The 57,671-nt window shown below is 42.0% G+C and carries 36 protein-coding genes and 1 tRNA gene (1 of these 37 running past the window's edge); 17 read left to right on the forward strand and 20 right to left on the reverse strand.

Features of this window, described 5'->3' with window-relative positions; all coding sequences use genetic code 11:
- Positions 1 to 266: 266 nt before the first annotated feature.
- From era to DDZ16_RS17865, 5 genes are all read left to right on the forward strand, one after another.
- Positions 267 to 1,148, forward strand: a complete 882-nt coding sequence (gene era / locus DDZ16_RS17845; protein WP_109265847.1) for a GTPase Era — start codon at positions 267 to 269, stop codon at positions 1,146 to 1,148.
- Between the two features lie 188 nt (positions 1,149 to 1,336).
- Complete coding sequence (der, locus tag DDZ16_RS17850) at positions 1,337 to 2,641, forward strand: ribosome biogenesis GTPase Der (RefSeq protein ID WP_109265848.1); 1,305 nt, start codon at positions 1,337 to 1,339, stop codon at positions 2,639 to 2,641.
- A 278-nt stretch (positions 2,642 to 2,919) separates the two neighbouring features.
- Positions 2,920 to 3,654: a hemerythrin domain-containing protein gene (locus DDZ16_RS17855; protein WP_109265849.1), complete on the forward strand. Its 735-nt coding sequence runs from the start codon at positions 2,920 to 2,922 to the stop codon at positions 3,652 to 3,654.
- A 12-nt stretch (positions 3,655 to 3,666) separates the two neighbouring features.
- Positions 3,667 to 4,242: a response regulator transcription factor gene (locus tag DDZ16_RS17860; RefSeq protein ID WP_109265850.1), complete on the forward strand. Its 576-nt coding sequence runs from the start codon at positions 3,667 to 3,669 to the stop codon at positions 4,240 to 4,242.
- Positions 4,243 to 4,274: 32 nt separating this feature from the next.
- Entirely contained in the window at positions 4,275 to 4,679 is a 405-nt protein-coding gene (locus DDZ16_RS17865; RefSeq protein ID WP_109265851.1) for an RDD family protein, read from the forward strand.
- Here DDZ16_RS17865 and DDZ16_RS17870 read toward each other — a convergent pair.
- Both DDZ16_RS17870 and rlmH read right to left on the reverse strand, forming a co-directional pair.
- Positions 4,652 to 8,344: a sensor histidine kinase gene (locus DDZ16_RS17870; protein WP_109265852.1), complete on the reverse strand. Its 3,693-nt coding sequence runs from the start codon at positions 8,342 to 8,344 to the stop codon at positions 4,652 to 4,654. The two genes, DDZ16_RS17865 and DDZ16_RS17870, sit on opposite strands and share 28 nt — an antisense overlap.
- 255 nt (positions 8,345 to 8,599) lie before the next feature.
- Positions 8,600 to 9,073 (reverse strand): 23S rRNA (pseudouridine(1915)-N(3))-methyltransferase RlmH, encoded by a 474-nt coding sequence (rlmH, locus tag DDZ16_RS17875; protein WP_109265853.1) that lies wholly within the window; start codon positions 9,071 to 9,073, stop codon positions 8,600 to 8,602.
- Positions 9,074 to 10,271: 1,198 nt separating this feature from the next.
- On the opposite strand from rlmH, the gene DDZ16_RS17885 reads away from it, so the two are divergent.
- A complete protein-coding gene (locus tag DDZ16_RS17885; RefSeq protein WP_109265854.1) occupies positions 10,272 to 10,682 on the forward strand; it encodes a DUF4783 domain-containing protein in 411 nt (136 codons plus the stop codon).
- A gap of 4 nt (positions 10,683 to 10,686) precedes the next feature.
- Positions 10,687 to 11,529: a carboxylating nicotinate-nucleotide diphosphorylase gene (gene nadC / locus DDZ16_RS17890; RefSeq protein WP_109265855.1), complete on the forward strand. Its 843-nt coding sequence runs from the start codon at positions 10,687 to 10,689 to the stop codon at positions 11,527 to 11,529.
- A gap of 143 nt (positions 11,530 to 11,672) precedes the next feature.
- Here the strand turns inward: nadC and DDZ16_RS17895 are convergent, their stop codons facing one another.
- The 6 genes from DDZ16_RS17895 to DDZ16_RS17925 form a co-directional block, all read right to left on the reverse strand.
- Positions 11,673 to 12,854 carry an MFS transporter gene (locus DDZ16_RS17895; RefSeq protein WP_109265856.1) on the reverse strand — a complete coding sequence of 394 codons (1,182 nt, stop codon included), beginning with the start codon at positions 12,852 to 12,854 and terminating at the stop codon, positions 11,673 to 11,675.
- Between the two features lie 572 nt (positions 12,855 to 13,426).
- Positions 13,427 to 14,641: a transglutaminase-like domain-containing protein gene (locus tag DDZ16_RS17900; RefSeq protein WP_109265857.1), complete on the reverse strand. Its 1,215-nt coding sequence runs from the start codon at positions 14,639 to 14,641 to the stop codon at positions 13,427 to 13,429.
- A gap of 170 nt (positions 14,642 to 14,811) precedes the next feature.
- Positions 14,812 to 17,442 carry a valine--tRNA ligase gene (locus tag DDZ16_RS17905; protein WP_109265858.1) on the reverse strand — a complete coding sequence of 877 codons (2,631 nt, stop codon included), beginning with the start codon at positions 17,440 to 17,442 and terminating at the stop codon, positions 14,812 to 14,814.
- A gap of 533 nt (positions 17,443 to 17,975) precedes the next feature.
- Positions 17,976 to 21,779 (reverse strand): OmpA family protein, encoded by a 3,804-nt coding sequence (locus DDZ16_RS17915; RefSeq protein WP_146192259.1) that lies wholly within the window; start codon positions 21,777 to 21,779, stop codon positions 17,976 to 17,978.
- Positions 21,780 to 21,928: 149 nt separating this feature from the next.
- A complete protein-coding gene (locus DDZ16_RS17920) occupies positions 21,929 to 22,963 on the reverse strand; it encodes a phosphotriesterase family protein (RefSeq protein ID WP_109265861.1) in 1,035 nt (344 codons plus the stop codon).
- A 182-nt stretch (positions 22,964 to 23,145) separates the two neighbouring features.
- Positions 23,146 to 24,024 (reverse strand): energy transducer TonB, encoded by an 879-nt coding sequence (locus tag DDZ16_RS17925; RefSeq protein ID WP_109265862.1) that lies wholly within the window; start codon positions 24,022 to 24,024, stop codon positions 23,146 to 23,148.
- 899 nt (positions 24,025 to 24,923) lie between these two features.
- Between DDZ16_RS17925 and DDZ16_RS17930 the strand changes: the two genes are divergently transcribed.
- On the forward strand, positions 24,924 to 25,655 hold the full coding sequence (locus DDZ16_RS17930) for a DUF6261 family protein (RefSeq protein ID WP_109265863.1): 732 nt from the start codon (positions 24,924 to 24,926) through the stop codon (positions 25,653 to 25,655).
- 491 nt (positions 25,656 to 26,146) lie between these two features.
- Here the strand turns inward: DDZ16_RS17930 and DDZ16_RS17935 are convergent, their stop codons facing one another.
- The 3 genes from DDZ16_RS17935 to DDZ16_RS17945 all read right to left on the reverse strand — a co-directional run bounded on the left by DDZ16_RS17935 (position 26,147) and on the right by DDZ16_RS17945 (position 30,605).
- Positions 26,147 to 26,446, reverse strand: a complete 300-nt coding sequence (locus DDZ16_RS17935) for an RNA recognition motif domain-containing protein (RefSeq protein ID WP_109265864.1) — start codon at positions 26,444 to 26,446, stop codon at positions 26,147 to 26,149.
- 257 nt (positions 26,447 to 26,703) lie between these two features.
- Positions 26,704 to 29,319, reverse strand: coding sequence for a DUF5686 and carboxypeptidase regulatory-like domain-containing protein (locus DDZ16_RS17940; RefSeq protein ID WP_109265865.1), 2,616 nt, complete (start codon positions 29,317 to 29,319; stop codon positions 26,704 to 26,706).
- Positions 29,320 to 29,834: 515 nt separating this feature from the next.
- Positions 29,835 to 30,605: a DUF481 domain-containing protein gene (locus DDZ16_RS17945; protein WP_109265866.1), complete on the reverse strand. Its 771-nt coding sequence runs from the start codon at positions 30,603 to 30,605 to the stop codon at positions 29,835 to 29,837.
- Positions 30,606 to 31,122: 517 nt separating this feature from the next.
- Between DDZ16_RS17945 and DDZ16_RS17950 the strand changes: the two genes are divergently transcribed.
- A complete protein-coding gene (locus DDZ16_RS17950) occupies positions 31,123 to 32,325 on the forward strand; it encodes a pyridoxal phosphate-dependent aminotransferase (protein WP_109265867.1) in 1,203 nt (400 codons plus the stop codon).
- Between the two features lie 133 nt (positions 32,326 to 32,458).
- On the opposite strand, the gene DDZ16_RS17955 is transcribed toward DDZ16_RS17950, so the two are convergent.
- Positions 32,459 to 33,031 (reverse strand): flavodoxin family protein, encoded by a 573-nt coding sequence (locus DDZ16_RS17955; RefSeq protein ID WP_109265901.1) that lies wholly within the window; start codon positions 33,029 to 33,031, stop codon positions 32,459 to 32,461.
- 480 nt (positions 33,032 to 33,511) lie between these two features.
- On the opposite strand from DDZ16_RS17955, the gene DDZ16_RS17960 reads away from it, so the two are divergent.
- The 6 genes from DDZ16_RS17960 (at position 33,512) to DDZ16_RS17985 (ending at position 42,049) form a co-directional block, all read left to right on the forward strand.
- Positions 33,512 to 34,567, forward strand: coding sequence for an efflux RND transporter periplasmic adaptor subunit (locus DDZ16_RS17960; RefSeq protein ID WP_109265902.1), 1,056 nt, complete (start codon positions 33,512 to 33,514; stop codon positions 34,565 to 34,567).
- A gap of 11 nt (positions 34,568 to 34,578) precedes the next feature.
- A complete protein-coding gene (locus tag DDZ16_RS17965; RefSeq protein ID WP_109265868.1) occupies positions 34,579 to 37,650 on the forward strand; it encodes an efflux RND transporter permease subunit in 3,072 nt (1,023 codons plus the stop codon).
- A 12-nt stretch (positions 37,651 to 37,662) separates the two neighbouring features.
- Complete coding sequence (locus tag DDZ16_RS17970; protein WP_232526809.1) at positions 37,663 to 38,955, forward strand: TolC family protein; 1,293 nt, start codon at positions 37,663 to 37,665, stop codon at positions 38,953 to 38,955.
- An 11-nt stretch (positions 38,956 to 38,966) separates the two neighbouring features.
- Entirely contained in the window at positions 38,967 to 40,055 is a 1,089-nt protein-coding gene (locus tag DDZ16_RS17975) for a sensor histidine kinase (RefSeq protein ID WP_109265869.1), read from the forward strand.
- On the forward strand, positions 40,045 to 40,836 hold the full coding sequence (locus tag DDZ16_RS17980; protein WP_109265870.1) for a LytR/AlgR family response regulator transcription factor: 792 nt from the start codon (positions 40,045 to 40,047) through the stop codon (positions 40,834 to 40,836). Before DDZ16_RS17975 ends, DDZ16_RS17980 begins: the two co-directional genes overlap by 11 nt.
- A gap of 433 nt (positions 40,837 to 41,269) precedes the next feature.
- Positions 41,270 to 42,049 carry a lipopolysaccharide kinase InaA family protein gene (locus tag DDZ16_RS17985; protein ID WP_109265871.1) on the forward strand — a complete coding sequence of 260 codons (780 nt, stop codon included), beginning with the start codon at positions 41,270 to 41,272 and terminating at the stop codon, positions 42,047 to 42,049.
- A 224-nt stretch (positions 42,050 to 42,273) separates the two neighbouring features.
- Here DDZ16_RS17985 and DDZ16_RS17990 read toward each other — a convergent pair whose 3' ends face one another.
- The 5 genes from DDZ16_RS17990 to DDZ16_RS18015 all read right to left on the reverse strand — a co-directional run bounded on the left by DDZ16_RS17990 (position 42,274) and on the right by DDZ16_RS18015 (position 49,238).
- Entirely contained in the window at positions 42,274 to 43,986 is a 1,713-nt protein-coding gene (locus DDZ16_RS17990; RefSeq protein WP_109265872.1) for a glutamine--tRNA ligase/YqeY domain fusion protein, read from the reverse strand.
- Positions 43,987 to 44,721: 735 nt separating this feature from the next.
- Positions 44,722 to 45,228 carry a hypothetical protein gene (locus DDZ16_RS17995; RefSeq protein ID WP_109265873.1) on the reverse strand — a complete coding sequence of 169 codons (507 nt, stop codon included), beginning with the start codon at positions 45,226 to 45,228 and terminating at the stop codon, positions 44,722 to 44,724.
- A 377-nt stretch (positions 45,229 to 45,605) separates the two neighbouring features.
- A tRNA-Cys gene (locus DDZ16_RS18005) sits at positions 45,606 to 45,676 on the reverse strand.
- 227 nt (positions 45,677 to 45,903) lie between these two features.
- A complete protein-coding gene (folB, locus tag DDZ16_RS18010; RefSeq protein ID WP_109265875.1) occupies positions 45,904 to 46,272 on the reverse strand; it encodes a dihydroneopterin aldolase in 369 nt (122 codons plus the stop codon).
- Between the two features lie 38 nt (positions 46,273 to 46,310).
- Positions 46,311 to 49,238 carry a bifunctional fucokinase/fucose-1-phosphate guanylyltransferase gene (locus DDZ16_RS18015; RefSeq protein WP_109265876.1) on the reverse strand — a complete coding sequence of 976 codons (2,928 nt, stop codon included), beginning with the start codon at positions 49,236 to 49,238 and terminating at the stop codon, positions 46,311 to 46,313.
- A gap of 92 nt (positions 49,239 to 49,330) precedes the next feature.
- Here DDZ16_RS18015 and DDZ16_RS18020 point away from each other — a divergent pair, with 92 nt between their 5' ends.
- Complete coding sequence (locus tag DDZ16_RS18020; RefSeq protein ID WP_109265877.1) at positions 49,331 to 51,397, forward strand: putative porin; 2,067 nt, start codon at positions 49,331 to 49,333, stop codon at positions 51,395 to 51,397.
- Positions 51,398 to 51,677: 280 nt separating this feature from the next.
- Positions 51,678 to 53,105, forward strand: coding sequence for an MltF family protein (locus DDZ16_RS18025; protein WP_109265878.1), 1,428 nt, complete (start codon positions 51,678 to 51,680; stop codon positions 53,103 to 53,105).
- A 149-nt stretch (positions 53,106 to 53,254) separates the two neighbouring features.
- Here DDZ16_RS18025 and DDZ16_RS18030 read toward each other — a convergent pair whose 3' ends face one another.
- From DDZ16_RS18030 to DDZ16_RS18040, 3 genes are all read right to left on the reverse strand, one after another.
- On the reverse strand, positions 53,255 to 53,869 hold the full coding sequence (locus tag DDZ16_RS18030) for an NUDIX hydrolase (protein ID WP_109265879.1): 615 nt from the start codon (positions 53,867 to 53,869) through the stop codon (positions 53,255 to 53,257).
- Positions 53,870 to 54,018: 149 nt separating this feature from the next.
- Positions 54,019 to 55,554 carry a glutamate--tRNA ligase gene (gene gltX, locus DDZ16_RS18035; protein WP_109265880.1) on the reverse strand — a complete coding sequence of 512 codons (1,536 nt, stop codon included), beginning with the start codon at positions 55,552 to 55,554 and terminating at the stop codon, positions 54,019 to 54,021.
- 141 nt (positions 55,555 to 55,695) lie between these two features.
- On the reverse strand, positions 55,696 to 57,671 hold the 3' portion of the coding sequence (locus DDZ16_RS18040; protein WP_109265881.1) for an adenosylcobalamin-dependent ribonucleoside-diphosphate reductase. It continues 583 nt past the right edge of the window; only the last 1,976 of its 2,559 coding nucleotides appear in the window; its start codon lies off the right edge, out of view; it ends in the stop codon at positions 55,696 to 55,698.

A 57,671-nucleotide genomic window follows, 5' to 3' on the forward strand; every position in this document is an offset into this window, starting at 1 on the left:
TTGGTCTCTCTCGCAAAGCGGGTGCAAAGATAACAGATATTATTTCGTTTCTCCAAACCCTTTTGCAATCTTTTTTCCAAATATTCTTTAAGTCGCTTATTTTCAATAAGACTTTTTTTCGGAGCATTTTTGACAGGAAAACAAAAATACCAAAAACGGTAATTCTTGTCAATAAAAAATGGTTGGAAATGTGGAATTGAAACAGAGATTCTCATTAATCCCTATACTTATTGTATCTTCGCAGAAAATTCAACACAAATTAAGCTATGACACACAAAGCGGGTTTTGTAAATATAATAGGCAATCCGAATGTCGGAAAATCAACCCTTTCCAATAAACTTATCGGGGAAAGACTCTCAATTATAACCTCAAAAGCCCAGACCACCAGGCACCGTATTTTCGGAATTGTTAATAAAGAAGATTATCAGATTGTATTTTCAGACACCCCCGGAGTACTTAAGCCAAAGTATAAGCTCCAGGAGTCGATGCTGCACTTTTCAAAGTCTGCATTAGCCGACGCTGATATACTATTATATATTACAGATACTGTAGAAACTCCGGATAAGAACGATGAATTTCTAAATATGGTTAAGAAGGCCACGGTTCCGGTGCTTTTGGCCATCAATAAAATTGACCTGATTCAGCAAAAAGAACTGGAAGATTTGGTGGATTTCTGGAAAAAGGAATTGCCGGAAGCAGAAATATACCCCTTATCTGCACTTCATAAATTCAATATTCAGAATCTATATGACAGAATTGTTGAATTGCTGCCTGATTCTCCTCCCTTCTTTGATAAGGATGCCCTTACTGATAAACCGGAACGGTTTTTTGTATCAGAAATAATCAGGGAAAAGGTCTTACTTAACTACCAAAAGGAAATACCATACTCGGTAGAAGTTGAGGTGGAACAGTTTAAAGAAGGCGAAAAGAGACACGACATAAGATGTATCATTCATGTAAGTCGGGATTCTCAAAAAGGCATTATAATAGGTCATCAGGGAAAAGCACTTAAGAAACTGGGTATTGATGCCCGAAAAGAAATTGAATTATTTTTGGGGAAACAGGTCTACCTGGAACTTTATGTAAAAGTCTCGAAAGACTGGCGTGACACCGACAACTTTCTAAAAAATTTCGGATACGACCAGTAGATTTATCTGTAAATCAATCATTTTTATTAATTTTGCCCGCCTTAAAATTTTAAGGTCATCATTCTGATGATGATGAAATCAGTTGATGATGAAGGGCAACAGCCCTCCATTATCCCGTTTTTCCTGGTTTTAGAGGTGAGTAAAAACGGGCCAAAACAATATAGAAGCAAAAATACACTAACGATAAGATGGGAAATATTGTAGCCATAGTAGGAAGGCCAAATGTTGGCAAATCGACACTATTCAATCGCCTTACAGAATCACGTCAGGCCATAGTAGATGAAGCAAGCGGAGTAACACGTGACCGTATTTACGGAAAGGCCGAATGGAATGGAGTACGCTTCTCTGTGGTAGACACAGGCGGATATGCAGTGAATTCAGAAGATCATTTTGAAGAAGCCATTCGCGATCAGGTTTTAATCGCGATAGAAGAAGCGGACGTAATATTGTTTGTCGTAGATGTTATTACCGGAATTACAGATTACGATCAGGCAGTTTCTGAAATCCTTAGACGAAAAGCAAAGAATGTTATCATTGCTGTAAATAAGGTAGACAATCATCAGCAAATCCCGGAAGCTTCATACTTCTATTCAATGGGGTTAAAAGATTTGTTCCCTGTCTCTGCAATTAATGGAGCCGGAACGGGAGATATGCTGGATCATCTTGTAAAAACGTTACCCCAACAAACCTATGAAGAAGATCCTGAAATACCCCGTTTCACTGTGGTGGGACGTCCTAACGCAGGAAAGTCGTCTCTCATTAATGCCTTAATTGGAGAGAAACGCAATATTGTCACTCCACTATCGGGCACAACACGGGACAGCATTTTTACACGTTACAATAAGTATGGTCACGACTTTTTACTGGTCGATACTGCCGGCATCCGCAAAAAAGCCAGAGTACATGAAGATCTGGAGTTTTACTCGGTTATGCGGGCCATCAGAGCTATTGAGAACTCTGATGTATGCGTTCTCATGATCGATGCAACGAGAGGATTTGAAGGCCAGGATCACAAGATATTCAGCCTGATCGAACGAAACCGAAAAGGCGTGGTGGTCCTGGTAAATAAATGGGATTTGATCGAAAAAGAGAGTAATACAGCCAAAAACTTTGCTGAAACTTTGCGGGCACAAACAGCTCCTTATACCGACTATCCTATAATCTTTACATCAGCCACCGAAAAAACAAGAATATTTAAATCCCTCGAGGAAGCTGTGAAAGTATATGAAAATAAATCCAGGAAAATAGGCACCTCCAAGCTTAATGATTTTCTCCTGCCAATAATAGAAAATTACCCGCCACCGGCCAACAAAGGGAAATACATTAAAATTAAATACATCACTCAACTTCCTTCGGGAGTGCCGACTTTTGCCTTTTTCTGCAACCTCCCACAATATGTAAAGGAACCCTACCGCAGATTTGTGGAGAACAAACTCAGAAAAAACTGGGATTTTACTGGGGTACCGATGAACATACTCTTCAAAAAGAAATAAATAGGGAGCGCTGAAAAACGCCTACTTTATTAGCGTTTAAAACTTTAAATCATATCATCAAACTCCTATGTGCAAGGTTATTCCACATCAAACTCGGATTTCTTTGCACTTAATCATAAAAAAACAGCTAATCAAAAGAACAAAATTTACTGCACCGCCCGAATCTCGAAGTATTTCAATACTCCTTCGATTGGGCGGCTTGTAAATTTTGCCCTTTTGACTTTTTCAAAAGTCCCTAAATATCCCTATATTTGTATTTATTCTAAATAATCCTTGTAATGCACATACATCCCAACATGAAAATGTCGGATTTGGTGCAGTCGGATTTTGAATTACTGGCTGTACTCCAACGACTTAAAATTCCTTTTGGCTTCAAGGACAAAACCATTCAGACAGTGTGTAAGGAACAAGGCATTGATTTACACTTTTTCCTTAATCTTGTCAAATGGTTTCATGAGCGTGATTTTTTTCCGGGTGAAACCTTAATGAACCACCCTGTAAAATGGCTCGTAAAGTACTTAAGGTCTACACATTCCTGTTACGTAGATTATTACATCCCCAGGATAGAAAATGAGATTGTGCAGATGGAAAGCTTTGACCACTCAGCCGGTCACAACATGCAGCTTATGCTCAAGTTTTTCAGAGAATACATAACCGAATTTTCTTCCCATATTCAATTGGAAGAGGAAAAGATATTTCCATACATTCTCCGGTTGGAGGAAAACCTCGCAAAAGAAGCTCCTGATCAGGACTTTTGGGAGAAAATCCAGGGATACACTATTAAGGATTTTCTGGATGAACACAGCGATATCGAAGAAAAGCTTGTGGACCTGAGAAACATTCTTCTAAAATATCTGGCCCCTCCATCAGACAATTGTATTTTCACTAATGTTTTGGTTGAAATATTCCGGCTTGGAAATGATTTAAACGATCACACCATTCTGGAAGAAAATGTATTAATCCCTCAGGTTCTAAAACTGGAAGAGGAATTCAAAAAGAAATTTCCAGGCTAACCACTTTTCATTATGGCCAAAGTATTAATTGCAGAAACATCCTATCTCGTTCGAAAAGGTTTGGTTAGCCTTCTGGAGCACACAGATGGCGTCACCGAGCTCAAGGCAGCAGGACATCCCGAAACCATTATGCTCACCTTGAAAGAATACAGTCCGGATATTCTTTTGCTCAATTCAGCCATAACAATGCCCGTCACTAATGAGAAACTCACATCTATTCTTCATGAAAATGCACGTATTATATACATTTTAAATACACCTCTCCCGGCAGAGAGCCCTTCGTCGCAGATATCAGTTTTTGATACCAAGAATAAATTATCAGAAAAACTCTCTTTCCACATCAGCCAATATGCAACCCAGGATAATGACAAAGGGGAAACAGAAGAACTCACTCCCAGGGAACGACTGATTCTCAAACATGTTGCATTGGGGCGCACCAATAAAGAGATTGCTTCAGAACTATTTATCAGTACGCATACTGTTATTTCGCATCGCAAAAACATTACAAGGAAACTGGACATCAAAACCGTCTCGGGTCTTACTGTTTATGCCATCCTGAATGGGATCATAAAAATGGAAGATATTTAATTCCGGTTCCAATTTCGTATCTTTGCCAACATATGGAAACGGAAGAAAACCAAAAATTACCCTGGGAAAAGGTCTCTTTAGGAGAACGCATCCTGGCCGGATTAATTGATATAATTGTAGCTGCATTACTATCCCTTTTTCCAAAAATAGGGTGGATGTTTGGCCTGATCTATTTATTAGCTAAAGATTCTTTTTCATTCCTGGATGGCCAGAGTTTTGGCAAGAAACTGTTCAACCTGCGGACAATTGCCCTACCCCATCACTCGTCCTTATCAGGATGGCCTGAGAAATCTATCATACGGGGACTTGTGCTTATAATTCCAATACTGAACCTGTTTGATTTGTACTACTTAATCATTCACAAGGTACGTATTGCTGACCGATGGGCTGAAACCCGGGTAATCAGAAATCAGGACTGGGAAGAGAGCGGTAGCTGAATAAAAAATGTGGATCCTTCTCCCTGCTGAGTTTCGAACCAGATTTCACCTCCTGCACTTTCAATGATTCCTTTAACAATGGCTAATCCCAGTCCCATACCGCTGGTTTTAGTCGTGAAATTGGGAACAAACATCTTTTCGCGGACTTCTTCCGGGATGCCTTTTCCATTATCCCGGATTTTAACGAGTACACTCCCGCCTTCTACCGATCCGGATATTTTAATTCGCCCTGTTCGATCCTTAGGAATAGCCTGAACAGCATTATTAATCAAATTATTAAAAACCCCGAGCATCTGTTCTCCATCGGCATTCACAATTAAGGATTCATGCTTGCCAAAATCAGTAACAATCTCTACCTCATCAACTTTAGAAAACAAGGTCACACTGCTTCTAACCTTTTCTATCAAATCAATGTTTTCTCGTTTAGCAGCCGGCATTTTGGCAAAATGGCTGAATTCGGTAGCAATTGAAGATAATTTTTCAATCTGCTCAATCAGAGTTCCGGTTACCCGCTCTAGAAAAGCATCAAAATCCGGCACCTTATCTTTCCATGCCCTTTGCAAGTACTGAATATTAAGTTTCATCGGAGTAAGCGGATTCTTTATTTCATGTGCAATCTGACGGGCCATTTCACGCCAGGCCAATTCCCGTTCCGTGCGGGCAAGCTTGGAAGCACTTTCCGATAATTCATCGACCATCCGGTTATACTCCCCAACCAGGCTTCCAATTTCATCTTCACCCTGATAGTCGATCTTTTCATTATGACGGTCAATTTTCAGCTCTGACAACTTGGATTGTAAGACCTGAAGAGGCCGCGTAATCTGTCTTGACAAAAAGACCCCGATACCAATCACAATGAAGGAGAACAATAAATAAAAATTGACTACGGTCATAACAACTGAAGACACCTCTTCCCGCAACTCATTATTAGCCACAAAGTAGGGAACATTTACGTATCCCAGAAGAACATCATCCCGACTGTAAAACGGAACGTAGTAAGATGTATACTCCAGACGACCAACTCTTTCATCTCCAAGAAAGCGGGAAGCACCATTAAAAACCAGCTCATAATAAGCAGAGGGATTCATTTGACTTCCTATCAGTCCCTGATCAAATAGCTCGGGACGTGAGGACGCCAGCAGTGAGCCATCCTTTGAAAATAAATTAATGTCGCAAAAGAAAACATTTGAAATGGTCTGAAGCTGATAGTTCAGATATTTTTCATTTCCTTCATTCAACGAACCTTCTAACCCTATCTTAGACTCCAACTCCAATAACACTGATTGCACCTTATCATTGAGCAATTCCTCGTGTTTATTTTTAAACTGGTTGACAGTATATAAGATGGTACCAATTGCAACAACCAACAGTATGAAAAGCATCAGGCCAACAAATGACAGTTGAATTCTTTTTTGTACAGACAGCTTAAATGTGAAGGAAAGGCTCTGGGCCTGTGTCAGTCCTACCAGCAGTAAACCTGTTATGAAGAAGAAAATGAAGAACACAGAAAATGCTATAAAAATATCTGAAACAGAGTGATCTTCACGGCTGAGAATAACAACAGTATCAGGTTCAGGACTAAACACCAAATGCGAATAGCCTCCTTCCTTCATATACATTTTAGACTCCTCACTGAATTGCATTTGCCTGAAAGTCCCGTGGTAATCGTATTCCCCGGAACGTTTAACTAAATGGCCATCTACATATTTGGCATAACTGTAGTCATTAAAAAGCCCCAACCTGGCTTGTTCCTTTTGGCTTATAAGCAATTCAGGATATCCCAATCCTTCGAAATATGGTTTTGACTGAAGTTCAATAAACAAAGTTGTTTCCAGCGGATGTCCTTCAAAAAAACGGAAAGCCCCTAAATATGAAACCCTTCCATTGTCATTATTTAAATAATAAAAATGGTTGTTGCCATCTATGAGGTTGCCTTCTTTGTGAACTATTGAGAAAAAATACTGATAGCAATTATAGGCTTCTCCGGTCTCTTCAAAAACAACATTACCTCCGGGCCAGCAAGGCACAATTTGCATGTCGTAACGGCCCCAATAGCCGTAAAAATAATACTTTAGCAAATGATTCCTTACGGCTGACTGATTGATATTGGTTTGCGCCAATAGCTGCCGAAGGGGCGCATCCTGCAAAATCTGCCTCTCAATATCGTTAAGATACATCTCTGCAACAGGATCTTCTTCCCGCAACAATTGATAAGACAGATTTTCTACAAGTAAGGACCTGTTTTCTTCTTCTTTTTGAATAGTCCGATCAATAAGAACGGTGCCGGAAAACAACGCTATTAATGAAACCAACCATAAAAAAGTATTGTATGAATGATGCAGCCGGAAGTCTCTCTTCACCATTGCCAATAGTAAACCAACCAATCCGGCAAACAGTATTGACCAGTCACTCGAGCCATAACCCAAACCTCCCCAAAGTAAGGCTATCAGAATGGTGGATCCGGCAATTAGAAGACACAACTGAGCTCTGCTGATACGGAAAATAAAAAGACGGATTACCTTTTCAATAATCAGAATGAATGAAAAAAACAGCAGAGCCAGAATAAATATTTTAGTGACCGCTATTTCGTCAATCTCAATAACTTTAAAGAAGACAGAGGGGCCGGAGGAGTGCTCCACCAATTTATAGATGAGCCGCATCAGGTAAAGCATCCAAATTTGAACGCCAGAAAAGAAAAGCAAAAATAATGCAGCTGTAGAAAAGGGTCGGTCTTTATTCCCATTTAAGAAAACCGGCCATCGAAAGAATCGGAAAATAAAAAAAGAGATCAGTAAGATAAAGATGGCAAAAAGAAGTAAGGCCCCCAAAGAAGAAAACAGGTCTGACATAGCAAAATGCAGAGGCGAGAAAAGCCCAAGATCCTGAAAAGCTGACAAGCCTGAATGCCAAAACGCAAAGTAAAAATAAACAGAAAACACGCCAATGGCGAGCAGCAATCGAATATTTTGAAACCGATGCCCCCTGGATTGCTTTAACCACATAAGGATTATCCCCCATAAAGCCAGCACGGAAAGCAAGTAAGCCCAAAAGACATAGATCCCTGCTGAATTAGTCTTCTGACGACGCATTAAATTACTGACGGAAAACAAGTACTCTCCTTCCAACCCGTAAACAGGCTTGTAAAAGGAATTTTGATTGCGTACAATATCAACTGAAGGTGCAAGGGCAAGAGGCAATAAGAAACGATCCTTCAGGTATTTGTTTTGATAAGGAAATGACTGCTTTATTTTGTACATGCCGACCAGCAAAAAGTCATTCTGCCGCATTTGCTGAACCAGATAACACCCATTGTCGAGTTTGATGAAAGGTTGTGATAAAAAAACGGGATGCACATCCTGTAACGGTAAACCCTGATCGGACCAGGCCACCAATTTATTGTTCTTAAAAACAAGTAAATCATTTCCGGTTTCCGAGATAGAATCCATGGCAGCCCATGTTTGGGATGGGGTTTTCAATATGCTGTCGGGAAAGTTCTTGAGTAACTCGTTTAAGTAGACCTGTCGTTTCTGAATGACTTTTTCCAATTGGGATACATCCAGTTCCTGTTTTCGTTCTCCGGTAAAGAAAAACTCCAGGAACAACCCACTCGTTGTTCCTGCTAGAAATAAAAATATAAGTATCCACCAGATTTTTTTACCGGACATAGAGTTAATAATGAGGATTAAAACAACAGATCATTAGATCTTAGATTCAAATTAATTATCAAAACACTGAATATCTGCATCTTAAAACAGAAGTTCACAAAACACAAACTATTAAGAATTAACCGATTACAACCCCACCTACGGGGAACAACGGACTATTAATTAGAAAACAGGTTTAAAACAACTAAAGCAAAGCCTGGAAAAACCTATATCTCTAAATTTCACATGAAGGTAACAATAACCATGCAAAAACCCTTAATCGTGATGATAAGGTTCGTTTTTGAGTATGGTCATGGCTCGGTACAATTGTTCAGCAAATATTAATCGTACCATTTGGTGAGAAAAAGTCATCCTTGAAAGCGATATTTTTGAGTTTGAATGCTTGTAAACCTCGTCTGAAAATCCCCAGGCACCTCCTATGACAAAGACTAACCGGCGTGTTCCTGCAAGCATCTGCTTCTCCATAAAGCCTGCAAAATCCCGTGACGAAAAATGTTTGCCTCCCTCATCCAAAAGTATCAGTCTATCCGACTTATCAAGAACTTTCAAAATAGCTTCGCCTTCCAACTGTTTTAAAGCTTCAGGTTTAATTTTTCCTGCATTCTTTATATCGGGCAGCACCTTAGCGTCAAAGGGCAGATAATGATTAAGTCGTTTATAATAACTTTCAACACCTTCATTGAGCCATTTTTCAGAGGTTTTCCCGACCATTAAAAGAAGTACCTTCATTCGTTAATATTTATTTTTTAGGTCCAACGCATTGTATTACTGCTAAACTGAACTACAAAAATAGCTATTAACGACCAGATACAACAGGGAGCGCTGAAAAACGCTTATGTTATTAGCTATTAAAACCTTAATACACCTCAAGAAACACTTTAGTGCAAGGTTATTTCACAATAAACTCAAATTTCTTTGCACTTGATTATATGAAAATGGCTAATCAAAAGAACAAAATTTACTTCACCGCCACAATCTCGAAGTAACTCAATACTCCTTCGATTGGGCGGCTTGTAAATTCTGCCCTTTTGACTTTTTCAGCAGCTCCTATAATAAAATTTAAAAGTGGGAAAGGGTGTTTAACAAATCAAATTGTCAGAAAAACACTTCATTCCCCCAATAATTCAGGAATTATTTCTTCTTACCCAGATGCCCGGCGACGCTTCAGTACCGGTACAAACTTTTTCTAAACGTTTATCTTCAGCTAAGTAAGGGTAACTTAAAAACTTTCATATATTTGATGGCTTATGAAACTAAGTTCGACAAGGTCAATACTTCATATTAAAAAACAGTTGGAGTGTGGTTTAATTTTTGCAATGTTTTACTTTTGTATAGCAGGACTTCCGTATTTTTGAAGACGTTTTCCGGAACTAAGCAGAATAAACGAGGAGTTCAGGCTTTCAAAAACCCGCTCAGAAGGTCAAAGAAAAACATCTGAAGTATTTTGGAGAAACAATAATTCATAATAGATCGCTAGAGTTTTAGTACCTGACTGACAGCAGTCAGGTTGAATGTAAGACAAATCTTACAACACTGACAACCTGCACATTAGCCCAACTCAAAGCATACCTGCAACAAGTTGTTTACGACTATGTTGAAAAAGTTTAACGGAGTATTGATTCATAAAAAAAGAAATTTGACCATAATTAGAGTTTGTCCATAAAGTACCATTTACTGCGTTACGCTTGCCCGAGAATTACTCATTTACTCAAGTAAACTGCGTATTTTCGGGCTTCGCAAGCCTTGTAACTGGCACTTTCTTGACAAACACATGACCAGAAGCAAGTTTTGCTTAGTTTATAGACGGACTCTAATTAAGTAAATTAAAAGCAGATGAAACGAGTATGACAGCCTTTTTCACAAAAGAACTTGTATAAAGTTCAGTCATGCGAGTTCCATCCGGCCTTAACAAATAAATTTTATACGGATGAAACATTTCAAAAGTATTATAATTGTGTTAGCGATTGTGTTTTCCCTGCTTCCTCTTAACGGGCAGACCAACTCAAATAACAGCCCCCTTCCTCCCAAGGTGGTTGAAGCCGTTAAAAAAGGGAATGCTGCAGAACTCAAACCTTTTCTAAATTCAAGGGTGGAACTCGTTTTGCCGGAAGAATCGGGAATATACAGTAAAGAGCAGGCGCATTTCATTTTAAAAAGTTTTTTTGAAAGCCATAAAGTTACGTCCTTCCGTGTACTTCATCATGGAACCAGGCAGCATGCCACTTATGCCATAGGTGAATACAAATGCCCCCAGAACCAATACCGAATGTATTTTCTAGTAAAAGAGGTTGAAGGAAAACCCTTAATTCATCAAATCAGGATCGAAAAACAAGACTAGATAAATGGATAAAGACTATTTGAAAAAATTCATCACCAATGCCCTGCAGGAAGATGTTGGAGATGGTGACCACTCGTCACAAGCATGTATCCCTGCAGATTCTGAAGGCAAAGTTCAATTACTGGTAAAGGAAGCCGGTGTGCTGGCAGGTGTAAATGTGGCTTTTGAGATTTTCAAACATTTACAAACAGATATTGATATCAGCCCATTATTAGGAGATGGCACACTGGTGCATCCGGGCGATATCGCTTTCACCGTTAGGGGAAAAGTACTCACCCTGCTTAAAGGAGAACGTCTGGCTCTTAATGTTATGCAGCGTATGAGTGGCATTGCTACACATACCAGAGAATATGCCCGGTTGATTGAAGATTTACCCACCAAAATTCTTGACACCCGGAAAACTACTCCGGGCATGCGTATGCTCGAAAAAGCTGCTGTAAAAATCGGAGGTGGTGAGAATCATAGGATGGGCCTCTACGACATGGTGATGCTGAAGGACAACCATATCGATTTTGCAGGAGGTATTGAAAATGCCATAAAAGCGACTCAGCAATATCTGAAAGAAATCGGTAAAGATCTGAAAATTGAAATTGAAGTCCGCAATATGGATGAACTTAACCAAGTCCTTGAAACGGGCGGCGTTCACCGGATCATGCTTGACAATTTTGACACACAGACCACCAGGGAAGCTGTTGAATTAATCGCCGGCCGCTATGAAACCGAATCATCCGGAGGAATCACTAAAGAGACATTGCGCGGTTATGCAGAATGTGGCGTAGATTATATTTCAGTTGGTGCGCTTACGCATCATATTCGCAGTTTAGACATGAGTCTGAAAGCGCTTTAGGCGTCAGAAAATATTGAATTAAACCACATCAGGCACATCCGGATGGTAAGTTATTAAACCATACTGCAAGCCAACATAACAAGTTTTTTTTCAAAATAAGGTTAAAGTAATGGTCCAAAAACACATTACTTTAGCCTGTTTTTTTAGTTTTCGCTGAAAGGATTTTTCTTTTTAATATAAATGGTAACCGGAATTGCCAGAAGTGCCATTACAGCGGCAAACTTAAAAGTTGTTTCATTGCCAAAGTGATCGAACCCATAACCGGTAATTAAGGTTGAAAAGGCCCCGAGAATAAAATTACTTGTCATATACAGTCCATTAACAAAGGGCAGATGCTCTGTTTTTAACTCATGAATGATGGCCAGAAAAACCGGCGTGGGTGCTAAAAGAAAAAAGCCCATGGCAATGAGCAGGGGAAAAGTAAAAACGCCACGAAAGTAAATAAACATTGCCAGTAACAAAGGGGATATAATGGCCACAATCAGCAAGGTATTTCTACGCCCGATAAAATCGGAAATAGTACCTGAGAGAAATGTTCCCGCAGCACCCGACAGATAAATAACGGACAGTGAAATCCCTGCCATCCATCGGGATTCACCGATGCTCTCCATATAACCAGGCAAATAGTAGGTCAGACAGCTTTTCATAAACCCCCGGGTAAGCGTAATGCTCCCAATAATGAGCAAGACCGGCAGGTACTTTTTCAGAGTAAGCAGATAAGAAACAGACTGTGACCCCTTTTTGACTTGTTTACGCAGATCAACATTTCGAAATCGCACAAAAAGAATGATGGACGCAAGCAATCCTGCAGGGATAAGACGAAATATTCCTTCAAACCCCCATACATCAATGGCTCCAAGCACAACTATTGGTCCCAGGGTACGGGCCAGTTCACCTCCCACCATATAAAAACTCATGCCCCTGCCGGTTCTTTTTCCTGCAACAAGTTTTACCATCACCGGGGTAGGTACATGAAACATGGTTGAACCAATTCCCGACAGCAGCATCAATATCACCAAAAAAGAATAAGATGGCGCAACTCCAATCAAACTCATTGCAACAGCGGTCACCGTTGGCGACACAATCATCAGATACCGGATGCGGACCTTGTCTGCCAGTATCCCCATCAATGGATTAAAAAGTGTTGGCAAGCGTTGAATAACGGACAATAATCCGAATAGAGTATAGTTTATAGAAAGTTTTTCGATGAGCAATACCTGAACAGGCGCCAAAAATGCCGTATAGATATCATGAATATGGTGGGCCAGACTGATAAGAAAAACATCCAGTGTCCTGAACTTTGTTTTTTGAGGTTTACCCTGCATTGCTCTAGAAGGTTTTTACCAAATGATTTTTGCTTTAATGAGAATCATTATTGTCCGGTAAACAATAATATTTTCTACTTTGCGCTCAAGCCGCGCTGGCTTTTACTTTTTTTCAACAGCAAAAAAAAGTAAACAAAAAATGCCGTCGCTTAAATAAAATCTCTAAAAATCAGAGTCTTTTCCTAAAATCCGGAAACTCGCTTCGCTCAAACAATCCGGATTTCTTTACGGAAAAGACTCTGATTTTCTTCACGAGATTTTCTTAATGCGAAAAGCAAGCCCTCACCTAAGTAAAATTGGTCAAACGAATTGATTTTCATCAAATAGCCAAATTCGACGAATACTTTAACCGGACACCAGTGAATGAGAATAAAAAAAACCGCAATACTTCAGATCAATACTCCGTTAAACTTTTATAAAAGTCTAAAGTTCAAGCTCTTGGGGATGAATAGTTTTCCGTCTTAAAGCCCAGACTATCAGTGTTATATGATCTATCTTAAATCTTATATCTAAAAGTCTAACGATCTATTGTCAGATATCACGATTTTTTGTTGCGATATTTTCGGTCTCGCTTATTCCTCAACTTCCATGTAGAGTCGTACCTGCACAGGTTCTTCCTTCACTTCCTTATGTATATTAACAATTTCCTTATTGGCATTGGTGTAGCGAAAAGTATAAGTGGAATTTTTGTCCACATAAAGCGTAAGAAAATCATTCATATCCTGAGTAGGGCCACTGGTACGACCTCCGCCAATCTGCTCGTCACCCTTGAACACATCCACATTCACAGCCATTCGATCGTCCCCTACAAGTGAGCACTTATCATTCTTGAGCATGATGACTTCCAGTTCAACCAGTTCTCCGGATGCCACTTTAGCTTTTTGTTGCTCCCGGTAAAGCTGCACATACCGGTCGGTTACATTCACTGCCGGAACATACTTGATGCTCATGTCCCATACCAGAGGAAAGGGATTACCGGTCTTTTTAAAGCTGGAAGCCCAAACGGCATATTTGGGATTATTCTTATCCGCTTTCCCGGCATCGTTCAGAAACCAGCTCTTATTCAATCCACTGGGATAATACTCTGTAAAGTACCAATCGCCATCGACCCAAACCTCATTCCAACTGTGATTACCACGGTCGTCGTGCCAGCTGGCTGTTCCGGCAATTCGTGAAGGAATTCCTACAGCCCTGAAAGCATCTGTGAGCAAAATCGACAAACCCGAGCAGGAAGCCATATTCTGCTCCATGGACTCATAAGGACTTTGGTCGGGCTTTTCACGCTTAGTGTTGTATTCCACATCGACTTCGGCGGCAATATTTTTATTCACCGAATCGATAGCAGTTTTCATGGATTTTGCATCCTTCACATAGGGATAAAAACGGTTATAGAAATCTTTCCGCCAGTTATCACGACGTTCATTCAGAGATGCATAAGGCAACACTTCATTAAAGAATATAGAATCAGGTACTGTTTTTGTCCACGAAAAGGCTTCGCGTGCTTTGTAAGCATACTTAACATTGTCTTTCAGGAATTGGGCAGACAGGTTCTCTAAATCCCGCTGAGGCATGTTCGCAATCAAAAACGCCATAGCCTCCTTTTGAGAATCGGGCACCTCAGTCAAAGCTGCGTTCAGTTGAACCCGGTTCTCTCCGGCATCCTGAAGTGCTGTATCAAGATCGGTATGATACTTCTCCGGTACGCCCGGATACTTTTGTGTGCAACCGGTGGATAATAATACCACAACCAGTGTCAGCAAGCTGGATAATTTAAGTTTTTTTCCCATGTTCAAATATTTTTAAGCAGGCCGTATAAAAAGTAAAAAACATGTCATGTTGAGCGCAGTCGAAACATCTGTTTATCAAACGAACAGATTCTTCGACAAGCTCAGAATGACATCAGATTTGAACTTTTGTGACAGGCTTTCTTTTTTTCACAATAAGTCTCAAATAATTTTTATCCCTTCAGATTTTTGATACTCTCTTCAAGCACCTGAATTTTTGCCTCGGCATCGGCCTGTTTCTTTTTCTCCATCTCAACCACTTTATCAGGAGCATTGGCTACGAACTTCTCGTTGCTGAGTTTCTTCATCACGCCATTCAGGAATCCCTGCATGCGTTTCAACTCATCTTCCAGCTTAGCTATCTCAGCATCTGTATCTATCAATCCCTCAAGAGGCACAAAATACTCGGACGACTTGACCAGGAATGAAACCGCTCCACTCAGTTTCTCATCAGTGGTTTCAATAGATTCCAGGTTGGCCATTTTCTTCAACACAGGATCCATCTGCTTAAAATAACCATCTTTTCCGGTCAACACCACTATTTTAAGTGCTTCACGTGGCGACAAGTTCTTCTCTTTACGGAGATTGCGAATGCCGGCAATGGCTTCTTTTACATATTCGAATTGGGCCAACAGTGCCTCATCATATTTTTCTGCCTGGGGCTGAAGACTGATCATGATGCTCTCCCCCTCTTTTCTTTCTGCAAGATGGTGCCAGATTTCCTCGGTAATGAAAGGCATAAACGGATGCAAGAGTCTCACCAGATCATCGAAAAATTTCAGTGTTGCTTCATAAGTTTTTTCATCGATGGGTTGCTGATAAGCAGGCTTGATCAACTCCAGGTACCAGGATGAAAATTCGTTCCAGAATAACTGGTAAACCTCCATCAAAGCATCTGAAATGCGGTATTTATCGAAATGGTCGTTGATTTTCTCAACCGATTCCATCAGTTTGTTTTGGAACCAATCGATGGCAATCTTTGAACTCTCGGGCTGCTCTGCTCCGGCTGCAACATCCCAGTTTTTCACCAGCCGGAAAGCATTCCAGATTTTATTGGCAAAGTTACGTCCCTGCTCGGTCAGGCTTTCATCAAACAAGATGTCGTTTCCGGCAGGAGAGCACAACAACATCCCCATGCGCACCCCATCGGCACCATATTGCTTAATCAACTCCAACGGTTCGGGTGAATTACCCAGAGATTTGGACATTTTGCGACGCTGCTTATCGCGTACAATTCCGGTAAAATATACATTCTTGAACGGATAAGTCCCACGGTATTCGTATCCGGCAATGATCATACGTGCCACCCAGAAAAAGATAATCTCGGGAGCCGTTACCAAATCATTGGTGGGATAGTAATAATCAATTTCGTTGTTATCGGGATTGAAGCCGTCAAAGACTGTGATGGGCCATAACCATGAAGAGGCCCAGGTGTCGAGTACATCTTCGTCCTGCTTCAAATCATCCGGGGTAAAGTTGGCATTGCCACTCTTATCACGGGCCATCTTAAGAGCTTCCTCCTCACTTTCTGCTACCACGTAGCTGCCATCAGACAAATAGTATACAGGAATCCGGTGGCCCCACCAAAGCTGACGAGAGATACACCAATCCTTCACATTCTCCATCCAGTGACGGTAGAGATTTTTGAATTTTGGGGGATGAAAACGAACCTCATCTTCCATTACCGCTTTCAAAGCAGGCTGCGCCAGTTCTGACATTTTAAGGAACCACTGAGTACTCAATTTTGGTTCGATGGCAGCATCGGTACGTTCGGAATAGCCTACTTTATTGGTATAATCTTCAACTTTCACAAGATTTCCGGCCTTGTCAAGATCCTTTTCGATTTTATCGCGTACATCAAAACGGTCTTCGCCAACGTAAAGTCCGGCAGCTTCGCTAACTGTTCCGTCGTCGTTAAGAACATCGATGCTTTCCAGATTGTGACGCATGCCGATTTCGTAGTCGTTGATGTCGTGCGCCGGAGTAATTTTTAAACACCCGGTACCAAATTCCATATCTACGTACTCATCCTCAAGCACAGGAATGGCACGATTCACCAATGGCACCAGTACTTTTTTACCGACCAGATGTTTGAAACGCTCATCGTTGGGATTCACGCAAACGGCAGTATCACCCAAAATGGTTTCGGGACGTGTGGTGGCAATGGTTACATATTCATTCTCCTCACCCTCTACCTGATAACGTACATAGTAAAGTTTAGACTGCACCTCACGGTAGATCACTTCCTCATCAGAAAGAGCTGTTTTGGCGGAAGGATCCCAGTTCACCATTCGCACACCACGGTAGATATAGCCTTTGTTATAGAGATCAACGAATACTTTGATAACGCCTTCGCTGCGAACCTCATCCATTGTAAAGCAGGTACGATCCCAGTCGCATGAAGCGCCCAGTTTTTTGAGCTGCTCCAGGATGATACCGCCATGCTTATCAGTCCAATCCCAGGCATGTTTCAGAAATTCATCTCTGGAAAGTGAGTATTTGGAAATTCCTTCCTGCTGAAGTTTGTTCACCACTTTGGCCTCGGTAGCAATGGAGGCATGATCGGTACCAGGAACCCAGCAAGCATTTTTACCCTGCATACGTGCTCGGCGCACCAGGATGTCCTGAATGGTATTGTTCAGCATGTGTCCCATATGCAAAACACCGGTGACGTTCGGTGGAGGAATCACCATGGTGTAGGGTTCACGCTCGTCGGGAACAGACTTAAAAAACTCCTGTTCCATCCAGTAACTGTACCATTTGCCTTCGGTATCGGCCGGACTGTATTTGCTTGCTATTTCCATAATACTATAAATCTATGCTCTGTTGTTCAATACAAGCTGCAAAAATATAAAAAAGTCGCCGACCTTTGGGTATGTACCAGAGAATAGTTATGGTTATTAGTAAACCCGCCACATTGGAGGCCTTCGGAAGACATAGGATTTGAACCACATTAGACAGATACAATCCTGAAGAGATTTGAACCATAACTTGTTCCACATTTATCGGGATCAGGCAAATGAGAAAAGTGCATTTCTGTTTTCAAGTGTAGCATGCAAGCCTCTCAATTGGCAAAGTTTCTTTGTAAGCAAAGCAGCATGGTTCAGTATCAGGTAGAGTAGAGACGCACGGCCGTGCGTCTTTAACGGTATCCCCCGGCTCGGCCAAGTCTGCAACTTTGTCATTTTTTCATCTGTAGTCTCCATACTACCAAATTTTATTACAGGCGCTAACTACATATGTGATGCGACCCAGATACAATCTCCGCCGGGCTGGAGATATCTCAAAATTTAATAGTTTATTAGTATTCTAAAACAAATTGAAATCCACTATTTACTCATTCTACAAAAACAATTTCCACCCTTCGATTTGCTTTTCTTCCTGCTTCAGTACTATTATCGCCAATGGGCTTAGATTCACCAAAATATTTGACTGAGATTCTATCATCAGAAATATTATGCCGAATGATATAAGCCTTTACAGCCATAGCCCTTAACCGGGAAAGAACCTTATTACTTTCTGAAGTTCCAATATTATCCGTATGTCCGTGTACCTCAATTTTCAAATCCTTACGGTTTCTCAAAAAAGTCACCACCCGTTGCAGTTCTGCTTTTGAAACATCAAGTATTTCAGCCTTGCCGGTTTCAAAGAATACATTATTCAATTTGATAGCTGATGATTGGCCTATTGGGATTAACTCCAGATTAACCCATATTGTATCACGCGTTTGAACATCTGTTAAATTTACATTTTCGCTCGACGAAAAATAACCATTCAGATTTGCATTAATGCTGTAATTAAGATCTGTATTAGCCTCTATGGCAAAAGCTCCCCCATCATTGGTATGCTTTTGATGCACTATATTGCCTGAATTTAAGTCGGTAATCTCTATAATTGACTGCATGGGTTGTTTGGTAATACCATGCATTGTTTTTCCTGCTATAATCACATTTCGTTTGGCAATACCCTCGCCATATAAATTGCTTGATTTTAGCCAATCCTTATTGTCAACCCGCAACTGAATGAAGGCATTTTGCCGGCCTCTGACTTCCGGAGAAAAAGAAACGTTTACCCAAAGCGTATCGCCCGGAGAAAGGTTTCTGCTATTAGCTGTTGAGGCAATAGAAAAATTGCTTTTATGTTGAGTATTTATCCGCAGACCAGTTATAGAAAGCGGTTCTGTTCCTGTGTTTTTTATTAAGGGAACAATGGTGTCGCCAGATGAAAATACATTTATTGCCGGAAAATTAATTTGACCGGAGAGATGATCAAAGCCTTTCTCCATGCCTGTACCCTCTAACCGGCAGATATACTTTTTATCTCCGCTTACTATGACCAACTCCTCTGTATTCAGTCCTGTTTTTAGCGGGGTGAAACGCAACTCAACCTCAGATTTCTCCATGGCTTTAATTGCAAAACCTCCAGGGGCTGAAACCAGGCTAAAACATGAGTTATCACTTTCAACATAGATGCTGTCAATAAAAACAGGATACTTTCCGGAATTATTAATGATGTCAGAAAAAATATCTTCTACAGGAATTTGAAGATATTGCTTAGGAAAGGTAATTTTTTCTGCTACCCCCGGCTCAGGGGATAATACATTAAAAAAAGGCGTAACATCGGTATCAAGTTTCTTTTTTATCTCTAGTGAAGAAGTTTTCAAAAGGTCCTCTAATTCCAGAGAAGCAATAACATTATCACATGTTATTAAGACGGAAGATTCATTGGGTGATACATCAATTTTTTTAATAAGGTCTGACTGAACAAAAAACTTATCAGCTGCTCTTTTGCTATATAAATCCAAAATTACAAGAGAATCTTTTTGGAGAAAAAGAAATTTATCTGATTCCGGGAAAAACTGGTATTGAGCAACGTCTTTATGAGGTTTTGAGTACAACACTTCACGGGTAGAAATATCTGTAATAGTCAAGCTATCACTTGTAATTTGTGCAATGGATAAACCACTGGGTGATATGTCAAATTCGTTTTGCTTTTTAAATGAAAAAACCCGATTCCCATTTTTTAAATAGTAAATATTATAATTCAGGGTATCTTGTGTAATAACAAATCGCGGACAATCTGAGAACTGATAAAAGGATTCACCTTCCAGGTTAAGCTCTAAAGATTTTGATTTTAAATTATAAAGCTGTGTACTATTGGTGTTTGACACCGCTAAAATGGATCTTGTCCGGTGCAAAATGGATTTTTGAAATGATGGGCCAGTATTTATGGAAAACTCTTTTTTAGAGGTTCCTGTTTTAAAAACATGAAGCTTAGACTTTTTTCTGGCAATACTATAATTGATCTTGGGAGAGCTGGTAACATCTATAAATCTTGAATCTTCCGCGTGTGACAAATAATGAAAATTATTTAAGGTCACATAAAGTTCTTTGTTATTGACATGAGTGAGTGAAGTGAGGTTTTTCCCCTCCCCCAGCGGCATTTCTTTCATTAGTAAACCATTCCGGTTAGTATATACCTTAATGCTATCAGAAGTTACATCGACTACCCGGTTAAATCCGGGCATATAAGCATAATCTCCTTCAAAGACCTGTTCAAATGTGTTTCCTGGTTTTCCAGTTTTGGCACTCCAACTCTTTAATGTTCCGTCTGTTGACAAACTAAGAATTTCGTTACCTGATTTACTGTAGCATGCTGATTGAAAAGAAGAGCCATCATCTATAGAAACAGGAGCAGTGAGTAAATTGCCAAAAGTTATATCGCCTGAAACAACACCTTTTATTCTAATAGAGTCATTTAATGCAACAGCCTTCCAATTTTTCTCATAGCCAGTCGCTGACCCTATTGATAGCCATTTGTTGTCACCTTTTATCTGATAAAACAAATCAACAGGTTTCGACTTGGTAATTCCACTCCATGTAACGGGCACTTTTTCTCCCCTGGTATATTCTTCTCCACCAACCGGATTCGTTAAAACTAATTTTTCCCGCCCCTGTGACGATGCATTCACATAAACATCAGGGCAACCTTTACTTTTAATAGTGTATTTTGCAGCGGCCTGAATACTGTCATTAGGCAAAAATGATAATTCAAGCAGATTTAATTCATTTGCTTTTGAAGTAAGGGGAAAAGTTCCCGGCTTAATTCCGAAAAAGGCAGGGTTAGTGCTTTCGACGGAAGTAATATTAAGATCAACATTATGTCCTTTTATAAAAACAGGTTCAAACGCGATGCCAGCTTGTTTGTCGTTACTAAAGCTAACTTGATCAGGCGATACTTCAATACGGCCCACCATTTTCCCGGGTATTTGGTATTGAAAAGAAAAGGTTTGCTGCCCTATCTTTAGTTGTGTTGATTTTTCCGGATGGCAGCTATAACGTGATTTCCATCTTATCTTACCATAACTGTTTCCCTGGGACTTATTATATATTCTTTCAAAGGCCCAGTCAATCTCTTCTTCGCTGCTCAAATCACTGTAATAGTTTCCATCCGTTTCCAGCGAAATGTATTTCAACTGATTACTAATAGGCCTGTCAATCGTAATACAGTTGACCACTATTGAATCTGAATTGGCCAATGCTGCAACCCGCTTATCGTTTACAAGGGCCATTCCATCACTAATAAAAATGATTAGCTTATTGTCAGACTTTCCTTTTTTAGCGATATCTATTAGTCCTGTATTTTTGGTAAAAAAAGCCGCTTCAAAACTGGTTCCTCCCAGTCCACTCAAACGATCAACAAAATTAATAAGTGTAGTGCAATTGTGGGTAAAGTCGCGATTTAAAGTTACTTCAGCATTAAATGTGGCGATTGCCACTTCCGTTATTTCCAGCGGTAATTTTCGAATTATTTTCCTGGTACTTGCTTTGAGGATATCAAAACGCCGACCATTCATAGAACTCGAAACATCAAGAGCAAACACAACGGATAACGGCATTGCTTTTGGGTTAATAGAAGGTGGCTTGCTACTAATGGGCAAGATATTTTGGCCATTTTCAAAAATAGATATACTATCCACCTTAAATTCTTCAGCATCGAAATCAACATCCAAGACCTCAATCTGTGCCTCAACCACAGGAAAATCGGAGGCATTCACATCCACTAACCGATAAGTTTGTGCTCTACATAATCCTGCCAACAAGCTAAAGGTCAGCAATAATAGCAACTTAGATCTTTTCAAAAAAACACTATTTAATCAATAGAAAAACATAATAATTCAAGACTTGATTTCCTATGCCCGATGAAGCTTCGCCTTTTTCAAATATTTAGCATCAAGCTACTGATTCGTCTCCACCTTGATACAATCTACGCCGAGCGGCAGCCCTTTAATTACTCAACACTCCTGACCTTTACCCCATATGCCCTTTGAGGGTTCTTGACCAGCAGTAAATCAATATCTTCCTGAGAAAATCCATTTTCCTTCAGTGCCGGAATTAAATGTTCAAAGATATCGGTATAACCACGATAATCACCTCCATTTTCCTGACCTACATTGTACCAGCCAGAATCATGAGAAATCAATACTTTATCCAATACATTTTCATTTTTCAAGGCTGTTAAACGGTCAACAAACCAATCTACATTACCTGTATTTGAAGAAAAACCGGAATCAATATAACGCAAATTATCAATAGAGATCCAGGCTCCCTGTCTCGCAGCTTTAATATGACCTGGCAAAGTACCTGCCTGAGCATGTGTCCAGACAAACGCTTCAGGAGAAACGCCTTCTTCTTTCAGAATTTTTAATTGCGAAAATGCCGGCCCGTCCGGTCCGGTATGCGAAACGATTGTCAACCCCGTTGCTTTATGGGCAATGGCAGCTGCTCTAATAATCTTATTATGCATCGCAGAAAGAGTATCGTTTCTGTCTACCGCTACTTTTATAAAGCCCGGATATATCCCTGTTCCCTCAATTCCATTTTGAAATTCATCGATCCAGACCCGGGCAATTTCTTCTGCAGAATCTTCAAAGGCATGTTTGGGAACAAATTTATTGTTTCCGGCACCATAGTAACCCGTATTGGTCACAATATCGATTCCGCTTTTTTCAGATAACTCTTTTAGAACGATGGGGTCGCGTCCAAGAAAAGCGGGCGTGCAGGCAAAAAATGTATTAACGCCTTTGTCTTTTGCTTCTAAAAAGAAAGGAAGGGCACGTTCAACAACCTTTGACTTATCCCATCGATGGGCTCCGGTGCTGTCAACTCCAATCCAGTCTACAATTACATGCTCATGAATTAACGAAACTCCCATTTCCTCAACAGGTATTTCGCCTTTGACGGTTATGAGTTTTTCACTATCAGAATCAGGGTTGCAACCTGAGATAATCAGGGTTAGAACCAATACAACCAAAACATTTTTCATAACGCATTTTTTACAGATTCCAGAGTTTGGTAGCGGCGTTGGTTTTGTCTTAACAAAAAGCCCTAAACCACCTCTTTTAATTGAAGTTGCAAATTGCTTTTTTGTTCGATGCTGGTGTAATTTGGGCCGGGCGGAGGTATTGTCATTATATCATTGGCTAAATTGTTACCTAGAAAAGCATATCAGTCATTAACCCTTCCATAAAGCCATCTCACAGATATGGGAATTCCCAGTTTTGTTCGAATAAATTTACCATTATTTATACCCGGATACCAATTTGGCATCGATTTAAGCGTTTCTAGAACAGTGCTGTCAAGTGGCGGATCAATTCCTTTATTTAGTTTGATGTTACCGAGAGAGCCATCCTTTTCTACAATCAGCTCAAAAACCATCCATCCTGAATACCCATTATCCAATAAAACTTCAGGCATCTTGTAATTATCCAGAAAGTATTCCCTGACTGAGAAGGTGTAGACTGAATCTGCATAATTTCTCATTGATGGTGTTATCTCAGGCATGAGATACAAAGTAGTATCAGAACTCTGCACACAAGAATCTTGCTTGATTTTCCTCAATTTATACAATTCCTTCTTGGTCTCTATCAGAGCTTTTTCTCTATTTTCAATGGATAATCTTTTGTGCAGATCTACTTTTTTTTGATCTAAACCTGAAGGAGGAGGTGGAGGAGGCCAAAAATATTCGTTTCTTTCCGGGTGTTTTAAGCTCCTGCTCAGACCACAGTCATTAACTCTATAGTCTCCCTTATATTTCTTGCTATAAATCAACCAATCTCCGAGCTCATCAATAAAAGGATAGCAATAATAGTTATTTTCGAACTCAACAATCTGCCCTTGCTTCAAATTCCCCTTGAATATTTCCTCTACTCTTAATGTAAAAGTCTTTTGATCACCACTTATATCAAGCACTTCACCAATTATCACATTGTCGGACAAATCAAACTCCTCTTGTTGGGCTACTTCCAGACGTTTGGGAGGTGGACAATCACAAGCCTCTGCATTTGTCCAAAGAAGAATCAGTATTGTTAAAGAAATGATTTTCATTTATGCCTGTTTTAATTCAAAAATAGATTGAATTCTCTGAACTTTATGCCCAGTGAGGTCTGTGACTTCGTCGTATTCAAATCACTAATTCGTTTGATTGCAGTTACATACTTCAAATTGTTTTCAGCGTAGATGCAATCTACGTCGAGCGGGGGTAAGTAGAGACGCACGGCCGTGCGTCTTTAACCTCTATCCGCATGGGTATCATATAACCTTCCTAAATAAATAGAATTGTCACACCTCTGTCTAACAACTCATTCATATTGCAGCATTTGACCTTCATGTTCCTTTGTTAACTAAAGTTGCAAACTTCAGAATTGTTCTGCCGTAGATACTATCTATGCTGAGCAGGTACGGATGGAAGGCTATTACACCTATTCTTATTCGTTTTCCCTCCCCGAATCTACCAAAAAACCCAAACATTCGAAAAACTTTTGATTGGATGCCAGGTAATTTTGAGTGGAGTCATCCCCAATATCCAAAAAACAGGTGCAACAGGGTAACTTCAGTTGCGGAAACCTTCCCTCACGTGCGCAGCAAAGGATCCACCCGGGAGAAAACCGTCTCGCACGCGCATTTCAAGCTGTCCTCCACAGTGAAGATGGTCTCGCACACGTGCAACAGGCTTACCACGATGGCAGAAAGCTTCCCGCAGGCTTGCGAGACCCTTTCCACACTGGAATAAGGCTTATTGCCCAAGTGTTTTGCCACCTCCTCCACTGAGGGGAACATCAAGCTCCCCAAAAAGGCTGGCCGAAAAAAAATAAAATGGCTGTCACATCAGTTGCTACCTATGTTTCATCAACAAAAAACATGACTATAATCATAAATAATTTGTTACTTACAAGAATGTTATTTATATTGCGTCTGCCTATAAAACCTTAATAACTAACCATGTTATGACAGATACAGTTTTATTTAAACACTATCGCAACAGTGAATTCGTCCAATACGTAAAGAACGCATTGGCAATTATTTCATCTTCCAATCCTGAAGAATTAAAGGTAAAAGAGCAATTCGATGCCACGAATGATCCTTTCCAGGAACTTAGCAGTCTCTTTAAGAAAGAACTTGGAAGCGACATCACAATTGAGCTTCAGGAGATTGACAGAAGACGTGACGATGCATTGAATGGCATTAGCGCCAATCTGGAGTCGTTAACTTACCATTTTAAAGAGGAGATTCGCACCAGCGCCTTCGAACTCATCGAATCTATTAAACTTCATGGCAGTGGACTGGCACGTCTGCCCTATCAATCTGAGACAAGTGTCATAAGCAGTATTATCCGTAAATGGCAATCAGAGGAAGAAAAGAAACAGGCTCTTCAAAATCTGGGTCTCGAAGCCTGGGTGACAGAACTGGAAAATGCCAACAAATTGTTCGATGAGCGATTTCTGGCGCGCATTCGGGAACAGGCCAATGATCCTGAAATCACTGTTGCTACTTTGAGAAAGGAGACCACCGAAGCATTCCGGACACTCCAGGAGCACCTTGATGCACATGCACTTCTCACCCCTGATGAAAAATATGATAAACTCATAAAGGAGCTAAATACCCTAACCGAAAGCTATAATCAAACGGTACTGGAAAGGGTTGCAAGCAATGAACAAGAAGTAACTGAAAACGAATAATTAACTATTTTTTTAACCAATAGGTTTTTATAGGCGCGCCGGGGACTGTTTTTAGTTCCCGGCATTTTTTTAATAGTAGTAGTTGGCCCCTTATCAGGGACCTGGCAGGGTATAGCACTCTCCTGTCCCCCGGGATAAAACCCCGGGGTTATCAATGTTGGCCGCTTTCAGCGACAGAGAGTGGCACATCCGGATGGTGGAGAGCCTTTTTGGAGAAGTGTCTGATAATTAAGTAGTAGTTGGCCCCTTATCAGGGACCTGGCGGGGTATAGCACTCTACTGTCCCCCGGGATAAACCCCCGGGGTTATCAATGTTGGCCGCTTTCAGCGACAGAGGGGCTCATTTGTAAAGGTAAAGCAGATGCTACATAAAACTCCGTGGGTCCCTGATAAGGGGCCAAGCTCAATAACCCCGGAGACACTTTTCCGGGGGAAATGATCAGCCACAAGCATAAAAAAAGGCTGCCCGATGGACAACCTCCTTAAGTTTTTTAATACCTGTTGCGGTAAGATCGATGGCCTCCATTTCCACCTCTGCTTCCAGATTCTTCACGCGGACGGGCTTTTTTGACGACAATGTGGCTGCCATCTAATTCGATGTCGTCCAATTTCTCGATGGCAGTAGTAGCTTCGTCATCGTTAGACATTTCCACAAATCCGAAACGTTTAGAATTTCCGGTTTCGCGATCCATAATTACTTTGGCGGAGGTTACTTCCCCAAACTCGCCAAACATTTGCTCAAGGTCCTCACTTTTTGTGCGGGAGCTAAGCTTTGCTACAAAAATGTTCATAATAAAAAAGAAATAATTAATAAATAAGGGTGATCAGATAAAAAATACAGCAAAGCTCATTCATTAGAAGTGCATTACAGTATTAATAAATCTAACTTCTATGCAATTTAAGATATTCATTAACCAATTGCACGAAAAAAAGACCCCTTTTTTGAAATTTATTGATTAGCAAGGGGGTATTCTTTGTGAAGAACAGGATTTCAGGGGTGATTTTCACATAACCCCCACAAAAAAAACATTGTCTAATCGGTCTTACACTAAAACTCCAAAACTGCACTTATCCCCCAATGCTCATATTCCCCATTTTCAAATCCGGCAAATACCCCTACACTCCCCATAAGAAATATTTGATCGATGGAATATCCCATCTGGGTGTAATGGGTCAGCTGAGGGGTGTACAAATAATTGAAGTGAAGCGACTCCTGCCACAAACGGTTACTAAGAACGGGCAGGTTCTTCAGCAACAAATAGGGCGAGGAATACTCCAGGTCTCCGGTAACATACCACTCGTTGGTTGAGGAAGCATAATCATCGAGTAATCTGAATGATGGTCCACCGGTCAAGCGAACCGGAATGGCAGAGCCATTGAAATGTTTGAACCGTGAGAAATGCATTTGCTCATTACGTGCAAACCATCCACCTCCGGCTTCCCAGGAAAGGGCCGGAAAAAAGCCGGCTTCTTTTTCCTGTTTCACACTGCCTTCCACTAATAAGTAATCAGCATCGCTGTCAAACGCGGAAAGACCATGTTCCATAGCCAATGAGAAGGTCGGATAATCGGAATGTGCCATAATTTTTCGCCCGTTACGAATACGATAAAAATAGCGGGGCGTATAAGTGATACCGGTTCTCCATGAAAGGCTGTTTTGCGCCATAAGATGTGAGGCTTCCAGAATAGGGTTTCCGGGAATATTGGGATAGAAATCTTCCTCTTTGTCGAAAAAAGAATAGGCGGTGTTGTTCTGCACCGGTTTCATTTGTTCGTAAGTGGCCGATAGATCCCATCGTAAACCGTTTGACAGATCAATTCCATTACTAACCCTACTAAACCTATGGTCGAAATACCTTTTGTAATTTTCTTTGAAAAACAGAGAGGCAACCATATCGGCAAATGGGGCCACATCCACCCTGCCGGGTTTGAAATCGGTGGATTCATCACCTGCCGATATCTCCAAATATCCCCGCTGTATGGGTGCATAAGTCTGAGAAAGACTGGCATTCCACATCAACGCTTCACGCGAAAATGCCCAGGCAGCTTCAGGTTTAAAGATCATCTGATGAACCGAATCCTGTCGCCATTTAAGGCGGAGAGATTGTTTGTAACTCCAGCCGTCAACAGGATTGAAATTCACATTTCCCAAACCTATTAAACCATCATAATCAATGGTCACAGTCGAATCGGCCATGTAAAAACGCTTCCCAAAGGCTGAAAAACCGGCAATTTCTCCAAGCAGACCAGTCTCCTTCTTATCCGTTGAATCGTTCTTGTTTTCGGCAGCACGGGCCAGACTGTCTCCCAAAGCAAAGCTGTTCTGTTCCAAAGGAGTCAGAGGCACAGGACGCATGGTTTCCCAATAAGCAGAATCCCGTTTCACTGAATCCTTTTTCACATCCATCTTATAGGTGCTGGTCAGTTCGAGCGATTCCGGCACCTCTGTTTGATCCGACTCCTTCTCCATCAGCTTTGCCAACCTCATCATTTCCCTATTGTTGAGGTCCTCTCTGGAAAGCAGCTCATCAATTTTTTTCTGATTTTCACTTTTCGGAGCTTCAGCAGACGGCTCTTCTTCAAGAATTTCTTCTTTCTCCTCAACCAAAAACTCAGGTGCTTCGAGATCCTTATTCAATTCCACCTCCTTATATTTAACGGACCCCGAATAATCCACTATGGCCTTTACCCCCATCATGGAAACATCCAGATCGAACTGATGTGTCACCGGCAACCAGGCATTCTCTTGCACCGGCTGGAAAACCTGTTTCACTTTCACATCTCCAAAAAACATTTCCGCCTCCACATCCACTGAGTGCAAATTCCACAAGTCCTGAACGATGTAAACATACCCGGTTACCAACTGCTGACTTTTCCGTTTAGGGGTCACTTTTATTTTGTTAATCTCGTAATTCCCTTCATCGAAATACCCCTCGTAACGAAATTTGTAATGGCGCATAGCCTGTGGAGCCAAAGGAGAAATAACCATGTCGTTGTCGGGCTCATAAAAACTGCTGTTGATAAAGCCAAGTGCAGTGGATTCATTTCCTGCCGGGAATGAGCTGCGTGAAGCCAATACCGTGTGCTTGAAGGTATCAGGAGCGATAAAAGTAATTTCGTTCATCGACTCCATAGTGTAAGTGCGTCCCTCCTCTATGGGAACTTCAGTTCCATTGGCACTAATTTTCAGCTGACTTTTCAATAAACGCGGGATTTTGTTCATTCTGAAAGAACCTTTCAAATAAACTTCCGCGTTGTACCGCTCAGTTTGCCGCAAATAATAAGGGGCCATACCAATGGCTTTGCGCATGATGGCATAAGCCGGGTCTTCGCCTGAAGGGTTAATAACCACTTCGCGCAACTGATAGGATTGGGGCTCAAGCGTCAAATCAAGGTCAATCCATGTTTTTCGGATGGTGACTTTAAACTCCCGTTGCTTAAAGCCAAGGGATCTGAATACCAGCTTGTATTCACCGGGCTCCAGAGAAATTTCATATTGACCTTCAAGATTAGTGGTGGTTCCCACTTGTTCAGAAGGCATGTAAATACTAACCATTGGCAAAGGATCGCCGGTTTCGTCAACGATGATTCCACGTACGCCCTGGGCAAAAGATAGAACCGGCAGCAGAAATGCCAGCAAAAAGAAGGTTGTTTTGAGTGACATAATAAGGGTTGGCTTTAAATAAGATTATTAGATGATAGATTGTTAGATATTAGATCTGCCTTGCGGCAGAAAAGAGAAAATCATACAAAATATTGATTAATAAAATATAATATCAAGACTTTTTTAACAAAAGTTATTCCAAAAGCACTGGACTTTTAATTTCTGTTCTACCCCTGCCCTTTGTTTGCAACACCCCTGCCCCTCGTTTGCAACGAGGGGCATTCAGACACTCGTCTCTGACGTGTTTTTTTCACAGCAGGAAGATTAACCATTACTTTATTTTGTCGTCACAGACGACTGACCTTTACCTCTCGTTAAAAACGAGAGGGAGTGTTTTGTCAAATCCATAAGTATTCTTTACCCTGACACCAATCTACCATTCCGCCATCTCACCCTCTGCTCCATGCTGCCATAACCTAATGAGTGAATGAGTGAGTGAGTGAATGAGTGAATGAGTGAATGCAATTCCACCATTCTACCCCCTACTCCATGCCCCATGCTCCATGCTCTCTGCCCTAAAACTGCCATTGAAACGAATTGCTTACTGTATAAAACAAGTTATCCACCTCCGGAGGTGCCAGGTTATCATATTCAAGTTTAACAAACAACCCGAAGTTGAACTTTTTAGATATCTTCAGATTAAGCCTTGTTTCACTCCAAATTCTGAAATCGGCCGGATCGGAATAATCCGGTTCATAATAAGTAGTGTGATTAAAACTGGCAGAAGGACTGATTTCCCAGTCCATACTGCCCATTGAACTGAACTTCACCAGACTTTTGCGTCTTTCATAATCAGTGTGTTCGTAAAGCTCATTAAGGTAAATGGTGTAACCCACGATGAAAAAGGAAAATTTTTCGCCATCGGCGATGTTGAAACGTGGCCCACCACCAACGATGTAACGGTGTTTCAGACTTTTCACCCGGTTGTACTGGTATTGCAAAAAACCTTCTGCTATGATAATCTTATCAGGCACCCAGTAGTTGTATTTCAGCATCAGGCCACCATTGTTTACATTTCGCTCCCCACCTACCTGGTTAAAACCAATATCGGTTGAAAACAAATAAGTATTCAGGTCATCGTTGTACTGAAGTTTCAGTCTGGAATTCAACTGTTTTTGATCGGTAGTGGTATGAATAAAATTAAACCCGAGATTGAATGCCCCCTGAAGTCCCTGATTGGGATTACGGGTCCTTCTCTTATCGATGCTCACAATCTGGGCTTCGGTCAGAGCCAGACCTGCAAACATAAGCATCAGTGCAATGGTACAAATACGAAACAAACGCATGATCAGAAATTTGAGCTTTAATAATGAAAATAACGGGTTCCAAATTTACCTAAAAAAGAACAGGGAACAAGAGAGAAGACGGATGGCATGGGGTAAAAGGTAAAGGGAACCAGGTGACAGGTGCAACGGATTGAATCCGTCGTTAAAAACCATACCGAAAAAAGGATATAAAAACTAACATCCATTACCTACGAAACTTTTCGTTATTCTAAGAATTTTTCTACCGACATTTTGTCCCTCCGGAACTTAGAGTAAGAATTACCCAAAACCCGCAACAAAGACTAAGACATTCTTAGTGAGTGTCCATAAATTCCCATTTACCGTGTTACGCTTGTAAATGAAACTTTCTGGACACGCACAAAAAAACCTTTGCAGGAATTAGGAATAAAAAGGTTTGCAGCTACAGCTTTTAATCGTCCCCCTCACAATTCCTAAAAAAAGCTAAAAAGTATGCAAAGTGTCATTATCTTTGTTCGCTTTCAATCCTAACTTTGTAGGAAACAAAACAGCAGCGATTATGCCAAAAATCTCAAACCGGGGCAGCGAAATGCCTGCTTCACCCATACGAAAATTGGTTCCCTACGCTGAAGAAGCCAAAGAAAGAGGAACCCATGTCATCCATCTTAACATTGGACAACCAGATATATTTACGCCTGAAGTAGCATTAGATGCCGTCCGGAATCTCACGGACAAAGTGATTGAATACAGTCACTCGGCAGGCAATGAAACATACCGCCGGAAACTGGCTTCTTATTACCAGTCAATCGGCATCAATGTAGACCACACCGAATTGCTTATCACCACAGGTGGATCGGAAGCACTGACATTTGCCTTCCTGAGCTGTCTCAACCCCGGTGATGAAGTGATCATTCCGGAGCCTTTCTATGCCAATTACAATGGGTTTGCCACTTCAGCAGGCATCAAAATTGTTCCGGTAACCTCTACCATCGACAATGGGTTTGCATTGCCTCCGGTTAGCGACTTTGAGAAGCTGATTACTTCACGCACCAAGGGTATCGTGATTTGCAACCCCAACAACCCAACCGGGTATCTTTATTCAAAAAGTGAAATGGAAGAGATGCGCGAACTGGTATTGAAGCACGATCTTTTCTTCTTTTCGGATGAAGTATACAGGGAGTTTTGTTACGACGAGCACAAACACCTGTCAGTCATGCATCTGAAAGGACTTGAGGAACATGCCGTGATGTTCGATTCGGTATCCAAACGTTTTAGTGAGTGTGGTGTAAGAATTGGTGCTCTGGTTTCCAAGAACAAAAAACTGATTGAAACCGCCCTGAAGTTTGGGCAGGCCAGACTGAGTCCTCCGGGGCTCGGACAAATAGTTGGTGAAGCATCACTTGATACACCACTCGAATACTTCACGTCGGTTTACAAAGAATACATTCAGCGAAGAGATTTTCTGGTAGAGAATCTCAATAAAATTCCCGGAGTAGTTTGCCCCATGCCAAAAGGAGCTTTCTACACCATGGTGAAATTGCCGGTGGATGACTCCGATAAATTCTGTCAGTGGATTTTGAGCGACTTTGAATTTGAAGGCAAAACAGTGATGATGGCCCCCGGAAGCGGTTTTTACAGCACGCCCGGTAACGGCAAAAACGAAGTGCGAATTGCTTATGTCCTCAACCGCGAGGAACTTGCGAACGCTATTGAAGTGCTCCGCGTTGCGCTGGAGGCTTACCCCGGGCGAGTTAGTGAGTAGTTTAAAGATATAGTCATCAGAATACGAAAGAAGTCAGCCGGGAAAAGTTAAAGATCTTTTATTCCGGCTGACTTTCCTGTTTTATATCCAAAAACGTCTTTCCCCTTTAAAACCCATTGTCTATAACTATCTGCTATCCCAGCTTCTCCATCAACCACGCCATATTGGTTCCCAGGTTACGCATGGTCTTCAATCCTTCCTCATCGTTGAGAACATCTCCCTTTTCTTTTCCGTAACCTACGTTCCAATAGGTTGAGCCGGGAATAATCATCTCCCCTATCAGGAAAAAGCGATTGATGCTGTCGAAAGCGGTCATTCCACCTGCACGACGAGCCACGACAGCAGCAGCACCAACCTTCCGTCGCAACGGATTGCCCGCGCCACGGGTAGCATATCCGGCCACGTCAATCAAAGCTTTCATTTCAGTAGTAATGTCAGAGAAATAAACAGGAGACCCTAAAATAATTCCATCAGCTTCCACCATTTTGTCAATACACGCATTAATGGCATCATTTTCCATGTGGCAATGCCCGTCTTTGGCAGTGCGACATTTGCCACAAGCAGTACATCCTTTCACATCTTTACCCCCCAGGTGGATCAGTTCGGTGTCCACCCCTTCTTCTTCAAGGGTTTTAAAGGCTTCTTTGATCATTAGCTCTGTATTGCCACCCTTACGAGGGCTGCCATTGATTGCGACTACTTTCATATTTTGATTATTTATTGTTTGCAAAAAAACGACAATTGCTGCATTATGCCTGTCTTCAAAACAGTCATCCCGAAGCATCGGGACTCCTGTTTTCAGATATCTCAAGCCTTGCAACTGAAGCCATCTTGTAAGCAAAGATGAAACGAGCATGCAAGGGTTGTCACCAAAGAACATACATAAGCTTTAATCATGCGAGTTCCATTCGGCCAATAATATTAACAAATTTTACACGAATGAAAAACATGAGTATTCTTGCTGGTTCAAAAACAGGAAAACCTCCAAAGTAGCACAAAGGTAGAAACATCTGTCCATCCTGAAAAGTTATTTTAACCTGTCCGCACATTCATCAATTCAGTTAAACCGGTCATTTTTCCGATTCAATTTTAATTAACTGCGATTCCCCATCTCAGAGGCAATGTCCATTTTAATGACACTTACATTTGCTCCGAAAATGTGAGAACCATCAATAAAAAAGGAAAAATGAGAACTTCATTAATGACATTATTTTTTACCGGTTTGGTTATCCTGAATACCGGATGCAGCAGCACTGAACCGGAACAGAAGAAGGAGGCCAGATACGTAAAGATTGAAGAGGTGCAGCCTCAAATAACTGCCAATGCCAAAACATTCAATGCCGCTATTGAAGAAAACCGTAAATCCTCGGTGCCCTTTCGGGTAGGAGGACCTTTGGAAAAAATATTTTTCGATGAAGGTGATTTTGTTAAAAAAGGGCAAATATTGGCTCAACTGGACAAACGCGACTTCAAAACCAGGCTTCTGGCAGCAGAAGCTCAATTCACCCAGGCAAAGGGAGAATTTGAAAGATACTCACAGCTCTATGAGCAAAACAAATTGCCGGCCAACACCTATGAAAAAATAAAGTCTGCTTATCTGGCAGCCAAAAGTAACTGGGAGAATGCCAGCAATGCTCTTTCCGACACCAGACTTACAGCACCATTTTCGGGTTTTGTGTTTCAAAAACTCATTAATAACCATGAAACCATTGCGCCCGGCCAACCGGTTTTAATTCTCATTGACACCAATACCCTGGAGGTCAACTTTGGTGTTCCTGAGTCGGTTGTTAACACCCTGAAAGAGGGACAAGAAGTCGGCATCACAGTAAATCATCACACTGACAACCGCCATTCGGCCACCATCCATTCGATCAGCCACAAAGCGGGCGACGACAGATTATTCCATGTGCGCCTGAAAATGAAAAACCCGGATCCTGAAATTATTAAACCCGGAATGACAGCAAAGGCTATTGTTGCAGAAACAGAATCAAAAAAATCGTCCCGGCCGGTTGTTCCAACCGAAGCTATTTTCTACTCCGGCAATCAGCCTAATGTCTGGATCTTCAATGAAACCAACAACCAGGTTTCACGCAGACCAGTAACCACCGGACTTGTCAACGACGAGGGAATGATTCAGATAGCAAAGGGGATACAGCCCAATGAAAAAATTGTGACAGCCGGGGTACACTCTCTTCTTGAAGGCCAGAAAGTAAAACCTTTATCTCAAAATACTTCATTTTAAATTAAAGACGGATGTTAGAGAAATTACTTCATAAAAAATCTTTACTCATCACTCTGTTCACCATCCTTGTTATTGGAGGAATAGGGTCATTTTCCGGCTTGAGCAAACTTGAAGACCCCGAGATACCGGTCAAAGCGGCAGTGGTGATTACGCCTTACCCCGGAGCCTCGGCTGAAGAAGTGGATCTTGAAGTGACCGAGCCCATGGAAGAAGCCATTCAGAAGCTCGAAAACATAGATTTTATAGAATCCCGCTCTCTGCCCGGGATGTCCCAAATAACCGTCACATTGGAAGGATATGTTACAACTGCCGAATTGCCGCAGATATGGGATCACTTGCGTCGTAAAGTCCATGATGCCCGGTCTTCACTGCCTCAGGGGGCAAGTGAGCCCATTGTCAATGACGACTTTGGTGATGTATACGGCATTTTCATGTCCATCAGCAGCGATGGTTACTCTTACCAGGAGCTGAGTGATTACACCGATTTTCTGAAGCAGGAAATTCTGGAAGTAAAAGGGGTCAAACGCATTGAAGTGATCGGCCGGCAAACCGAGGTAGTCAACATCGCTTTCTCAGCAGAAGAATTTGCTCATCTGGGAATAAACCCGATGGCCATTGTACAAACACTCAACGATGAAGGAGAAGTAGTAGATGCCGGATCTGTTGTATCAGGTGCTGAGCGTATTCGGCTAAATGTAGGCACCAAATTAAGATCTCTGAAGGAGGTTCAGGATCTGAATATTTTCACCCATGATGGCAGAAGCTTTCGGTTGGGGGATATCGCCGATATTTCCAAAGGTTTTTATCGCCCCAGACAAAGCGGATTAACCTTTAATTCCATGCCGGCTCTGGGTTTAGCCATTGCCATGGAATCGGGCGATAACATCATCAAACTGGGTGAGCGGGTAGATGTCAGACTGACTGAATTGAAGGCAGAAATCCCCATCGGAATTGAGGTTCATAAAATCTACGACCAGCCATCAAAAGTACAAACAGCGATCAGCGATTTCTCCATAAACTTACTGGAATCGGTACTCATTGTTATTGTGGTCCTGTTGATAGCAATGGGATTCAGAGCGGGGTTACTCATTGCCAGCAGTCTGGTGTTCACCATTCTCAGTACTTTTATCGTCATGGGCTTCATGAATATGACGCTCGACAAGGTCTCTCTGGCAGCCATTATTATTGCTATGGGGATGTTGGTGGACAATGCCATTGTGGTGGTAGACGGCATTCTGGCCGACATGCAAAAAGGCATTGAACGGCACAAGGCATTTGTACTGGCGGCCAAACAAAATGCCCTGCCACTTATCGGAGCAACCGTCATCGCCATACTGGCATTCATGCCACTGGCTTTTAACACCACCGCTGCCGGTGAGTTTATGAAACCATTATTCTATGTATTGGCCATTTCGCTCACTATGAGCTGGGTACTGGCCATGATTCAGGCCCCTTTTATGGCATCCCTGTTTTACCGTAAAGATAACCCCCACAAGAAGCAGGGCGAAAATCAGGAAGACATCTATTCCGGTGGGTTTTATCGTTTCTTCAAAAAAACCATCCGGTTTGCCCTGTGGCACAAATCGCTGGTAGCAGCTGCAACAATTGTTATACTGGTGATTTCTTTCTGGGCATTTCGCTTTATTAATAAAGATTTCTTTCCGGTAGCCAAATACAATCAATTCATGGTTGAATACCACCTGCCCGACGGAACCGATATTTACCAGGTAGAAAAAGATCTGGCCCAGATTCAGAAAACCCTTCTTACATGGGATGAAGTCACCAAAGTAACGAGTGCTTTGGGCAGTTCCCCGGTTCGTTATACTCTGTCGCGGCCCATGAACAGTTTCAATCCCGGCTATGGCGAACTAATTGTGGAAACACACACCTTTGACGAAGCCATGGTTTTAATAGAGCGAATTGAAAAAGAAATCGGTAAAGAATACCCCAATGCCACGATAAGATGTCGCCAATATTCTTCCATCGGAGGAGATTATAAGATCCAGGCTATGTTCTCAGGCCCGGATCCCGGGATATTGAGAAATCTTGCAGAAAAAGCCAAAGATATAATGGCGCAAGAGCCCACAGCCATTTTCGTCAACGACAACTGGGGTAACAAAGTAAAAAATCTGATTCCTGTTTACGCCCCTGAAAAAGCAAGACCCCTTAACATTTCCAGAAGTTCTATGGCCTCTGCCCTTTCAATTGCTTCGGAAGGAATGCCGGTCGGCACATATTACGAAGATGACACGCAACTGCCCATGGTTCTGAAACTGGCTCCATCCCTTTCAGAAAATCCTTCTGATATCGGATCGGTTCCTGTTTGGGGCAATTATTCGCAAAGCAGCGTGCCTTTGGGACAAATAACCGACTCTCTGAGTCTTGAAGGGCGAAACTACCTCATTTGTCGTTACAACGGAATCAGAGCCATCAAGGCCCAGTGTGACCCCGTTAGAGGCAAGACAGCGCCCCAGGTAATGGAAAAAATAAAAGGCAAAATTGAAGCCATCGATTTGCCCGAAGGTTACAAGCTGGATTGGGAAGGCGAGATAAAGGCTAACAAAACAGCCAACCAGGCCCTTGCACAGAATTTACCACTGGCCTTGTTGCTGATGGTGCTCATTACCATTGCGCTGTTTAATAACTTCAGACAACCGGCTCTAATATTCCTGATCGTTCCGCTGGCCTTCATCGGAATCATTGCAGGTTTCCTGATTACGCGTCTCAATTTTGGCTTTTTGGCCATTATCGGAGGGCTCGGACTGATTGGGATGATGATTAAGAACTCGGTTGTACTGCTTGATCAGATCAATATTGACATCAACAGCGGAAAAGATAAACTCACCGCTATCATTGGCGCCACTGTTTCAAGGGTACGCCCGGTGATGATGGCCTCCCTCACTACCATTTTGGGTATGTTCCCATTGGTGTTTGATGAAATGTTCCAGGGAATGGCCGTCGCCATAATGTTTGGTTTACTTTTCGGAACAGTCATCACACTCATAATTGTCCCCGTACTTTATGCCGTTTTCTATAAAGTAAATACACGCTCTTTGTCACATCATGACGAGGATAAAAAATAAAATTGATTAGAAATGATGCTGAAAAATACAATATATATATCACTGGTCACGATTTTATTATCAGGATCGGGATTTGCCCAGACCCCGCTAACGCTTGAGAAGTGCAGAAACGAGGCATTGGCCAACAACAAGCAAATTCAGTCATCGGGGCTTCAGGTAAAAAAAGCTGAGGCCTCCGTAAAAGAAGCCGGAACCGCCTATCTACCATCGATCGATGGTAGCGGAAGTGCCATGTATATCCCCAATCTGGAGGAACTAAAGCAATTTGGATTTGATCGTGAAAGCCTGGAACTTTACCAGGCTCAGATAACGGCACAGCAAGCGATTTATGCCGGAGGAAAAGTGAGACTTTCCAATAAAATGGCTCAAAAAGGGGTGGAAATTGCCAAAAATGCCCAGGTTAAACAAAACGCCGAGATCATTTTACAAACCGATAAAGCTTACTGGAACCTGGTGGCCATGCAGGAACAGAAAAAAGTGGTTGACCGTTACACCGAAGCTCTGGACTCTCTGGAAGAGCAATTGCAAGCCAGTTATGATCTGGGCCTGATTCCTAAAAGTGAAATTTTGCAGGTGAGGGTAAAGAAAAATGAAGCGGAAGTCACTGCCATTGAAGTCAAAAATGCCATAAGGTTATTACAGATGAATCTTGCCCAAACAATAGGTCGCCCTCTTGATGAGGCAATTGTTGCCTCCCAGGAGCCGATACTCACGCAAAAAAAGACAAGAAACAAGAATAACACCTCCGATGAGGGGGCCGGCAACCGTCCTGAAATAAAAATTCTGAAGAATAGGGTTGATCTGGCAAGAATGGAGAAAAAACTCACACGTGCCGATTATCTTCCACAGATCGGAGCCCAGGTAAGCTACGGCTATCTGGAAGCTCCTGACATTTCCCCCGGTTCATGGCAACTCAACGCCGGCGCCAGCCTGTCTATCCCCATAATTCACTGGCGGGAGAAAAAACACAAAACTCAAAAAGCCGAAATCAGCCAACAAATGGCTAAATTAGAGCTCCAAAATACCAGAGAGCTGGTCAATCTCGAAATCAGTCAGACCCGTCTGAAGCTTGAGGAAAGTACCGAGAAAATCCAGTTGGCCCGGAGGAATCTGGCCGAAGCCACTGAATCACTCTCTGAGGTTGAGATTAGCTATAATGCGGGATTAAATACCATTACCGACCTGCTCAACGCACAGGCAGCCCATCAAAGAGCGCGGGCCTCTCTGGTGCAGGCCAGGTCGGATTATCAGATTTTTAAAGCATCCTGGATGAAAGCCACAGGAAAGCTTGGAGTTACCAATTAAAGCCATGTTGAATGACCAAAAGAAACCTCAAATATCATTCATGTTTTGACAAAGATCAGATGCCAAAAAAAATTGCTTTATACAAGCGGCTCATCGCTGAAATTCTGGCATCTGTGTTTTTCACGTTTCTCATAGTGATCATCAATCAGAATACAACCCTGGATGAAGTAAAGATTCCGGGGGTATTTTTCAGCATTTTGGTATTTGTATTTCTAAGTGAGGGCATCTTCATCTTTGATTCACTGATTGCAAGAAAGTATCCATGGCACGAAGCTTTAAGAAAAAGAGTGGCCTCCCTTTTAGTTTTCGCCCTGCTTTGGCTGGGGATTACCGGAGTATTGGCCACCCTGGCACGGCCTTATTTTGACATCAATCATAAACCGGGAGAACAAGTTGACTTTGTGCTGGGACTCACCATCCTGGTATTATTCATTACCATTTACGTTTTTGCTCTCATTGCGTCAAACTACCATAAAACACTCAGGTTTTTTATTCTTGAGAATGAAAAGCTGCGTCAGGAAAAGTTAAAAATGGACTATTTTGCCCTTCAGGATCAGCTCAATCCTCATTTTCTTTTTAACAACCTTAGTACCTTAATGGCTATCATACCAGATAATCCTCAAAAAGCGCTCTCTTTTACTGAAAATTTCACGGATGTTTACCGCTACGTTCTAAAAAGTTCAAAACACAAACTGGTAACCCTTCGGGATGAAGCAACTTTTATCCAATCCTATCTTGGCCTTCACAAAGAGCGACTTGGAGACGGCTTCAGCTATGCCATGGAAACAACAGAAGAAGATACCTCAAAACTGCTGCCTCCTTTAAGTTTACAGTACCTTGTTGAAAATGCCATCAAGCACAACATAGCCACAGAAACCAGGCCACTGGCGATTTCAATTTCAACGGCCGGCAACCGGTTAATGGTTTCCAATAACTATCAGCCCAAAACCTCGACTTATTCTACCAACACAGGTCTCGACAATCTGAGAAAGAGATATGAGTATCTTGCCTTAAAGGATCAGGTAGAAATCATTAATGCCAGTGATACATTTACGGTCTCCATCCCTTTAATAGACAAAAATCAAGGATATGGATTATAAAATATTAATAGTAGAAGACGAGCCTCTGCTTTCTGCGGCTTTGCGAACAAAAGTTGAAACCCTCCGTCCTGAATGGAATGTTGAAGAAGAACTGAGAACTGTAGCAGACACAGTAGACTGGATTAAGTCAAATCCGGGACCTGCTCTCATTTTTATGGACATTCAACTGGCCGATGGGGTTTGCTTTTCCATTTTCGAGCAGGTTGATGTCACCAACAAAGGCATTATTTTCACCACGGCTTATGACGAGTATGCAATAGAAGCTTTTGATGTAAACAGCATTGCCTATTTGCTAAAACCCATAAAAACAGATGCCTTAAAACAGGTTTTTCAAAAAGTTGACAAGGTGATTGAGATCATGAACCAACAGTTCAATCTGGCCCCCTCTATCGACTACAGCAAACTGGCTGAAGAGGTGAGCAACCTTCAAAACAAATACCGTAAGCGAATGATGGTATCGCGCGGAGATGGCTACAAGCAAGTACCGGTTGACGAAATTGCCTTCTTTTCAGTCGATGAAAAGCTGACTCAGGCCACAACATTTAAACAAAAAGAATACATTGTGGATGTCACCCTCGGCGATCTGGAAAAAGAATTAAATCCGGAAGTTTTTTTCAGGGTTAACCGACAGTTCATCATTAACATTGATGCAATAGAAAAAGTGGAGCATTATTTTGGCAGCAAATTATTCATAAAACTGCTGCCTAATCTAAATCCCGCCCGTAAAGTAATTGTGAGCAGAGACAAAGCCTCACAGGTTAAACAATGGTTGAATCAATAATAAAACCAACCGGTTCATCCCCCTAAAGGGGCAACTCATCCTCCTCTTTTCATAATTGGAGATTTTTTTTTCACTCAGCAATTTCTTAAACCATATCTTTATATAGAACTCATACAATGAAGCCTGTTTCTTTTAGAAGAAGAAGGCAACATGAAAATTAAAACAACATGTCAGTAGTGCAATAAAACGAATGTTTGTTTTTGTATGAAGTCTATTTCCTTTTTAACCGGAAAACACTTAAAGGTTGTGTTTTCCGGTTTTTTATTCCCACAAACGGGGCTTCATTAAATCCCGCCTGCTAATCAGCATCACTTCAACCTGAGTTATAGTATGACCATCTGCAGTTTTCGGCGGTTGATTGATTAATCCGAAAAGATAACGATCAATAATCCGAAATTTGAAATCCCATTCTACACATCAAATATTACAGCTCATGCAAACAATAAAAATTGAATCACGCCTCCCCGGATTAGGACATTTCCTTAAAAACCTTCCAATTTTTTTTGAGAAAGAAGGTATAACCTTGAAAAAAGGACGTAATGAAATAAAAATATTTGATTACGGAGAGTTCCGACTTTGTGTAAAAGCCTTTAAGAAAGTGACAATTTTCAATCGTATGATGTATTCATGCTTTCGAAAAACCAAAGCTCAGAGATCCTATGAAATTGCCAAAAAACTTCTCCGGAAAGGGATTGATACGCCTCAACCACTTGGTTATATAATTGTCAAAGGGAAATGGGCCATCATCCGCCAAAACTATTATATATCAATTTTCAACAACCATCATTTCACACTATCAGATGTGCTCAACGGGAAACACCCGAAAGATCAGGAGCAAATTTTAAAGGAATACGCAGAATGGATGGCTCTGGATATTCATCCCAAAGGAATACTTCATGAGGACATGAGCGCCGGAAATGTGTTAATCATTAAAAACGAAAATGGGAATTTCTCATTTTCCTTAATTGATCTCAACCGGATAAAAATAAAGAAACGCATATCGCACCGACAGGGAATACGCAATTTGCGAAAAATCAACAACCGACCGTCGGTTTTGGCCTTTCTTGCCGAGCATTATGCATATGTTGCAAAGGGTAACCCGGGCCGATATGCCTTCTTCCTTATTGGCAGCCAATTACTTTTTGCCCATATGCGCCGCATCACTAAAGGTTTTCTTCACAGCCTGGCTCCCAAAAAAGAAATAAGATGCTGACACCTTTCATCTTCATTATCACACCAGATTATTCAGGTCTTCATCAGCGTTTTAAAAGTCTTACGTGATAAGATGATTCTTTTCTCCCTTGCACTAAACCCAGGTAAGAGAATCATCTAATTGCACTGAGAGATCAGTTATGATAAACCATTAAGCCAACAATACCAGGCGTAAACCCACAAATAAAAAACGGCGGATTGGTATCCGCCGCACCTAATAGGTTATTATTTCTTCTTATTCATCTTGGCCCAGGTATCACGCAGCTGAACCGTACGGTTGAAAACCAAATGGTCTTCTGTGCTATCCGGGTCTACGCAAAAATAACCGAGTCGCTGAAACTGAAAAGAGTCAAGCTCTTTGGCGTCTTTCAGTGATGGTTCCACACGACATTTGGTCAAAACTTTCAATGATTCAGGATTAAGGAATTCTTTAAAGTCTTTTTCCTTATGACCCGCCGGATCTTCGTCCATAAACAAGCGATCGTATTGACGAACTTCAGCCGGAATACTATGAGTAGCACTTACCCAGTGCAGGGTTCCTTTCACTTTTTTGCCACTGGTATCACTGCCACTTCGTGTTTGGGGGTCATAAGTACAATAGATTTCTTCAACCTCTCCATTCTCATTTTTCTTAAAATCTTCACACTGGATGATGTATCCATTTTTCAAACGAACCTCACGCCCGGGCCCAAGGCGGAAAAATTTCTTAGGAGGTTCCTCCATAAAGTCGTTGCGCTCAATATAAAGCTCACGAGTAAAAGGAATTTTACGGCTGCCCTGGCTTTCATCCTCAGGATTATTAATAGCTTCCATCCACTCTACCTGATCTTCGGGATAGTTGGTAAGTACCAATTTCACCGGATCTATCACCGCATTTACACGCGGAGCTCTTTTATTGAGATCTTCACGAACACAATGCTCCAGCAATGCCACATCAATGATATTATCACGCTTGGCAACTCCTACGCGTTCTGCAAAAGCCCTTACCGATTCCGGGGTATACCCGCGCCGACGCAGACCTGAAATGGTTGGCATCCGAGGATCATCCCATCCGCTTACGATTCCTTTTTGTACCAATTCAAGCAAGCGCCGTTTGCTCATTACTGTGTAATTGATATTCAGGCGGGCAAACTCTATCTGACGTGGTTTACGTTCAGGTTCCGGTTCACCCTCCAGTATTTGTTCCAGAAACCAGTTATATAACGGGCGGTGCACTTCAAACTCAAGGGTACAAATGGAGTGCGTAATGCCTTCAATAAAATCACTCTGTCCGTGGGTAAAGTCGTACATTGGGTAAATGCACCACTTATCACCGGTGCGGTGGTGCTCTTTATGAATGACACGGTACATAATGGGATCGCGCATATGCATATTAGCAGAGGCCATATCGATCTTAGCCCTTAAAACCCGTTCTCCCTCTTTGAACTCCCCATTCTTCATGCGCATGAAAAGATCCAGGTTCTCCTCCGCACTTCGGTCGCGGAACGTACTCTCAACTCCTGGCCTGGTAGGTGTCCCTTTTTGAGCAGCAATTTCATCCGCAGCTTGATCGTCAACATAAGCTTTTCCGGCCTTAATAAGCTTTACAGCCCACTCAAACAGCTGATCAAAATAATCTGATGCATAATGTTCCTCTCCTTCCCACTCAAAGCCTAACCAGCGAACATCTTTTTTGATGGAATCCACATATTCAACCTCTTCTTTGGCCGGGTTGGTATCATCAAACCGGAGGTTACATCCACCATTATACTTTTCGGCCAAACCAAAATTCAAACAAATAGACTTGGCATGCCCAATGTGCAAATAACCATTGGGTTCAGGCGGAAAACGCGTTAAGACTGCGCCACCATTTTTACCTTCACCGAGGTCTTTATCTATTTCCTGATGAATAAAATTGCCTTTGCCGGCAGGGGCACCCCCTTCTGTAGTACTGCTCATAATTATCAGACTTTAATATCTTTTATTTGATCACTCCCTGTTTCAGGGATACAAATTTTCTATTCAAAACTAAACAACAAAAATAACGCTTTTTGATGGTTATTAAAACACTCGGAATGAATGGTTAGATTTTTTAACAGCAGAAAAACAAATAATTGGAAAAACCCTTTAAATAGTAAACTATCAATAAGTTGTCAAACTTTCAGATACCGCCCGACGCCAACCTGGTAAGATTTAAGTAGGGGCTCCTGAAAAAGTCAGCAGCCTCATTTTTATTAAAGCACCCTCAATGTGCTGATGCGTAGACACATAATTGTTTCTCAGCAAGCCCCAGGTAAACCGGTCGCATGTTATTAGTGCAAAGAATCGTATTTTCCCAAACTAATTCTTGTTCTATTTTATTTTTTCTTCGTTAAGCTTTTTCGCCGTAGTTCACTGTGACTGTAAAGCTTTCCTTGAAAAAACATAAAAGTCATCAAACACTATAGTTCGACAAATTAAGGCTCATTGCACCAGGCAGAAGTTTGAGAGGCAGACGTCAGAAGAAAAAACAGGATGGGTCTGGTCATTCAGCACTTTGAGAAAAGGCTGCCTTTTTAGGGCAGCCTTTTCCAAAAATAACCATTTTAATCAAGTTATGAAAGTATTCCTATAAACCTGTTGCTTAATACTTTTATACTCGCAGAAGACATCAAGTTATCCGCATAAGACAGATGCGAAGGAGATAAGCTCAATTTATTTCTGAGCCGCAATATTCTGAATATTTTCAAATAAAAGCGGATAGTAGCAGGCAATTAACCCTAAAGCATTTTCGACAGATACTTTTTTATTCACAATTGTTTTCTGGTTTCGCAAAGCTTCCTGCGAAAGAAACATTTGGTTCGTTTGTTCAGGCAATTGTCTGTAGTTGCTATTACCTATGGTTGTTGCACCAAAACCTGACTTTCGGCAAACATACTGGATTTCCATAACACTACTCCGTACAATGAAATCATTACACCTTTTTCGCTCATTCAAAAGGATGGTCACAGGTGATTGTCCATTTTCATATTCCACCCGAAACTTTCTGAAGCTTTCCTTTCCTATTGCTTCTGTTCCAATTTCGGTAATTTGATATTCTCCTAATTCTGTTAGAGATTTCCCTGTTAACACATCAGCAGGATCTCCTGACGCCATAGCAGAAGAACCGGAGAAAATCATAACTAAGATAATAAGGCCTGAAATTAAATTTACTCGTTTCATAATTTCCTGTTTTTAGTTTTTGTTTCTGCCCGCTCTATTCCAAAGCATATGCCACAAAAACCAAAACAATGATTCAAAGAAACTTAAGTCAACTTACAACTATCGCCTTTTGCCCATTTTCGAATACCTGGTGTTCGTTAGCGAACGGTTTTTTATTGGTTTCAAAAAAAACCGGGCCTGATTATTAAAATCCTTCTTAATGGTATTTTGAGCTGGCGGAATAGCAGCCCTAAAAGGGTTTGAATCCCTGTCAGGGACAGGCAACAGCAACCACTTTCCATTGTCCGTCACTACACCCAGAGGTACTTTTTGAGTTAGTTAAACCAACAACCTTATAAACAAAAAAACCAGCCCCTTATCTGAGACTGGTGTTTGTGAGGTCGGTGGCGGATTCGAACCGCCGTAGATGGTTTTGCAGACCACTGCCTAGCCACTCGGCCAACCGACCCTGTTTTTTTTGAACAGCCGTAGATGGTTTTGTCCCGATGCTTCGGGACCTAGCCACTCGGCCAACCGACCATCTATTGGTCAAAAATGCGGTTGCAAAAGTAAAGAATAATTTCGATTTCGCCCAATAGTTAGGTGATTTTTCTTCAATAACAGACACCGGATCTTTCTAAATTCCATCTAAAAACTTAATAATTAACCCCTAATGCCCCCATCGTTAAACAATGCTCACCTCTCAAGAGTAACACTCACCCTTTTCATTTGTCCGCCCATGGGTGGATTCATTTTGGAGACTTTCACCCTGCACCACTGTATTTCAGGAAAATGACGATAAAGAGAATCAATAATCCTGGCTGTGACATGCTCCAACAAATTAGAGGTTTGTTGCATCTCTGTTCGAACAAGCTCATATACTTTCACGTAATTGAGAGCATCTTCTATTTTATCTGTTTGCATGGGCCTGCCCATATCTGTTTTAATGGCAATATTGGCCAGAAAACGGTTACCGACCACATTCTCTTCTTTAAAGCAACCATGATAGGCATAAAACTCCATTTCTTCCAACTCAATAATTCCAATTGGTATTTTAGTTTCCATCTCTTTAAATTTATTTTACCGTTAAAAAATCAAATTCATTAAGATCGTGAAATTTCGAGTCCCTTATTATTCAGCTCCATGTTAACAAATCTGGCTTTTGAGTTGGGAGTATTTCCGATCAGTCTTTCTCTTATTCTTGAGGCAGCTGTCTCATCCTTTGCACACATAAGTAAATATCCACCACCCCCTGCACCAAGAAGCTTATACCCATATGTCAAATCATCAATTTGATCAACAAGAGCGGTGATTTCGGCAGTGGTGGTACCGGGATCAAGGGCTTTATTCAACTCCCATGACCGTCTTATCATACGCCCGGTTTTTTCAAGATCGCACTGTTGAAGTGCATCGTATGCATCAAAAGCATGGTCTTTTATAGCATCCAGAACTCTAAGGCGGTCTCCTTGATTCAGGAACATTCCTCTTACAATTTCGCCCAAAATATTCTTGGCAACTCTGGTTATCCCGGTATAATAGAGTAACCAATTAGATTTATATGGCAATTGCGTAAACAACAAATCAGGCAACCAACGAATGCTCATTTGAGATTGGATCCCAGGCTCAGTTTCCAGTAATTTAATACCCGGGAAAATTCCGCCATACTGATCCTGCCACCCCCCGCCTGTTGTCAACATTTGTTCCAGCACCAGTGTTCGATGAGCGATGGCTTGTTTATCCCATCCAAGGTCACAAAAGTCAGCCAATACACCAAGAATCGTAGCCGCCAAAATAGAGCTGGTTCCCAACCCTGACCCTTTGGGAATAGCTGCCAGTAATGATATTTCAAAACCACCTCCAAAATTTTTCAGCTGCTCTTCTAGGGAATTAAAGGCTGCCCCGCAAAAATCGGGATGAAACCCCGCCAGCCTAAGCGCAGCCTTTGGAAGAGAAAAAGCGGACCCTACACTGTCTTTTAAAGACAGGTCAGCAAAGGTCCTTACCACCTCAAAACCTCCATTATCAACCGATCTCAAAACAATATGGGGTTTATCAGACAAACGGATAAAAACCTGAAGCGGCGGCTGCCCGTTAAGGTTTACCGCCAGATTCAGAACACGCCCTCCCGTCTGCATGCAATAAGGTGGAGTATCGCTCCAGCCACCTGCCAAATCCAACCTGGCAGGACTCCGTCCCCATACTATCTGATCTCTGAAAACATTAAGTCGAGGTACCTGCCGGTGATTTACAGACTCCATTATCTCACGCCTCAGAACGTCAAACGCTTTGTCAGACTCGCTCCCTCCGTTTTTTCCCGAAAGTCTTTCTATTTGAGCCCTGAGCATATGATTTCTAAAACGAATATACGGCGATTCCGATTTTGGCAACTCATTTGGGAATTCCAGTTTTCCATCAACAAAATCTCCCGCCAGGCGACTTAAATCCGACTGATAAAAAACACTGTGCTTGTAGTTGTGTAAGAGAGCTGCAATGTTTTGTTTCCGGAATTCAGAACGCTGCTGAAACATCCTGTGGAGGTTGGTCTTTTGACTAATGCCTGAAGCCGACAGACGTGGAAGTGACGTCCATAATTTCGAGAATTTATTACCCTCATCATCATTGGTTATCATCCAGTTCACCAGATCTTCAGTCAACTGTTCCTGCTCCAGCACCGGAAAGAGCCGGACATTCTGAACATCTTCTGCAGAATCAATACCTGCATCAGATAAACTAATGCCACGATCTGCCATCCATTGCTTCAAAGAAACCCCCAACCAGCGGGTCTGATCGTCTCCGGCCTCTCCGGAAAATTTGTCATCGATATGATAGGGCCTGAGGCATAATTGTTTTTCCCCAACAGGAACAACATCGACGCAGATACCTTCAGAAAGCTTTAAACTCCACCTGTTTTCAGGAATTCCGGTAAGAACATGGTGATTGGACAATTCCCATAACTCTGGCACAATGCTGTTTTCAATCCATATGTGGTGATGAGAGTCGTCCCATTTGATGCCTGTCCTGGCATTTTGCACAAAAACAGATGGATGTGGTTTAACACGATTATGCAATATTGCGCGACGATCTTTTACGGTGTTTTGAATCCTTTCTGTTGAAGTAATCAACTCCTCACTGGTTCCGAAATGATAAAACTCCCCCTTTTCGAGAGGAACAATGGCTACCGACAAATCATTAATTGAGGTCGATTGATTAACCGGGTTATTTCCAAGACAAGTGCCAAACGAGCTGTACAAATCATAAAAAGAGGGCTTTCCATTCTGAAAATGAATTCCACTCCAGCTGCAATTATTCATCAAAGTATTTACCGCACGGTCACTCAGTATCCACACCCCGATGTCCATCATAAAAAGATGAGAATCCGTAAGCTCCTCAATTTTCTGATGGGATGGCTTTTGCAGCATAAAATCGAGCTGCGCAGGATTATTGCGGGGGGTGAAAAACACTCCGTGCCGGGAAGCAAGATGAGGATCGACCCAAATTCCGAGACAAATCACATCCGCTTGTGGAAGTTCGGCAGGAAGTTTGTTGTACCGGATCAGCACATCACCACTGGCGATAAGTGTATGATTACCCTTGGGGGCAATATCCATTAACCTTTCGTAAAGAGGCAGTTGCAAATCCAAAAGATTCTGATCAAGACTTTGACCTCTGCTCCAGCGAAAAACCGGCACAGGGGTTAAAACTTTACCCAGAGGTGCATAGGCAGGAAGCCTGCGGCTTTGACCACCCGCATGAATAATAATTTTATTTTCAGATTTCAGATAATCGTCAAAATCCGAAAAGCCCGATTCAGCGAAATGGCGTGAAAGAAGCCAGGCGGTGCCGCCGCCCGACCCGACTTTTTCACCTTCCGGATCGCAGTCAACATAATATTGGCGCCCCTTACTTTTTTCAATTTCATTAAAAGAGGCAACCAAATTTTCGGGCAAAGAGAGCAGAGTTTGCATATGGACTTGACATTTGATAATTACTATACAAATATATGGTTGTTTTTGGCATAAGCTTTCCCGCATTTTATTTTTCAATATCTTTGCCACCAAATTTAACGTTCATCTTTAGGGGCTCATTTATACACCAAAAGCAACGTTAAAGAAAATATACTGGAATGAGAAAATTTTGGCTCTTACATACTTTATTATTGGTCTTTTCTTTATCCTCTGTTGCCCAGTTTCAACAAATAGGAAACCGGATGGGCGGCAACGGCCCCGGTGGACAACGTCCGGGAATGCAGCGGGGAATGGACATGGACAACAATCAGGATCAGGAAGAAGGGAGTCAGACACCATTCATCCCACGGGAAGTAAAGACATGGCATCTGGCGGACGATTACAGTTTGTCAGATACCATTGCGGTTGATACACTTTCAACAGGATTTCAAATTTACAATCCCGTATATCAAAGATCTATTGTAAATGCCTATACCGGTAATCTTGGTGCTCCGGCCAAATCAGTAGTTCTTGAAGATTTTGAAGTTAAACCCCGGTTTTTATTTGTTGAAAACCTCGACTACTGGTTTACAGATCCTGACAAATGGCGATATTACAATACCAGAACTCCATACACCAACCTGTATTACCAGCATAGCGGGCCCAAAAACAGGAGTGAAGAGCATGTAGGAGTAATCTTCACACAAAATGTAAATGAGGATTTAAATTTTGGATTTAATTACAAACTCATTTCATCCGTTGGGAAATACCAGGCACAGAAAGTTGAAGATCGTTTTTTCCGCTTCTTCTCATCTTATTCCGGGGAAAAATATTCATTGCATGGATCCTTTTTTTATGGTAAGGCAGATCAGTTTAAAAATGGGGGTATCATTACAGACAACGAAATCCTGAATCCTCAGGATAACGAATACGACGGACCTGAATACATCCCGGTTAACTTTACCACAGCCTCTACCCGAATTGATAATTATAAGCTTTTCATTAATCAAAAACTGGACATCGGTAAAGTCAATATTCAGGTTAACGACTCTACAGAAGGAACCACACCGCTTGCCACTGCCAGCCACACCTTCGAACTGAACCGGTACAGGCGGGCCTACAAGATTGATGAGCTGCAAAGCTATTATCAGCAGGGAACTGAAATTGCCCCCTTTTATTCACAAATATTAATTGATCCGACCCAAACCAAAGACACCACTTATCACAACACCATACGCAACACCATTCAACTCAAATTCAATGAGGAGGCCAACCCCTTCTTGCGTTTTGGAATGAGGGTTTACCTGATGAATGAGTGGGAAAGACTAAAATGGCCGGCCCCTTCCACCCCCGTTTTGAATGAAGCCGGGACTGATACCACCGATTACATTTACCGGAAGGACAATGAGCAACGAAGTGCCACGGCCATTGGCGGTCAGTTATTCAAAAACAGAGGTAACAATTTCTTTTTTGATGGTGGCTTGCGTATTTGGTTTCAGGGACACAAAGCCGGAGACAGTGAAATAACAGGCGGACTGAGAAGCCAGTTCCGCATTCGTAAAGACACAGCCGGGTTTTTTGCCAGAGGCGGTGTTTACCTTACATCACCCGGTTTTTTTACTGAGAAATATTACAGCAACCATTTTGAGTGGAACAAGCGATTTGATCCGACAAAAACCATAAAAGTACAAGGTGGAATCTTCATACCCACACAGCGGCTTAACCTGACAGGTGAGATACGTCTCATAGATGATTATGTATTTTGGAATCAGGAAGCGCTCCCCGAACAAACCAGTGCCTTTCTGAAACTCATCCAGGTGAAACTCAAAAAGCACTTCCAACTTTGGAATTTGCACAGTCGCAACGAAATTGTTTATCAAATCACCAGTAATGATGAAATCGTACCCCTGCCGGAGGTCTCTGTTTTCAGCTCCAATTATTTCGAAAACACCCTGTTTCAGGTGCTCTTTTTCCAGATTGGGTTTGATTTACGCTACCACACAGCCTATTACGCACCCGATTTCATGCCGGCAACCGGACAGTTTTTCATTCAACGCCAAAGAAAAGTTGGCAACTATCCGGTTATTAATCCATTCGTCAATTTTCACCTGAAACGTGCCAATATTTTTGTAAAATATGACCACATAAATCAAGGATATCCTGACAATAATTATTTCCACACCATAGGCTATCCCATCAATCCGGGAGGGCTCAGGTTTGGTGTTTCCTGGAACTTCTACGATTAGTGTCAGGTCAAGCATAGTCTGACGGCCCAAGCCTTGCTCTTTCTACCTTGTGCTTCTCAAAAAAAAGATTCACGTAGCTAAGGCTATGCTTACTTTTTTGTTGATTGGCACAAGGTGAAAAATAGCGGCGGCTTACCCGACATTCTACACTTGACTTGACACTGGTAGTTTTTGCCTGCCAACCAACAAATTAGTATCTTTACTGCCTGTTATGACCTTCGGTTGTCAGTCAATCTGTCAGCAGGCACAGTTATTGCCGGGAGGTCGGAAAAAAGAATATATGAGAAAAATTTCTACTCTTTTTTTGATGATTTCCCTGCTCGGGTTCACCGGGTGCCTTACTGAAAAACCGGACTCTGCTAAAGAGAAAACTGTAAAACTTGCGGAACGGGATCTGGCCGATATAAAAGAAGAAGGCATCGTCAGGGTTGTTACCAACTACAACTCTACCAATTACTTTGTTTACAAAGGAACACCTATGGGTTATCAGCTTGAACTTCTTCAGGAGTTCGCAAATTACATGGGACTTAAACTCGATGTCACGGTCAACAATGACCTGACAACCAATTTCAAAAATCTACAGACCGGAAAAATTGATATCATAGCCAGCAACCTGGCAGCCACGCTCGAGAGGGATAACGGTGTCGCCTTTTCAGAACCCCACAGCTACAGCCGGCAGGTTCTCATCCAGCAACGCTATGCTCCTGATAATGGAGAGGCCCATCAGCGGGAATACAACAAACTGATTAGAAATCAACTCAATCTGGCAGGTAAAACTGTATATGTGCAGAAGGAATCTGCCTATGCCACAAGACTTAGAAATCTGGCACAGGAAATTGGTGACAGCATCAACATTGTTGAAATTGCCGACTATGAAGTAGAACAGCTGATTGGTCTGGTAGCCCAGGGTGAAATAAAATACACCGTTTGCGATGAAAATCTTGCAAGGGTTAACCTCAATTACTATCCAAACCTGGATGTGGAAACCGCCATTAGTTTCCCGCAAAAACTATCCTGGGCGGTCAGAAAAAATTCTCCTGATCTTCTAAACGTCATCAACAACTGGCTGATCAGCTTCAAAAAGACCAAACAATACAGCAATATTTATCAAAAATATTACTTAAACAAGCGTTCTATACATCTTGTGGACGAAGGTTTTCACTCTATAAAAGGTGGTCAGGTATCGGATTATGACGATATGATCAGGGAAGAGAGTGAGAAGTTTAACTGGGACTGGCGTCTCATTGCCAGCCTGATCTATCAGGAATCCAGATTTTTGCCCAAAGTTGAAAGCTGGGCCGGGGCCAAGGGACTGATGCAGCTGATGCCCTCCACCGCCGGGAGATTCGGGGTTACCAATCCGGAAGAACCCCGACAGAATATCCGCGGAGGAATCGAGCTCTTACAATGGCTCGATGAACGTCTGAAAAACAGGATTACCGATCCCAGGGAACGCATCAAGTTTGTTCTGGCTTCCTACAATGTTGGTCTCGGGCACGTACTGGATGCCATGAACCTTGCTGAAAAGTATGGAGAAGATCCATACAAGTGGGAGGACAATGTAGCGTATTATCTGCTTCACAAATCGGAGCCCAAATATTACAACGACCCGGTTGTAAAATATGGTTATTGTCGTGGAGAAGAACCATTCCATTACGTTACCGAAATACTGGAGCGATACGATCATTACAAAAATGTAATGGAGTAGGAAGATGCGCCGGAAACACCAATAATATTGACGACATATTCAGGACGGGCCAAAAAAACCCACACTTGAGTAACTATCAAAAAGTTAAATCACACCGAAAAGTTAATAAGTGCAAGACTATTTCAGCAGCCCCTGTTTACAGTAAGTTGCTAAAGCCGGCGGATTACCTCAAGAATTTCGCTAAGAATCATGGCTGTAGCACCCCATATTCTTTTGCCACTAACACCAAAATAAGGGGCAGATACATTAAGACCACCTGACTGGTAAGTGAAGGTCCTGACGCAACTTTCATCCAAAAGCTCATCCAGTGACACTTCAATCACCTCATCTACCTCCATGGGATCAGGAATAAAAGAAGGGGCCCCATGCATCCAGCCCACCTGGGGATAAACAAAGAAATTGCTTTTGGGTATGTAAAGCCGGGTTAAGGCTCCGAGATGAATTACCCTGGCAGGTTCGACACCTATTTCCTCATGCGTTTCCCGCAATGCTGTTTCCAAAAAACCGGCATCCTGCTCTTCCTGCTTTCCCCCGGGAAAACTAATTTGACCACTATGCGCCCCATTGTATAACGGGCGCTGAATCAAAGGCAAATACCACTGCCCGTTTTTGGGGTAGAACAAAATTAAAACACTGCTGAACCGGGCATTCTCAGGACCCGATCCCCAGGGCCCTGGATGACGCACCTCCGGAGCCATTATCTCCTGGGCCTTTTCCCCCGGCAATGGGGTATTCAACAGTTGTTTTAATCGTTCAATATCCATTAACAGATGATTAGATTTTTATAGTTTTCTGAACCATATCAGGCATATAAAAACAGGAAATGGGGGTATTGCTTTGTCATAAAAGCAACACCTCACATCAGGATACCAGACGCTGCATTTAGGCCTGCCCCCATGCTCATTGCTCTTTATTAGCCTCCAAGCTCATCAACAGCCTTCTCAATCCGGGAAACCACCTCATCCTGCCCCAGCATTTCGATAATGGTAAACAAATCGGGTCCAAAACTTCCGCCAACCATTGCCAGACGCAATGAATTCATTACTGCCCCAAAGTTCAACTCACCGGCCTTGATCATTGAAGAAACCTCTTCTTTCAAGGCTTCGGCTTTCCACTCGCCATTCCAGTCTTTAAAGAACACTGCCAGTTTACCCATGAATGCAGGTACATCTCCTTTCCAGCGCTTTTTGGCAACTTTGGAATCGTATGATTCAGGTGCGACGAAGAAAAAGAAAGACTGATCCCATAATTCATGAACAAAGCTCACCCGCTCTTTCACCAATGCCACAATGCGTGACAGGAAATCGACGGCAGGAGGCGTTATCCCTTTCTCTATCAAAAACGGCCCAAACAATCCGGCCAACTCTTCGTCAGATCTTTTCATCAGGTATTGATGATTAAACCATCTGGCTTTTTCAGGATCAAAACGCGCTCCGGCCTTATTTACACGATCAAAAGAAAAGGCATCAATCAATTCCTCTTTGGAAAAGAGTTCCTGCTCTGTTCCGGGATTCCACCCCAACAGTGCCAACATATTTATAAAAGCGTCAGGAAAGTAGCCGTCTTCACGGTAACCGGCAGCAACCTCACCACTTTCGGGGTCAGTCCACTTGAGCGGAAATACCGGGAATCCAAGCTTGTCCCCATCCCGTTTGCTCAGTTTTCCTTTTCCCTGAGGCTTCAGAATCAGTGGCAAGTGCGCAAAAACCGGCTTATCCCATCCAAAGGCCTTATAAAGCAAAACGTGCAACGGCATAGAGGGCAACCACTCTTCACCACGGATAACATGGGTGATCTCCATCAAATGATCGTCCACAACATTGGCCAGGTGATAGGTGGGCATACCATCTGCCTTAAACAGAACCTTATCATCCAGATCAGATGTTTTAAAAGACACTTTACCGCGAATCATATCCTCATCCTCAACATCAACAACCTCATCGGGCATCTTAAAACGAATCACAGAAGGTTCTCCTGCTTCGAGTTTTTGCTTTACTTCCTCATCCGAAAGCGACAATGAGTTGCTCATAGACAGGCGACTTCCCGTACCATAAGAAAATGTTTGTCCTTGTGATTCTGCCTCTTTCCTTGCTTTATCAAGGTCCTCAGCAGTATCAAAAGCATAATAGGCATGTCCTTTTTCAACCAGCAAATCAGCGAACTCACGATACTGCTCCTTCCGCTCACTTTGCCTGTAAGGGCCAAATGCTCCCCCCTGAACAGGTCCTTCATCAAATTCAAGTCCGCACCACCTCAACGATTCAATAATATAATTCTCGGCACCTTTTACATATCTTGTCTGATCTGTATCTTCAATTCGAAGTACAAAAGCACCCTTCTTCTGTCGTGCAAAGAGATAATTGAACAGAGCTGTTCTTACTCCTCCCATGTGCAATGGTCCCGTAGGACTGGGAGCAAAACGTACGCGGACTGAATTCTGTGAACCCATATTTTTAATTTTTATTTATTTTCTGTTTTCCGGCGCAAAGATAGAAAACGTCAATGGTTTTTAGAATGTTTAGAGTCAGAATAAAAAAAGCCTGTCAGAAAAATCCAACAGGCCTTTTTGTTACAAAATGGCAAATTCAAATCACCCACACTTGGAAGAACCACAGCTTTGACAAATCAGACAGCCTTCCTGATAAATCAATTCATCTGATCCACAGTTTTCGCAATGTCCTTTTTTGGCTTTGGTTCCATTGGGGATATATTTTTTCAGGGCCCGCTCAACGCCGTTTTTCCAGTTATTAATATTCTCATTGTCAAGCTGCAATCCGGACACCAAATGAATGGAATCTTCGATCTGCATACCGTGACGAAGAACACCCGAAATAAGCTTGGCATAATTCCAGAATTCCTTATTAAACTTGAAGGACAAACCTTCAATGGTGGTTTTATAGCCCCGTTTATTCACATACTGAAAATCATAACGAGAAGTTCCGTCGCTGTCACGGCTCTTTATAATATAACCTTTCTGCACAGATTTAGGCAACAAGATACCATCCTCATCATCAGCCAAACCGGTAAAAATCTCATAAGGACGGCCTTCCAGCAAGCCAACAAAAGCAATCCATTTCTCTTTATTATTCTGGAAACGTACAACATCAGCCTCCAGAGTTTCAGGCCGCTTTTTGGGGAATTTACCACCTTCTTCTTCTTTCTTTTCAGAATTATTCAACAACACTCCGGCTCTGGAACCGTCACGATAGACAGTAACCCCTTTACAACCGCTCTTCCAAGCCTCCACATAAAGTTGTCCAACCAGCTCTTCAGTAGCTGTAGAAGGCAGGTTAATAGTAACACTGATGGAGTGGTCTACCCACTTCTGAACCTGCCCTTGCATACGCACTTTACTCATCCAGTCCACATCATTTGAAGTAGCTTTATAGTAAGGTGACTTTTCAATTAACTTATCCAGTTCAGCCTGGGTATAATTCTTAGTTGTATCGATTTTATTAGCCTTCATCCAGGTCACAAACTTATGGTGGAATACGATGTATTCTTCCCAACTGTCCCCTACCTCGTCAACAAAATCAACACGTACTTCAGGGTCATTGGGATTCACCTTACGGCGACGCTTGTAAACAGGCAAAAAGACAGGTTCTATTCCGCTTGAGGTTTGCGTCATCAGGCTGGTGGTACCGGTTGGAGCAATGGTCAGCAGGGCAATATTACGGCGGCCATGCTTTTTCATCTCCTCATACATCTCAGGATCCGCTTCGGCCAGTCGCTGAATAAAAGGATTTTCTTTTTCTTTCTCTGCGTCGAACACCGGGAAAGCACCTCTCTCCTTTGCAAGCCCTACAGATGATTTATAGGCAGAAGTCGCCAGAGTTTTATGTACCTCAACAGAAAATTCAGTAGCAATGTCGCTCCCGTATCTGAGTCCCAGGGCGGCCAGCATATCGCCTTCTCCTGTAATACCAATACCGGTACGACGGCCTTCTTCAGCTTTTTTGCGTATGTTGAGCCAAAGATTTTTCTCAACCCGCTTAATCTCTTCATCTTCCGGATCGGCAATAATTTTCTCCAGAATGCCATCTATCTTTTCCAGCTCCAGGTCTATAATGTCATCCATAATGCGTTGCGCATGACCGGCATGTTGCTTAAACAAATCAAAATTGAAACTGGCATTTTCAGTAAATGGATTGTCAACGTATGAGTAAAGATTAACGGCAATCAGACGACAGCTGTCATAAGGACAAAGTGGAATTTCACCACAGGGATTGGTACTCATTGTGCGATATCCAAGATCGGCATAACTATCAGGCACCGATTCGCGGATAATGGTATCCCAAAAAAGAATTCCCGGCTCGGCAGATTTCCAGGCATTATGCACCACCTTTTCCCACAGTTGGCGGGCATTAATATTCTTTTTCATTTTGGGGTCAGCAGCATCCACAGGATATTGTTGCTGATACTCGGTACCATCAACAACCGCCCTCATGAATTCATCATCTATCTTGACAGAAACATTGGCACCTGTTACTTTACCCTCTTCCATTTTGGCATCAACAAACTTCTCGGAATCGGGATGCTTAACCGAAACGCTCAACATAAGTGCAC

This window comes from Marinilabilia rubra, from assembly GCF_003121985.1.
Taxonomy (GTDB): domain Bacteria; phylum Bacteroidota; class Bacteroidia; order Bacteroidales; family Marinilabiliaceae; genus Marinilabilia; species Marinilabilia rubra.

Coding starts and splice junctions, on each gene's coding strand:
- era (WP_109265847.1), top strand. CDS start 267: ATGACACACAAAGCGGGTTTTGTAAATATAATAGGCAATCCGAATGTC.
- der (WP_109265848.1), top strand. CDS start 1,337: ATGGGAAATATTGTAGCCATAGTAGGAAGGCCAAATGTTGGCAAATCG.
- DDZ16_RS17855 (WP_109265849.1), top strand. CDS start 2,920: ATGCACATACATCCCAACATGAAAATGTCGGATTTGGTGCAGTCGGAT.
- DDZ16_RS17860 (WP_109265850.1), top strand. CDS start 3,667: ATGGCCAAAGTATTAATTGCAGAAACATCCTATCTCGTTCGAAAAGGT.
- DDZ16_RS17865 (WP_109265851.1), top strand. CDS start 4,275: ATGGAAACGGAAGAAAACCAAAAATTACCCTGGGAAAAGGTCTCTTTA.
- DDZ16_RS17870 (WP_109265852.1), bottom strand. CDS start 8,344: ATGTCCGGTAAAAAAATCTGGTGGATACTTATATTTTTATTTCTAGCA.
- rlmH (WP_109265853.1), bottom strand. CDS start 9,073: ATGAAGGTACTTCTTTTAATGGTCGGGAAAACCTCTGAAAAATGGCTC.
- DDZ16_RS17885 (WP_109265854.1), top strand. CDS start 10,272: ATGAAACATTTCAAAAGTATTATAATTGTGTTAGCGATTGTGTTTTCC.
- nadC (WP_109265855.1), top strand. CDS start 10,687: ATGGATAAAGACTATTTGAAAAAATTCATCACCAATGCCCTGCAGGAA.
- DDZ16_RS17895 (WP_109265856.1), bottom strand. CDS start 12,854: ATGCAGGGTAAACCTCAAAAAACAAAGTTCAGGACACTGGATGTTTTT.
- DDZ16_RS17900 (WP_109265857.1), bottom strand. CDS start 14,641: ATGGGAAAAAAACTTAAATTATCCAGCTTGCTGACACTGGTTGTGGTA.
- DDZ16_RS17905 (WP_109265858.1), bottom strand. CDS start 17,442: ATGGAAATAGCAAGCAAATACAGTCCGGCCGATACCGAAGGCAAATGG.
- DDZ16_RS17920 (WP_109265861.1), bottom strand. CDS start 22,963: ATGAAAAATGTTTTGGTTGTATTGGTTCTAACCCTGATTATCTCAGGT.
- DDZ16_RS17925 (WP_109265862.1), bottom strand. CDS start 24,024: ATGAAAATCATTTCTTTAACAATACTGATTCTTCTTTGGACAAATGCA.
- DDZ16_RS17930 (WP_109265863.1), top strand. CDS start 24,924: ATGACAGATACAGTTTTATTTAAACACTATCGCAACAGTGAATTCGTC.
- DDZ16_RS17935 (WP_109265864.1), bottom strand. CDS start 26,446: ATGAACATTTTTGTAGCAAAGCTTAGCTCCCGCACAAAAAGTGAGGAC.
- DDZ16_RS17940 (WP_109265865.1), bottom strand. CDS start 29,319: ATGTCACTCAAAACAACCTTCTTTTTGCTGGCATTTCTGCTGCCGGTT.
- DDZ16_RS17945 (WP_109265866.1), bottom strand. CDS start 30,605: ATGCGTTTGTTTCGTATTTGTACCATTGCACTGATGCTTATGTTTGCA.
- DDZ16_RS17950 (WP_109265867.1), top strand. CDS start 31,123: ATGCCAAAAATCTCAAACCGGGGCAGCGAAATGCCTGCTTCACCCATA.
- DDZ16_RS17955 (WP_109265901.1), bottom strand. CDS start 33,031: ATGAAAGTAGTCGCAATCAATGGCAGCCCTCGTAAGGGTGGCAATACA.
- DDZ16_RS17960 (WP_109265902.1), top strand. CDS start 33,512: ATGAGAACTTCATTAATGACATTATTTTTTACCGGTTTGGTTATCCTG.
- DDZ16_RS17965 (WP_109265868.1), top strand. CDS start 34,579: ATGTTAGAGAAATTACTTCATAAAAAATCTTTACTCATCACTCTGTTC.
- DDZ16_RS17970 (WP_232526809.1), top strand. CDS start 37,663: ATGATGCTGAAAAATACAATATATATATCACTGGTCACGATTTTATTA.
- DDZ16_RS17975 (WP_109265869.1), top strand. CDS start 38,967: ATGACCAAAAGAAACCTCAAATATCATTCATGTTTTGACAAAGATCAG.
- DDZ16_RS17980 (WP_109265870.1), top strand. CDS start 40,045: ATGGATTATAAAATATTAATAGTAGAAGACGAGCCTCTGCTTTCTGCG.
- DDZ16_RS17985 (WP_109265871.1), top strand. CDS start 41,270: ATGCAAACAATAAAAATTGAATCACGCCTCCCCGGATTAGGACATTTC.
- DDZ16_RS17990 (WP_109265872.1), bottom strand. CDS start 43,986: ATGAGCAGTACTACAGAAGGGGGTGCCCCTGCCGGCAAAGGCAATTTT.
- DDZ16_RS17995 (WP_109265873.1), bottom strand. CDS start 45,228: ATGAAACGAGTAAATTTAATTTCAGGCCTTATTATCTTAGTTATGATT.
- folB (WP_109265875.1), bottom strand. CDS start 46,272: ATGGAAACTAAAATACCAATTGGAATTATTGAGTTGGAAGAAATGGAG.
- DDZ16_RS18015 (WP_109265876.1), bottom strand. CDS start 49,238: ATGCGGGAAAGCTTATGCCAAAAACAACCATATATTTGTATAGTAATT.
- DDZ16_RS18020 (WP_109265877.1), top strand. CDS start 49,331: ATGAGAAAATTTTGGCTCTTACATACTTTATTATTGGTCTTTTCTTTA.
- DDZ16_RS18025 (WP_109265878.1), top strand. CDS start 51,678: ATGAGAAAAATTTCTACTCTTTTTTTGATGATTTCCCTGCTCGGGTTC.
- DDZ16_RS18030 (WP_109265879.1), bottom strand. CDS start 53,869: ATGGATATTGAACGATTAAAACAACTGTTGAATACCCCATTGCCGGGG.
- gltX (WP_109265880.1), bottom strand. CDS start 55,554: ATGGGTTCACAGAATTCAGTCCGCGTACGTTTTGCTCCCAGTCCTACG.